This is a genomic window from Pseudomonas sp. P4_C8 (assembly GCF_056401975.1).
The window spans coordinates 1-41967 of record NZ_JBFUIH010000048.1 but is presented as its reverse complement, the minus strand read 5'-3'; the positions used below and the strand labels follow the sequence as shown (position 1 = coordinate 41967).

The following is a 41967-nucleotide window of genomic DNA, read 5'->3' as shown; positions in this document are numbered from 1 at the left end:
CCCATGATCACTGCCGGAGATGTTCGGACGGTTCAGGGTGTCGGCCGTATAGGTATAGGTGCCACCAACCTGCGCGGCGTTGAAGTCATCGCCCGGTAAATTGGGGGCTACTCCTCCGACGCCAAATGCACCGTTGAGCAATACGCGCCCCGCCGTGGAGTCCCAGGCGTTCGACTGTTTAACCAGTGAGCCACTGTCCCACTGCTTCTTCCAGGGGGACCACGTAGAGCCAGAGCCACTACTTCCTCGCGTATGTAGCTCCCCGGTGCTAAACGCGATAATGAGCTGTGAGGCGACATCCCGCCCATTGCCGACGATCATGACCGAGTTAGTTATGTCTGCTGGTCCGTTTACGGGCGTGTCTTCAATACGATAAAAACCAGCAGTGCGGATGGTGTTGAGGTCAGTACCAGGCGCCAGAACGATGCCCGCCCCGCCCAACCCGAACGCTCCCACCTTCATCAACGCATCCACCGTGGCATCGTCCAGATCGGTCTGCACATCAAAGGTCGCGGCGGTTCCCAGCCCAAGGTTGTCGCGGGCCTCTGCGACATCCTCGACATCAGCAAGGTTATTACTGGCCGCCAGGGCGTCAGTGATGCCGTACCCATCCAGGGTGGTCGGGTTGGTGCCAGCGATCACACGCCCAAGGGCATCGACGGTGACACTGCGAAACGTGCCCACACCGACCCCACTGCCGCCCGCGATCATTTCAAACTGCAAACTGGTGGTGCCGAGGGTGATCGGCGCGTCGGTGACCAACTGCCAGAGGCTGTCACCATTGACGCTGCCCTGCTCCACATGGATAAACAACCCCGGGGTCACCTCCAGGCTGTTGTCGGCATCGGCCGCCCGGGGCCAGGCGTCGGCGCTGACCACATAGAGACCGTTGTCTTGGGCCTGCGCCTGCGCGGTCACCAGCACCCGGTCACCGACGACCACGGCCACGTCATCGAGGGTCTGCACATTGTTCAGGGTGATGGSRRCCGTGGCCGCSACCCGYGCTGACTGTTTGTGATCCAGCTTGGCCAGTTCCTCCTGGATCTTGAGGTCCACGTATTCACGGGTGGCCAGCACCACCGCCGGGTCGATCTTCAGCACGATGTTTGCCGAGCTGCTGACGATGAAGTTCATCCGCACCACTTGGGTCTTGCCGGTGCCTTGGGCCAACAACGGTTTATAGCTCGGCGCACAATTGGCCACCGCCACCAGGTCGCCGTCGACGTCGTACAGGCCGATCTCGCGAATCCACTCACCGCCCACCTCGGGCGGAATGATCTGCTCGGTGATAACCGTGTTGGGATTGGCTGGATCGACGCGGATCTGGTTGAGCGGCGCCCGGCGCCATTCGTTGATCAACTCGGTTTGCAGGCGATCGGGAATCGGGTCGGTGCCATTGGCATCGCCCAGGCCCATCTCGGTGAACATCCAGTCCAGGCCCAAGGCGATGGCATTGGCGTGTTTGGCTTCACCGACCGCCGTGAGAATGGCAAAAAACTGACTGCTCTTATCAATCATAGGGATAAACGTCCAAAGTATCGGTTTCATCGACGCAGAGCGCCGGGCCAAAGGTGCCGGTCACGTCGATGTCTTGCGGGGCCGGCGGGTACACGTCGATCTCTTCGCCCTCTTCAACGCACACGGCAATGCCCAGCACACCCTCGGTCTGCAGACTGAGCGCCAGGTTGGTCATGTGCCGGCTGACCGGACGGGCGTCGTCGATCAACCACGCCAGTTCCTCGTACAGTTCTTCGGTGATGCCGGCGTCATTCAGCCCGACCTCTAGGGCGAAGGTGCCGGGCACGCCTTCCGGCACGGTGTTGAACCATTCGACGACGTCGATCAGGTAGCCCAAGGGCTCGACCACCCGCCGCAGCGAACCGATGGTGCCTTTGCGTGCATGCACGTCGTACGCCGAACGGATCGCCGTGCGCTTGGCCTCCTGGGTCCAGTTGTTGTTCCAGCGGTCCACCGACCAGGCTGACGCCAGATACGGCAACAGGTGTTCCGGGCAGGTGTCGGCGTTGTACAAACTGCGCAGCGGAATCAGTGTGTTTTCGTAATTGGCCGCTTCCACGGCCAGCTCCAGCGGCGTGCTGTTGAGTGGCAGCTGAGTACTCATGTCAGGCCCCCAGCGTCACGCTGTAGCCGGTGCAATACGCCGCCTCGGCCTTGCTCGGCTTGAGATCGGTCCAGCCCAGCAGCTCGACGCGGGCGATGCCGGGAATGTGCAATTGCGCATCGATCCCCGAGCGCGCCACTTCCAGTCCCAAGCGGCGGCGTGGGTTGATCCACTCGCTCAGGCGTTTCTGGCTTTCCGCCAGATAGGCTTCGTTTTCGGGCCCCGGTGCCTGCGGGTACAGCACCGCTTCAATGCGGTAATCGATGACCACAGCGCTCTGCACCGTGAGCCGATCCGCCACCGGCCGCACGTCTTCGTCATTGAGGTGCAGCCGGACCTCTTCCAGCAGTTCCGGCGAGGCGCCGCCGCTGCCTTCCAGGCTGAGCACGGTGACCACCACCACGGCCGGTGACGGACTTTCCGCCGTGGCATCGGCGACCAGGCCCGAGGCGTTGCGCGCATGCAGGATGTAGCTGTTACGCGGTCCCGCCGTGGTCAACCCCTCATACGACAGCTGCACCCGCTCGCGCAGGGCATCGTCCTCTTCAAGCACCTGAGGCGTCGGTGGCACCGTGCTCGAATCTCCCGCCTGAATCACCAGGCGCTGCAGGTTGACGTTGGCAGCCAGGTGATCGAGGTCGGCCCGCTCGGCATGGGCCAASAGCAGCGCCTTGCCCGCGTCGTTGACCCGCGCCCGGTTCTGCAAGGCGCCATACGCGGCCTGCTCGATCAGYTTSAGCACCGGGTCGCTTTCCAGCTCCGCGCTCCAGTTGTCGCCCATGCTCAGGCGGAAGGCTTCSAGYTTCTCCTGGTARACCWCYTCAAAGTCGAGGTCYTCCAGCACTTGCGGCGGCGGCAGGGCCGCCAGTTCCATGGTCATGCGGACACCTCCAAAGTCACGTCGCTGCCCAGGTACTGCCCGGTCAGCTCAAAGGTGATACGTCCGTCGAGGATGGCCACGGCGCGCACCCGGCCCAGCTTCAGGCGTGGCTCCCAACGCCCCAACGTGCTGGCCACCTCGGCCTGCACGGCACTCTTCCAGCCGTCATTCACCGGCAGGTCGACAAAGCGCCGCAGCTTGCTGCCGTATTCCGGGCGCATGCGCCGGCTGCCCAAGGGCGTGGACAAGATGTCCTCGATGGACTGGCGCAGGTGATCGAGGCCGGAAATGAGCTGGCCGGTGCGGCGATCCAGTCCGATCATCCCGATCATTCGATCAGCCCTCTACCGGGACAAAATCCTTGCGACCGTGCAAATACTCGATCGCCACCGTGTCATCCGAGGCCACCGCAACCTGGCCCTTTTCCACTTTCAAGGTGCGCTCGGCCTCCAGCAGAATCAGCACCCGCGAGGTGTACAGCGTGTCGCGAAAGAGGCTCAGCGTGGCCGGCGCGGGCGCCTCACTGGCGGCTGATACTTCCTTGGTTTTGCTCGTCATGGTTTTCTCCAGACATAAAAAAAGCCTGCGCGCGGCGGGCCGAAGATAAATGTTCACTCAATGCGAGTGGTTGCTGCTGTTGCCGCCGGCATCCATGATCGTGCCGGCACCGCTGATGTCGCCGGATACACTCAGCGCACCGTCGATGCTCACCTCACCCGCCAGGGTGATCTGGCTGGCCGTCACCCGGACCTGAGCCGGCGTCACTTCAAACTGCGAGCCACCGACCGTGATGGTCGCGCTGCTGCCGTCGGGTAACGCGATGCTGTAGCTGCCGGCTTCCCAGTCGTAGACCAGAGAGCCGCCATCGTCGAAGTACCAGGCCTCGACGTGATCGCGGTTGTCCGGCGGCGTGCCGGCGTTGCCATACAGCCCCGGGATAAACGTGCCCATGGCCGGATCACCGCTGGGGCTGAACAGCGTGCCCTGCTCATTCAGGCTCGGCGCCCGCCAATGGCGAGCCTTGCCGGCGGCCAGGCTGTGCCAACGCACCCAGGCACTGACCCAGGTACCGGCCTTGACCCGCACCCGGGCAGCCAGAAGATCGACGCCAACCACCACGCAGGGCATCAGCATCGCCGCGATCATCCGGTCATGTTCGGCGCTGGCGTATCCCATGCCAGATCCTCCGGTTGAAAGTAGTGATCTTCATTGCCGGTACCGGTGCAGCCATCGACGTTCAGGTACAGGGAACCCGGCGGTTCGACTGGCCATAACCATTCGGTTTCGCCAATCTGGAACACCTGTTTCCACTCCACGATCCACACCACAAATTGCGCCAGCTCCGGCATCGAGTCGTCCGGAAATGCACGCACCTCCTGCACCTCTTCGACAAAGTCCAGACCCCAATACTGCCCGCGCAAAATCTTGCTGATCTCGGCGGCCAGAATGGCGGCCTGCAAGGACGCTTTGCTGATGGTCGAATCGACCATGATGCACACCTGAAAGCGGCCACTCAGGGAGGTTTTGCCGCTGCCATTGTCGGTTGCTTCGCCGATTTCCGTCAGGGCAAACAACACCGCCGGCAGACCGACTTCAGCATTCAGCTCGGGAAACGCCTCGACGCTCACCACCGACGGCAAGCCGGCGCGGAACGTCGCCTCGATCGCATTGTGTAAGGTCGTCAGTTCATCCATTGTTCAAACTCAGTATGAAGTTGACCATGCCGGCACCGTCCGGCTCGCGCTTGCTGACCTTGTAGCGACCGCCACCCTGCTCCACCGGCAGATCGATGGTAAGAAAGGTGTCTTTTTCGATGCCCACCGCCTCCACCACTCGAGCCGTAAAGGTTGGCGCCAAAACGTTATCCGTCACGATGGCATTACCCAGGCGCACGCTCTTCGATTTGCCACCGACATCCGCACCGACAAAGGGCGAGAAGAACGCACCGGACAGCGGCAGGCCGTCCGGCTTGATGGCGCGATCGCCTAAGCGATCGACCAGCACTGCATCCATCCGGGCCGTGACGTCACGAAAGCGGCCCAGCGTGGTCACTGGATCAACAACGCTTCGGCAATACCGCCGACCGGAGCACTCAGCAACTTGCCGAATGGCACCAAATCACCGGTGGCCGTGAGCGGATCAACCAGCACGCCGGCTTGCAGGGCCACCTTTTGCCCCTGCAGCAGCGCTGCATCGGCAGGCAGACGCCAGACGCCGTCGAGATGGCCGACCAGGACATCACCCGCCACGCCACTGGCGATCGGGATGACTACCGTATCCACCAGCACCAGTGGTACCCCCGCCGTCGCGCCACCGTCTGGAGCCACAAAAGTCAGCGTGCTGCCGGGACCCGAATAATTCTTGGACATACGAATTTCTCCTGTACAGAAACAACAAACCCCGCTCGCGGCGGGGTGTTAGGGGACTCTTCAACCGTTAACGGCTTACTTTCGCAGGTGGCACCACACCGACTGACTTGTTCAGACCGCGATAATCCAGCGCCGCGACCCCGGCATCGATCCGCACCTTGCTCGTCACGCCGTCAATGGTGAAACCCTGCTGCTGCTCCATATAGGGCTGTTCAACGCCGTCCAGGTAAGCGACTTCGATGGTGTCAGCACCTTGGCGGGCGGCTTCATACCAGGTGACCGGCGAATCATCGTCCAGGCGTGGCTCGGCGATCACCGTGGCGAAATTGCGGATCGGGTTGTCGATGCCGGCATTGGTATCGACGCCAGGCACCGACGCAGAGCGGATCAGTTGGTTGGTCTTGTCTTCCAGCGCCACCGGTACCAGGACAAACGCCGGGCGAATGTTCAGGGTGCGGGCCTTGCCGCCCTCGACCTCGGTTTTCTGCAAGGCCATGGCGGTCTTGGCCCTGCTCAGCGCTTCGATCGACATGTTCGCGCCGGTACCGGAGAACAGGTTGTTGCGCTCGGCATCGAACAGCGCTTTGCCGTCGCTCATCACCGGCGAATGGATCAGCGTGTCATAGACCAGATCGCCGATGGTGCCGCGCGCGGCCAGGCCCATGTTGTAAGGCACGGTGCTCAACTGGTCGAGGTCATCGTTGATGATCGCCTGACGGGTGATGCTGAACATCTCACCGTAAGTGGCCAGGCGGATTTTTTCGCCACGGTCATTGGTGGTGATGTACTTGTATTCAGCCCCTGGGCGAACCTCACGCAGGCTCGGGAACGCCCCCATGCCGACCCGGGACGCCACCTTGAAGTCACTCAAGCGGCCCTTTTTGGTCCACAGGTGATAGGTCTCCGGCGCCTCGTCCCAGCCGAGCAGGACCGACTTGGCGGCGCTGTCCACCAGGATGTTGCCGAAGTCGCTGGAGTCATGAGTGAACGCCAAGCCGACCATGGCCATCGGATCAAGGGTGGCCACCAGAATGCCGCGATCATGCAGCGAGGCGCGGGCCAGTTCGCGCAGGCTCATGTGGTTATAGGCGTTGTCTTTCTGGTTTTCCGCCTGGCCCAAACGACCCGCCAGCGAGGCACGCACCGAATCGCCGACCAGGTTGCCGTTGCTGATGTGTCCATGGTGGTGGGGGCCACCCGTTGGGGTGGTGGTCGAGCCCAGCGCAACCAGCAGTTTTTCTCGCGCCATCTCGGCCGTACAGCTCAAGTCATTGAGGCAGGTGTTGAGCAGCTCGGTGTGGCTGGTGACCAGCGAACCACAGAACGCGGCATTGATCGCCGTGCGGCGAGTGCCGTCCGCCGCCATGACTTGGGCACGCATCTGATCCAGGGTCAGCGCGACCGGCGCCGGATCGACCGCCGGGGCTGGGATCGGGGCTGGAGCTGGTGTTGGGGCAGGTGCTGGTGTTGGGGCAGGTGCTGGGGTTGGAGCGGAGGCGCGTGGATCGAACAGATTTTTTGCCGAGGTAGGCATATTGGTGAACTCCTGCATGCGTTTTGAAGTGAGTTGAGCAGCCGCCTTGAATGGATCAAGCACCTTGTCAGCGAAACCGGCGGCCACCGCTTCGTTGCCATCCATCCAGGTTTCAGCCTTGAGCAGTACTTGGATGTCCTCGATCGATTTGCCTGACTTGCGCATGTACGCCTGAATCAGCGTGCTCTCGACCTTGTCGAGTAGGTCGGCGTACTCACGCATGGCGTCGGCATCACCCACCTGACCACCCCACGGCTTGTGAATCATCATCATGGCGTTGGCCGGCATGTTGATTTCATCGCCGGCCATGGCGACCACGCTGGCCATCGAAGCGGCGAGACCGTCGATGTACACCACGACCCGGGCCGAATGGCCGCGCAGCAGGTTGTACATGGTGGTCCCTTCAAACACGTCACCACCCGGCGAGTGGATGTGCAGGTTGATCTGAGACACATCGCCCATGGCGGCCAGATCGCGGGCGAACTGTTTGGCCGTAATGCCCCACGCGCCAATTTCGTCATACAGCATCACCTCGACCACCCCGCGTTGCAGCGCGGCGCTCAGTGAGTACCAGCTTTCGCCGGGTTTATTCGTCGGAGTTATCGAGGCTCTCGGCCTCATCAACGACAGGTTTTTTTGGCTGTTCATCGGTTTGCGTTTTTCCATAAATCTCGTGATAGAAGTCCGAACTGAAGACCAGTCCCTGCTCCCGGTTGGTTTTGATTTCCGAAGCCCGGGAACGCTTGAGTTCCTGCGGATTGCGCTGCCGCGCCCGTGCCACTTCCGACTCATCGGAAAAGCCTGCTTCGACCAGAATTTTCCAGGCATTGGCCTCATGAATCGGGTTAATCCAGGGCATCACCGGCCCCTGATAAATCGCACCGAACACGGTGTCCGGATCAACGTCAGCCGGCACCGTGATCACCCCGCTGGCGATCGCCATGTGCAGCCATTCGCGATAGACCGGACGACTCCAATAGTCGATAAATTCGTGCTGCAGCAGGTCGTAGCCCGCCTGCCCTTCGACCAATTCCTGACGTTGTGCGGAATAGGTGCCGTCATAACTGCGCGCAACGCTGGAATAGGTGCCCCGGGTGCCAGCGGCCACGGCCTTGAGTTGGCCGTTGCGAAAGCCTTCGAGAAAAGGGTTAGGCCGGTTGCTTTCGATCATCCCGACGTCTTCGCCGGGCAGCAGGCCGTCGAACACCATGCCCGGGCCGATGGGAATGCTGCGAGCAGCGGGAGTCTGGCCATTCACGGCAGACGGTGCGGTGTAGTCGTCCGGCGTCCCTTTCTTGATGTACATGGCCAGCGCCGCGCTGATGCGGGCGGCGACCCGTTCGCTTTCCTCGTAATCCTTGATGTCCGCCAGGCGGACTAGCACGGCATGTAGCAGCGGCTGCCCGCGGTTCTGACCGATGCGCTTTCGGTGCGCGATGTGAATCATCTGCTCGGCTGGCACACGCTTGGTAGCCAGGGTCAGCTGGTAACCGGCGGCGTGCCCGGGGTGATGTTTGACCAGGTGATAGGCACGGACCCGGCGCCACTGATTGCGCTCGATCCCCTGCACAATGCCCTTGGCTTCATCGCTGTATTCCCACGGCAGGTAATCCGGCTCCAGCAACTCCAAAGCGAAGGGCACCACGCTCAAGTGCTCATAACTGGGCACCCGCCCCTTGAGCTTCTGCGCCAAGGCTTCGCCATCGCGCAGCCAGGTCCGGCACACCTGTCGCTCCATCTGCGGGCGGGACAGCTCGCCGGACGTTTCCGGGCGCAACGACCATTCGGCCCAGCGGGCCTTGATCTGCGCCGCAAACTCCAGATGCACTTCCCCGGCGTAGCTCAAGGGAAACGGCTCGACCGCGATGCCCATACCGCCCACCACCCGCTCTTCCAGGCGATCGAACAAACCAGTAACGATGTCGTGGTCTTCGTCCAGCTTGCGGCATTGTTCGCGCAGGGACCGCGCCGAACGCTGCAGCGAGCGATCCGCGCTGGCGGATTGTTTCTTGGCCTGATGCGTGCGAGTCATCTGCGCTGCTTCAAAGGCCATGATCTTATGACGGGCATGCAGACGTTCAGCCACCAGCCCCGGAAACACCGGGGCCAGCACGCGATCCAGCAGGTTCATCGGAATGTCGCCAGAGCGTACGGCGGCTGCCCCGCCGCCGCTGCCTGTTGCGCTCGCACCCGGCGCTCCCATTCCAGTCGACCGGCGCGGATTTCTTCCAGGTCATCCATGATCAGCTTGCGACCGTTAAAGAGGATTTCCTTGCCCTGCAGGATGGCCATCTCGGCCTCCAGATAGCGGTCCACCATGTCTTGAGCGGTTATAGCCATGCGCCTTGTCCTGTATTAAGCCAGCCGCCCGACTCGGCGGGCTGGTCGGGTGAATGTTCAGGCTCTACCTCAGGCACCGACACCGTGGCCGGGGTCAGAGCGGCAACGGTGGCCGGTTTGCTTTCCTGTTCGTTACTCACCGGCACAGCCCAGGTGCCTGACGGCAACTGCTGCGCCAGCAAGTCGAGATTCATGCCAAAGCGCTGCTGCGTTATGCGTAACGCCGCCAAGGCGTACACCAGACAATCGAGCGCTTCGTTTCGTCGCCCGCCTGCGTCCCAACGCTGGACGCGCTGGTGTTTGACGATCACCCACTTGCGGCGCTCGGCGGTCAGTTGCCGCAACTCGTCTTCGCCGCAAATCATCTCGTTGGCAGGCAGGTGGATACAGCCAGGCACAGGCGCACCCGAACCGTCCGGCTGCATCTTGAGGCGGCCATAAATCAGCTCTTTGGCATTGTCGGTACCCACTTCGACCAGATACGCACGTCCGCCTTTGACCTTGGTCTTTTTACGCGGCCAGGTCGCTATTGGCTTACCGTAGGTCGAGGCACCGAACACCGGGATTACCCACTGGGTGCCGTGCTTGATGCATTCCTCACGCACTTCATCGCAGTAGTGACCACCTTGGTCCCAGCACCAACGCTCGACGCCCATCACCGTGCCATCCGCGCGGGTGAAGGTCTTGTGGATCTCGATGCCGACCTTGGCCCGTAGCTCGATGCTGCCTGGATCACCTTGCAGCACGAACTTATGAACCAGCCACGCTTCCTCACCTGCGCCAAACGCCCAGACCCGACCTTCATAGCGGTCATCCTGGGTATCGATACCGCCGAACAGGGCAACCGCTTTGGCCGGCACTTGCGGGTAGATCTCCCGTCGCGCGTGCAGCTGCTGCCATTCCAACTGCTCGCCTTGGTCCTCTTCCCACGCTTCGCCCAAGGTGGTGTTGACGAAGGTTTTTAGCTTGCCTCGATCCTTCTTGATCTTGAGCCATTCCGTGACCACTTCGGCCCAGGTCACAAACTCCGAGTACACCGTCCAGATATGGAAAGTCACCGAACGTGGCGGCGACATCGAAGTGTCCTCAGCGGAGAACCAGTCCATGCCGTCGCGTGTCCAGATGCCGGTGCGCTCGCAGATGTAGCGACCGCTGACGGATGCCGCGACCATTTCGTGGTATTCGAAGGTGCAACCATGGCCGGACTCGCACAGGTACCAGGCCTTGATTACCTGCCCCAGCTCGTCCAGATTCCACTTGATACCGAATGGCGTAGCCGGGTCGCCCCACTTCAAGTACTGCTCGGTACCGCAGCACGGGCACTTGATGTTGAAACGCAAAAAGTGGGGGGAATCGTTGGCCGCCCGCGTGATCTGGCAACCCTCCCCCGAGGTTTCCTCATTGTCGTCAGCGACCACGACTGTCGTCGGGGTCGATCCGCGTATGGACTTCTTGAACGTGGCACCTTCCAGGCGCTTGTCGCCCAGAATGGTCGGGGCGCCCTCGCCCTCGATGTCCGCGTTGAACTTCGAAAGCTCGTCATAAATCACTTCATCCGGGCTTTTCTCCCGGTAATTTTTCGCCGCCGTGCCACCGAGGCACCAGAGCATTTTGGCGTTATCGAAGCGCTTTTCATCCAGCGTGTTATCGCGATGCTTCACCCCATACCAAGGCGCCAAAGCGCGCACCACGGGACTGTCACGAATCATCGTTTCGATGTGCCGTTTCATCATGCCGTCAGCGTCGCCATCGGTTGGACACCAGACAATGACATTGCGTTTCTTGTGCTGGACCTTGTAGCCCATGTTGGCCACCAGCATTTTGGTGTAACCAACCCGCGCCGATTTCAGCACGTTAACTTCACGGATCAGGTCGTTACCCATTGCGTTGAGAATCGCGACCTGAAACGGTGCCGTTGTCCAATCGCCTTCCTGATAGGACGACTCGGACGACAGATAGAAATGCTCATCGGCCCACTCAACCGCTGTGCGCGGCGGCTCTTTATAAAGCCCGGCGAGTCCCTTACGGACACCCTCAACCAGCGCCTTCATCCAAGGTGTCGACATACTCATCAAGCAACTCCGGTAAAAGATCAGCCAAGCCGACCGCATCGTTACGCGACACGGCGACTTCCCGCTGGATTGCCTCAAGGTGACGCACCTCGATGTCGGGGCACTTTCGCTTGACCTTCAAATGCACGGTGTCGAGGGTTGACCCGAGCTTTGCGCTCAGGCGAGACAATGCGAACAAGCAAAAATCAACCGGCACCAGCTTCTTGGCCTTCACCTTGTTTCGCATTTCCTGAGCATCCGCCTGCTCAGTTGTCAGCCGCAGTTTTTGCTGCGCCTGTTTGTACTCAATGAGTGGATCGATCGGATCACCGTCGTCGTCCACAGGTTGGTCTTTTGTCACCTGATGTTTGAGCCGGTTATCCAGCACAGATCGAACGTCGTAGAAGACATCGCGACCGATCTTCGCAACAGGCTGAACGCCCCATTTATCAAAGGCTTGAGTGGTGATGCCGAGGCTGGCCGCCATGCGCGACTTGTTGAGCCAATGCGGCTCACGGGAGATAGTCGGATTGGCCATGGACTAAACAACAACCTCGAATCAAAAATGGGTCATATATAGCGAAGCAGCGGGGCCCGAATTACCCCCTAGCCCCTACCCCATCGGGAGGACCCGTTAAATTCGTGCAGGGCAAACAAGTCAAGCAATACAGGCACATAAACAGCCTTTCTTGCTCTCTGTCAGGGCTTGGCGGTGGCCATTGCATCGGCAAATGCACCGCGGAACTCAGCGCTGTAGTTGGCCTTGACGATGTTGTTCGCGATCTTGAAGAACGGGAAGATCGTGCGGTACATCGGCGCGCTGCGGCTGAACACAAACACCGGCCGGACTGCATCGCCGAACGCGGTTTCTTTACGCTCCCACACCCCGGCCGTGCCATCGACAACACCGGAAAAATAGCTGCGGGCATTGCCCTTGCGCTGGCTGCGCTTGCTGCCGGTGGCATTGGCTTTGTAGCCGCGTCGGCTTTCTGCCGCACCGAGGCCTGATAGGATTTTGTTCATTAAGCCGCGCGATACGTTGCCGTGCTTATCGAGGACATTCGGACTGGGAATAGCGTATTGACCGGACCTCATTAGGCCGTTCGATATCAGCGATTTTTCAAAGCGTTTATGCGGACGTGGCCCGCCCCGGACGGTCTGCTGAAGATATGTATCAGCGGGAATACCCGAGGTCCAAGAGTCCTTGAAATAGACTTCGGCTGGCTTGCTCTTGGTGGCGATTTTGACGAACAGGCTGTTCATCGTGGTCCGGGTTGGCCGGTCCAGGCGCTGAGCCATTACGGTCAGTTCACCCTTCTTGACCCGCCGGGCCAATCGGGTCGCCGTCAGGGCAAGCACATGAGGAATGTGCTTTTTCTCCAACTCCATCAGCGCCTGTGACACAGGCAGCATGTCGGGCGTGATGTTGATTTTGACCATTTAGCGAACCACTAAGGCAAGGATACAGCTGTCTGGTGGCCTTCCAGACATGGAGCAGGCGCCTCGCCGACCTGATGAAGCTGGGCGACCAGCAAGTCATCCAGATGCTGGAAGAGACGGCCGAACACACTCACCGGTGCACCGGTTTCGTTTGCCCGGACGGTTGCTGGGCCATATTGAAAAGTGGACAGCAGGCAGGTTGTCGACTCGATTGCCGCAATCAGCGGAAATTGAGAATAAGGTGAAAAACCCGCGAGCATTTCGATCGTTCCCGGCTTCGGTGGCTCACCAGGCACCAGTACATCATTCAGCGTGGACTTGCTCATAGACTGACCTCTTAGAAACGAAAAAGGCCCGCCGAAATGGCGAGCCTAGAAAAAATTGGCAAGAGTTCATGCTTCGTGAGGCATAGGCCATCACGGCACCGAATCCGATTTAGGAATTTTGCTTTCAGCAATCCGATCAGCCCAGTGGGCGACCTTCTTCACGCCAAGGAAGCCCACCCAAATGCCGACTGGCTGGGCTAGCGACGGCGACAACCCCATCAGCTCGAAACCCCAAATAATGCTCAATGAAAGCAGGACACACATGGGGCCTTCGATCAGYGCRTCYTTCCAAGTRCCGCCGGTGTAGAACACACGCARCACAGTCATGCACAACGACAGAAATGCTGCCCAAATGGTCTGCGAATGCTGACTCAGCCACACGAATACAACAGCCCAGGTATCTGGTTTATCCGGCATGGGCAACATCTCGGCGAGTTCCCRATAAGGGAGTTGAGGTATCAAAAGGTRGCGYTTTCCGCTGATGGGAATCCCAAAAACAAAGAAGCCCCGCACAATGGCGAGGCTTTMGAGCASCAAATAAAAAGCYCGGCGCAATGGCCGAGCTCCTCTGTGGTGTCGCGGTGTACAGCWGAACACGTTGCTATAAAAGCAGAGCTATTCCATATGGACAACTGTTTTTATAGGTATTCGAAAAATCCTGTTCTATTTGCGAAATCGACACAATTGAGCAGTCATTTTCACCGGCGCGCATGAGGCAGTCGTCGCGACCGATATGTCGACGTACACTGGAGATGACGTATGGCAAGAAACGACTCGAAGCGATTTTTAGCGCCGTCCGCCCTGGTACGCTTTTAATATCTCGAATGGATTCTGGAATCACTCACAAAACTCAGTTGAGGTTGCGAAACGTGAGAGCCAGATTGATTGGGGCCACCACCATCATCATCGCGGTGATTGGTGTGCCGACGTATAAGCTCATGGAGTGGACATCTATCGAGAACGAGCGAAAGGATACGGTGTGCAAGGCAGCACAGCAGCATATGAAAACCCTGGAAATTCGAGCGCGAGCGGAGGCTGAGGGACTGTCTATCGAAGCTTACGCAGAGGCCGAGAATTCTGAGGTGGACAAATTGGTCAGCGCCCTGGATACCGCAAACAATGAGGCTGAGGTTGAAGCTGTCATAGACACACACGCTGCCCAGTTAGAGGCGAAAGACGCTACAACCGATGCAGAATTGAAAAACCAAGGGAATCAGGTTTTTCTCGAACAGCAACTCAAAAAACAGCGCATAAACACTGATATCAAGCAAGAAATTAAACGCACCGAGAAGGCTGTAACTGAGGCCTGTGATTAGCGTTCACTCCAAATTTCACCCGCCCCCTCTAGCCAAATACGCTCACAAACGTTTTCACGCAACTGGGTCGTTTGTGGCCCTTCCTGACAGGCAGAAATCGGCCATAAGCGGACGCTCCCGAGTAACTACCTAATAAGGGGCGATTCATTGTTCTAAATGGCACAGTCTTTCAGGCACGAGGCACCGGCTTTTCGGTTGCCGAGGTCAGTGTTCATAGCTCTCCCTCATCCGAGGCGATACAACCTTTGCTATATCGCTAACACCACCGTGCCCGTCGCTTGGTGCGTTGCCATTTCAGAGCGAAGCTCACCAATCAAATTTGCAATGGCTCGGCTGGACGTCAGTTGGCTGGTCGTGACCGCAGTGGCCAGGAGAGAGACTCGGCCAGAGGTCGAATCGAACACCTTGATCATCAGTGATCCGTCTGGATTGACTGAGCAGGTGCACGAGAGTGGCTGGAATCCACACTCAATAATGTGGCGAAGCTCAAGCGTGGAGACCATGACTCACCTCCATAGGGACAAGTGAATGGGATCTAGCCTATTAATAGTAGCTACCGATATTCAATGTTGGGGACTGAAATCACATCTCGTTACATCTCATCCTTGATGTCCGCTAGGGTTCGTTTACTACCCTTGGCGACAGGTAACAATCGGCCATTTGTTGCCCTTCGCCATGGGCAACTTTCGGCCAGAAACGGTCAGTCGCTAAAGACACATCAAAATCACTGATTGCTAAAGCAATCTGTCACTTTTTTGAGTTAGGCTGGCTCTATATGTTGCATTCGTCGAGAAGCGCGCCATGAAAACGGCATTTTCATTACAATTCAATGACAAGCGTTTCGGGCCAGAAGATGAGAGTCAGAGCTACAGTCATATGCGAGAGAGATAGGGAAATCTTGTTCGTTCGCAAACCGAGATCAAAATGGTCTTTGCCTGGTGGCAAGGTGGAAGCTGGCGAAGCTATCGCTAGAGCTGCAGTTCGAGAACTCCAAGAGGAAACCGGGCTAAATGCTGATCAGCTCCTGTACCTTTTTGAGCTCGATGCAGGTAGCACACGCCACCATGTTTATGAGGCATCTGTTCCAGATGCCGAAAGCGCCGCACCGCAAAACGAGATCATTGAGTGCATTTGGCATTCCTTGAGTACGTTTCATGACCTAGACACAAGCGAAGCTACGAAATCAATTGTCAGATTATTTCTACGGCGCCTTTAGTCCCCCCTGAATCATCCCGTGGCATCATTCCGAGTGCCCGCAATGGGTCGAACGCGGCCGGTCGTCACTAGAACGTGGCCGCTCAAGCCCCTGCAAAAGATGGTCAATACTGATGCAATGCCTGGTCAGGTGGTATGCAATTTTGGGTCAAATCGGTGCAATTACCAGCTGTGATTTCGACAATCCCTAAGGGTGGGCTATCGGAATGGTTTCCCGAATAATTTGTCCAACTTCCATCCTTGATACTTTCGAGAACGCAATCAATCCAAGCCACACCGGCCTTCATCAGCTCCCGAGCTTTCCCCTCGCTGACGTGGTGATACCGACCGACCCGAACTGCCGGCCATTTCGCTCCGAAGTACAGCCAGACAATATCCCCCATCTGCTGATCACGTTTACACAGGCGAGCCAACGCGGCATCCACGACACAGGCAAGCTCGTCGGTGATGCAGTACGACTTGGCTGGCGACGGCATTGCATCGCGCATCAGTGCCAACATGGGCGAGGCATAGCTGGGGACTCCCCTTCCATCCATACGCCACCATCCCCATTGCTCTAGAAGGTATTCCGTATCGCCTAATGGGTGCAGCGCTGGTTTTCGAATCATCATGTGTTGTACCCCTTAGTCCCCGGTGAAATTCGTCCCGCCGACACCGCGACGGTTGTTCTGTTGGTAGTACGCAGCCGGGCCGGATAACGATGGACCCCGCTTCAGCACCTCAAGTTCGCGCTGAGCCTGCTGCAATCTGAGGCTAAGCTGTGTCACCAATTCGTCTGTAGAAAGCACCAACCGACTCCCCGCCATTACCCAACCTGAGCCGTTGCAATCGATGCACACCAGCTCATGAAACACCCCTTGCACCACGGCTTTTCCCTTGCAGGTCAAGCAGTGCTCCAGCTCGATCTGCGCCTTACGAAAGCCATGGGCCTGGGCTTTTTTCATGTTTTAAATCCTCTCCTGTGGTTGTTTCTTGAACGGCATCGCAGGCCTTGTTGTGTAAGGCCACCAGAGGTTTATCGGAATCTTCGGATCTAACACCGGTCAACCCGTGGATCAGGGAAAAACCCTTCTGATCTAGATAGATGTGCCACTGCTCCAAGGCATCGAGCTTGCGACTCATGACGTCCGACTGGATGTACACCTTCACGTTGTGGCCCATGGCGTGGTTGATCAGTAGCTCGCCGATCAGGTGGTCAATGCCGATATCTGCCCAACCGGTACGAGCCAATTTGCGCAGATCGTGGCTGGTCCATTCGCCCTGCCCCAACCGGGTGAATGCAGCACTGGCCTGCCCTTCACTGAGAGCTTTGCCATGGCGCGCCGGAAACAGGAATTGGCCGTCATACCCTTTGGCTTGCTGAATGTCGCGATAACGAATCATTAGCTCGCGCACCTGGTCAGTCAGCGGTAGGTGATGCTCGACGCCTGTTTTGGTGTGCTCTGCCGGGATGAACCACTCGCGCTCCGCCAGACTGATATGCGACCAGCGTGCCTGCCGGGTTTCGCCGATACGCGTGCCATGACAGAGCATCATCAGCGCCAACATGGCGTCGGCCGGCGCCGTCAGCACGACCTGGGACAACTGCTCCAGTAACTGCGGCAACTGAACACCGCGCAACCGGCCAGGCTTGGCTCCGACTTTCGTCTTGCTGAAGTCGCTGAATTTGATTCCCTCCATCGGGTTAACGCGGATAAAACCGAGCTTGAACGCTTGGCGCATCGCCTGGACGAAAAGCTTGAACACCAGCTGCACGTAGCCCGCTGAGTAGTTTTCCTGCAATGGCCAGATCAGCTCGCTGTCGAGCATGGCTTTGTTGATATTGCTGAGAGGCAGATCACCCAGACGTGGCATTAAGTGACGTTTGATGGCCGAAGCGGCAGTGCTCTTGCGCTTGCTGGAAAGGCTGCGATCACGGGACATACGTTCGGCGTACCATTCCAACAGCTCGCTGATCGCGACCCACTTGGACAACGACGAACCTTCGTTGGCAGCCACACGTAAACGCACTGTTGGCAGTGCCGAGACCACTTGCTTGGTGCTGAGATCAGGGAAGCCGCCGATACGGTGCCAAGTGCGTTTGCTGAGCAGGTACCAAGAGCCACGGGAACGATTCTTCGCAAAGCGAAAGTGCAACGCCGGGTGACTGGCATCGCGCAAATCTCGAACATGCAGCTTCTTGGCATTGCGTTCGATCTCAGCATCCGACAGCTTCACCGTCAGGGTTTTCGCCAAGGCCGTCATTTTTTAGCCCCGTGAGGATCTTCAAGGTCAACAACCTGAAACGTTTTCGGCCACATCCAGGCGCCGTAGCGCTCGGCCATTGCCTGGTCAACGAACAGTGCCAAAGCGTGATCGGGGGTGCTGCCCATGTCCATCTTGAACGAGCAGCAGAACACGGCGAACCGATAGTTCGCCGGGTTCGGTACAGCCAGACGGCGATCAGGCATATCCAAAACGATCGCCATGCGCTTGCCCATTAGCCCCCCTTCAGCAGAGATTGCAGCAGCTTGAATTTTTCGAGCGATTCAGCGGTGGTCTCACGTTCCGCCTCGACAGAAAGCGCTACTTCCTCGATACGCGCCGCCAGCTTTTTCATGCGCTGTCCGACCTCCTCGGCAAAGTGGATAACTTCGCCAGACAGCATTGCCAACGTATCCAGAGCGCTGGCCTCGGCTTTTTGAATGGTCATGGCGGCCGGCTGGGTTGGTTTTGACATGCTCTGATCCCTCGGGGATTTGATAGTAATGGCGGTACGCTGGAAGTGACCGTTAACGGGTTCGCGAATCAAACCTGCTTCCTTCAGCTCGCCCAAGCCGCGACGGACAGCCGGGAACTGGGCACCCGTGGCTTCGGAAACCATCAACGAATTGAAAATATCGTGGGCACTCCAACGCTCCTGGATTGGCACGATCTGGAACACCTTGCGGGCAAGTGAAGATTGTCCGGCGAGCATGTTTTGTTGCTTGGCTGCATTCATCAGAAGCCACCTGTGGGATTGAATGGATCAGGGAGGGAGTTCAAGCGGGTACGTGGAAGCGAGGCTTGTTGCTGCTCGCGTTTTCCCGGGGCACTGGCAAAACGAGCCAGCAACTGGGCGCGGGCGACCTTGCCGTCAAGCGGGATCGACTGTTGCGACATGGTCATCAACAACCGCGCCTCGCCGTACTCTTCCGCGAGTTGCGTTTCGGGCTTTTGCGAGTCGTGGCCGATGCCAATGGCGATGTCTTCAAGCGGCTGTCCGCTGACCAACATCCGGATGGTGATGTCATAGGCGCGATCAAAGACCTTGCTGGCCTTCTCGGACACCAAGCTGTTCAGGTTATGCATCTCGCATTGAAGCGCGGCATGACGTACCGCCGGGTGCGACCACTCGCGGGAAAATGCTCGGCTCGGGGCCAAATTGATCAGCGCTTCACGGAAGGCCTTATCGTGCGAAGGAATGCCCAGCATTTCGGGCGTTGGCTGACACCACTTCACAAACTTACCGACGCTCGGCGCGAAATCGCCGCCGTGCTGTCGGCAGTTCTGCAAGCCATAGCGAATCTGCTCGAGGGTATTGATCCCGGCTGCGATGAAAGCCTTGACCCAGCTGCGTTTTGCAGCGCGTAGGGCTTCATCATCGGGCCAAGCTTGCTTCCACGCGGGGAAGATCGCCTGCAACTCCTTGAACAGCGCGTTGACGACGTCAGCGGTACCAGGCGGCAATTGTTTCGGCTGCTCCAGCGTCACGGGCGGCAGGTTGCCCATCTTGCTCAGCAGCTGGTTGGCGCTCTGGGGGACGCGTTTGGCTTGGCTCATCACAAGTCACCCAGATCATCAGACCAGGTCGTGTCGTCGAAATCCGGGCCGTTGACCTGCTTCACGGGAAATTGCCGAATGTTGGAACTGGCCGTTTGGGCAACATCGCGCTTGATCCACTTCACGAGCAGGCTGACCCAGGCTGCTTGCGTCTCGAAACGACCACTGGCGGTGTAATGGCAAACGAAAGCAGCCGTGGCCTCCGAGGTGAACGTCGTCAACGGTAGGGCCATCCGTAGTGCGTAAGCCTGCAAGAGCTGTTGATCAGGCATCCACTCAAGCGACATCTCGACTGCCGCCGAACGATCGCTCGCGCCCGGAGTGTTGTGTTGATCTTTATTCTTCTCTACATCTTCTTTAGGTAACGCATTGCTAACGCTTGGAGCGTTACCTTTGGCGTTAGCTGCTTTGTGGTTGGCTACCCTTTTGGCAGTAAGAAGCCGGTTTTTGGCGGTTTTCCCGTTGTGACGCTCGAAATGCGGCAGGCTGATAACGCCATCCACTTCATGCATCCATGCCACCGACTTCATGTGTTCGCAAAAACCGATAACGCCCACCAGCCGATCGAGTAACTTTTTGCTAACGCTCGGAGCGTTACCGTTCTCCGTCTGCTGGTCGAACCAACCCCATACACGCATCAATTTGCCCACTACCGCGTCCGGGTCGATGTCGGCTAAGTCAGCAATCTGGCAGACCTCTGGCTTGTCTAGGGTAGTGAGTTCGAATTTGATCCAATCGCCGGCCATTACTCGGCCTCCTGCAGAAGCTCAGCAAGGCGGGTAAGGCCTTTCGGGGTAATCATTGGATCGAATGCAGCTCGCTCGATGCCGATTTCCGGATCCGGTTGCAATGCCGTTACCTTGTGGGTCATGTAGGGGGTGTCGTTCGACGAAACGACCCTCTTGGCAACCAGCGTTCGGACTGTCTTCAGAACGTTGTCATGCGTGCTGCCGGTCAGCTCGGCAATCTCGCGTGACGACATGGTGTGCCATGACACGTTTTGCGATTTACTGAGACGTGTCACGACATCGAAGGTGTTGCTGGGGGTGACGCGGTTGTGCATAATCAAATCCAGTACGTTTTACCGCTGTTTAAAAAGCCGACCTCGACCGTCGGCTTTTTTATGTCTGTATCTCAGGCAATCGATTTCAACGCTGGGCGAGACTTTTCGATCATCTCTTCGGCTTTCCGGCCAAGCTCCCCTGCCCTTGCTTCAACTTGCCGGCACTCCTTGGCGAACGCCGGTAGGTGCGGCATGTCCTTTTCACTCATCACCTGGTCGTCGAACACTTCGCTTCCGGTGTCGATCACGTCCCCCAGAGCGCGTATCAACGCACTGAAGCTTTTGTTCCCGCATTCTTCGGTCGCCATCTGGCGGGCACCAATCAAACCGTGACGGCTGGCCAGTTCATTGACGCAGTGATCACGGAACTCAGGCTCGAGTGCATTCACCCAGGACTCTTCCAGCCAAGAAGGAATTTCCTGCTCGCTCGATAGCCAGCGTTGAACACGCTTCAGCCAGCGACCGGTTGCCCTCACGAACTCGAGGACATTGTTCAACCGGGCCAGCTCATCGAAATCAGGAACCTTCGCCAACTCGATCTTCGCAGCAGGGACAATTGAGTAAATTTCCCGGCTCAGCGCTTGGGCGAAATCGTCCTGGCTCAAGTTGGTGCGAGCGATCTGATTTGCCGCATGCGCGACTAGCACCTGATCACGGGTTTGCATGCTGTGTCTTGGACTGGACGTATCCATATGAACTGCTATCTCCTAATCTGGCTTCAATGGAGCGCTGGATGATGTATTCGGTTAACCAGCAAAGCGCTGGGGTTGGGCGGGAAAGGGCTTCACCTCTTCCGCCTCGAAGCTGCCGTCATCAAACTCGGTTACATAAACCTCTCGCCCTGCCTTTAAGGCTTTGCTGATGCCGCCTTGGCTCATACGAAGCGCTGTCGCTGCTTTTAGCTGGCCAACTTTCGTCACAAAATCTTTGAGTGGTATGCGCTGCATACAGGACCTCTTTCACCGTGCATGCACAAAAGTATTACCTGCGGTCTTTATTAAGTCAATATCGGCGGTCTTAGATTGATATTACCTGACGTAATACAGTGCTTTTATGAATAAACCTTTGAAAAAACGCCCCTTGAGCGACGTAGAGCAGCAGGAATGCGCCGCGTTGAACGCGCTCTATAAAGCGAAGAAAAAAGAACTCGGGCTGAGCCAAGAAAAAATTGCTATAGAAGGCCTAAAGGCCAATAGTCAAAGCGCTGCGAGCCATTATTTGACAGGGCGAAACGCCCTGAATATTGAGGCCGCCTCTGTTTTTGCGCGCTATTTGAAAGTCCCTGTTTCAGCCTTTAGCGAGCGCCTTGCTAAAGAAATCGACAGGCTTTCAAGCTCTGAGCCTTCAAATGTCGCTTCAACTCGACAACCTCTTGAGTCTTTCCGCTACCCAGTCATCAGCTGGGTTGCCGCTGGTGCATGGGCGGAAGCAGTCGAGCCGTTTCCTCCGGGATTTTCAGATCGATACGAGCTATCGGACTACAACTCTAAGGGCCCTGCCTTCTGGCTTGAGGTAAAGGGCGACTCGATGACGTCTCCGGTCGGGACAAGTATTACGGAAGGGACGCTAATCCTGGTTGATACCGAGGCTGACGTTCAGTCGGGAAAACTAGTGGTGGCCAAATTGGCTGACAGTGACCAAGCCACCTTCAAGAAGCTCGTAGACGACGGTGGTCGACGTTACCTAAGACCCTTGAATCCTGCCTACCCTACAGAAATGTGTGCAGAGAACTGCCGGGTCGTCGGAGTCGTGGTTAGGGCGCTACAAAAGCTATAGGACATTAAGCTCCCATCTTGTCTGCCTTCAGAGAGCCCGCCATGCGCGGGCTTTTTCGTGTTCAGCCCACAAAAGTTTTTTCACTTCTCCCGAGAACGCGCTCTTTTTACATAAAGATTTCTGCATCTGGCCGAAATGGTCTATCCCAACCCGTCAAATGTTTGACATTTTGTGGTGACATTTCCAACGATAAAACAAAGGATCACCGTATGCATCGCCCTCCTCCTGCAAACTCATCTGAGATTTCATGTGAGCTCCTACGCCGACGGATCCAACGCCTCATTGCTGCGCCGCATGCGCAGAAGATCCAATCCGTCGTAGTCACCAGATTAGAAGACGAATCTGCCGAAGCATGGCTCCAGATTCTGCAGGAGATTGAGGAAACCGATGGGATCTGTATGGATAGGCTTGAGAGTGGYGCCATCAGGATCGGGTGGCGGGAGTACTGCGAAGCGTGAAGAAAGCCCGCGATTGAGCGGGCTTTTTATTATCGGTCGCATTTTATATTACCTGCGGTCTTGACTCGTTTTATTATCGCTAGTAATTTATCTCTCAAGTCATCGGCCCAGTAGCGAAAGCCGCGCCACTCTTTAACAATCAGCGCAACAAACAACAGACCGCATTGCCTCTACCGGCGACCGGCGAGCAGACAGGCCCGAAAGCCTGCCAACGACAGGAACAACCTGGACGGCTGATCGATGGTGAAACGCCAGAACCGTGTGAATGACCCGGCAAGCAATGCGCCCCGCCCCTCCGGCGGCAATAGGACAGACAGCATTACTGCCGATATTCGCCAGCACCCTCCCCGCGCCACCGGTTCAAGCGGGTGGCCAGGGTGTTGCCAAATATCCGCAACCTTCAGGCTCAAGGAGTCGAAATGAATCAGACCATTCGCCAAAAACAAGCAGTCCTGCAGGTGTTGCGGGATCGCCTCTCAATGTCCACCTCGGAGATGTACCAAATGATCGGTCAGGAAGAGCCAGTACGGACACTCCGCTTCACCATTGTCTCCCTGGGCGCAAATCAGTTCGACGTGATAGAGCGCTCTACCGGCCGCTCCCGCGGCGCCCAAACAGGTCATAACTGCGCCTGCCAATACGCACAACAGCTTGAAGAAAACGCCGACGCCATTGCGTCAGTTGGCATGTCTGCCCGGCGCTTCGGTAGCCTCATGCTGCGCTGGGTTGTCGGCATGGCTGGGATGCTCGGCGTATTTGCTTTCTTCGGAGCGCAATAATGATCGGCGGCCCTATTCCTAATCCGCACCTAGAGGCGCAGGCCGACATCAACCGCAAGACTGCCGAGTACTTCGGTGTCGGCGGCAAGGTGGCCGAAGCGCCAAGCTTCCAGACCCAGCATCCACCACCACGGTCTGCTGTAATCGATCCTGAAACCGTGTTGAAACGGCGACGACCATCCCCGGCCCAAGCCGAACGCAAGGGGTCGCAAATGCTCGCGGAGACACTATGAGCAAGCGGAAACCAAATAACATGCGCGTTCGAATGGAGCGTGTGAGCAGGGCAAAACTCAACGCCCATCACGTCGCGGTAATCCACATCGATCCCAGCGGACGCCAAGGGATGATTAACTGGAAGAGCTGCGAGAGCATCCGGCCAGGGCAACGCATGGCCGAAGCAGTCTGCGACTTTGCTCACCGCTGGACGATCTATGTCAGCGTCCAGTGTCGCGATCAGAATGGCCACCGCTACAGCAAATCAGTCGAGGTTGCGCCCCTAGGCAACTATCTGGCCGCACACCTCGAAAACGTAATCGAGGAAACCTACAAGGACCTGGTCGCCGAGAGCAATCCGAATCATCGGGTCGCATCGGGCTGGATCGCCATCCCCGCCGAAGTTTCGCTGACAGAAGAACAGGCCGCCCGGGTGTTCGACGCCGTGGGTGTCTGGGGTCAACAGAGGGCGGCATGAGACGGATCAGCAACCAGGTGCGACAGCGCCGACGACAGACATGGCTGGATCTACCGGCCCACGGAATTGAAGAGGCAGTCTATGGCCGAGGACTATCAGCCGACGGCGGAAGCTATCAAGCAGAAGAAAAAGCGGGAAAAGGAGGCAGCAAAGAACGCCGCACTTGGCATCGATAGGTTCACGGTTGAGGTAGCCGGTGTGTTCAAGCCGGATCTCAAGCGCGTGATGAAAGAGCACGGCATCAACAACCAGCAGGACGTTCACCAGCGACTGCTGGTCAACCTAATCAATGCCGACTTCGATACAGCAGCTCGGATGCTTTCGTGTGTCACGACACCTTACGAAATCAGCGAAAAGGTGTCGCGAGCATTTCACGAACATAGCATCGCAGAGTCAAATCGGCAGCAAGGCGATGAAATTTTTCTGCCACAACCTATGAAAGCAGGTGCGGATTATGATTAACAAACGCACTCACGGTCTTTACAAACTCTTCGAATGTTTTGAATCTCCTCGGAAGTTTCGAATTTTCCAAAATAAAGGAATAAAACGAGTCGTTGTTCTGGCAATTTTCCCATGTTGCAGTTGGGTACACCGCCTTATATTTGCCAATAGCCGTCACGACTTCGCTATAAAACTCTGTCCCCGTAGATTCACCCGGCTCATAGGTACTCGGGGCGAAGTCACGAGAGACCCGCCGCCCCATCCGAGCAACCTCTCTTGATAGATCCTGCATCATATCCAGCATAACTTGATCGGGCGTTCCTACAGTTTGGTCCACTGAAGCCACTTTGAAACTGCCAAAATTCTTGAGAAAAGTTGAATGATTAGGATCATCCTTAGAAGCTCGATAGGTGGCAACAACCTTATCGGCCAATGACTTCTTAAAAGTGACTATACGGGAAAAACGGAGATCCCTCGGATACAAAAGATGTTCAATTACTCCTGTATCAAAGGAAAAATCCGTCTTATCATCCTTGATCAAAATAGTTGGCTTGTCGAATGCCAGCCTCATTCCCAACTCGAACATCACATTGGCGTTTTTGCAGCTTACATCACAGATAACAATATCAGATGAATAGATATTTTGAACAATGCGCTTCTGAATTACGCCAACATCATCCTGATCGCTGACGAGCCTTGGTACGAAGGTAATCTCTTCAATACTCTCAACAGCATCACTAATAATGTTCTTAACCTCGATCCAATGTTCTGCGCTGCAGCCATCCATTGCTGAAATAGGCATTACTAAACCACACGTTAGAGGCGCCTTCTCTGCGTCCTCGGGTTTCTTCGCCATGCAATTACACTCCCGGCATATTGCGATGGCGTAACGCCACCCTCAAGCAGAAAAAATAACTTAATTCAACAAATTACGCCAGCCGGCGAGGCAATCGGCTGCCTGGAGCAATTATGAATTCCTATCTGATCACGGGCCCGGCCCAGATCGGCATCAGTGGTGGCCGCACCAGCGCCCACATGGTCTACAAAATCCTCGAAGCGCACGGCGGGACTTTGCCACCTGACGTACACCTGTTCTTCCAGAACACCGGCAAGGAACGTGAAGAGACACTATTTTTCATCGATCAGATTGCCAAGCGCTGGAACGTCAACATCGTTTGGATGGAGTGGTGTCGCGTGTATGGGCAGCCGGATGACGCGCCCTGGTACAGGCTGGTGGACTTCGAAACCGCAAGTCGAAAGGGCGAACCGTTCACCTTGATGCTCGAGTATTACGCTGCTTACCGGAAATCCGAAAAGGACTTGCCGCCAGTGCTGCCGAACTTCTCGAACAACATGTGCACCGCGTACTTGAAGGTGAAGATCGGCGAGAAGCACATGCGCTCACTGGGCTACACCGAGTGGGATTGCGTCGTCGGCATCCGGTACGACGAGCCGAAGCGTTATCACCGCATGATGGCCGCCAACGATCGAGGTGGCACGCGCTGGGACAACGTCTGCCCTTCATATATAGCGCGCATTACCAAGGATGACGTTGCCGAGTTCTGGAAGGATCAGCCATTCGATTTAGGCATCGATTCAGATTTCGGCAACTGCGACCTTTGCTGGAAGAAAAACGAAGGGAAGTTGTTGAAGACCATTATGGAAGAGCCGTCGCGGGTCATCTGGTGGTCTGGCACTGAAGAACGATTCGGCCAGGTCTTCCGCCAAGATCGTGCTGACTACAAAACGCTCGGATGGTCTGCCGAACAACGCTCCCGACAAACCGACTTCGATTTTGACTATCTCGCCGAAGACATCGACTGCTTCTGTGGCGACTAACCCCCTCACCACCTTCTGCCGCCACGCGCGGCACGGAGCATCCTTATGGAAACCGAAATTCTCTCGGACGAAGAGCTGGCGGAGTTCACCGGCTACAAGGCCCGGGCGTACCAACGGCGCTGGCTGGTAGACCGCCAGTGGGTGTTCGTCGAAAGCCGCGGTAAGCGCCCGCTTGTTGGCCGAATGTACGCCCGCATGAAACTGGGCATGATCACGCCCACGATTGCTGACCCCAACCCTCCACCGGCGGCGCCGGCATGGACGCCCGATTTCTCGCGAGTGAACTGATATGCGCCCCCGCAAGACCGAATATCACCACCTCCCCCCGCGGATGTATCAGCGGTCCCGCAAGCGCAAAAATGGCGCCGTGTGGACCGCTTATTACTACCGCGATTTACTGGGCAATGACATTCCCCTGGGCAAGGACCTCGACATGGCCAGACTCAAATGGGCCGAGCTCGAAGCGAAGGAAAAGCCCCTAGACCTGCGCACGATGAAAGGCATCTTTGACCGATACATCCGCGACATTGTCCCCAAGAAGGCGCCGCGCACGCAGAAGGACAACCTGTCGGAGATCAAGCAGCTCCGACCGATGTTCGATAGCGCTCCCATCGATTCGATCACCCCAGCGACCATTGCTGGATATCGGGATGCGCGGTCGGCCAAGGTTCGGGCAAATCGTGAGATCGCCACACTCTCCCACGTATTCAATATCGCTCGGGAGTGGGGCCTGACGACCAAGGAAAACCCCTGCCAAGGGGTGCGCAAGAACAGGGAAGCGCCGCGGGACTACTACGCGAATGATGTGGTGTGGGGGGCTGTTTACCAAAAGGCAGCTCAAGAGCTGAAAGACGCGATGGACCTGGCCTACCTGACCGGGCAGCGACCGGCAGATGTCCTGGTGATGCGAAAGGATGATGCTGAAGGGGGGTATCTGAGAGTGCAACAAAACAAGACGCATAAAAAACTGCGCATCCAGATGACGACTGGCGGCGAGGCAAACAGCCTGGGCAAACTTATCGCGCAGATATCTGAACGTAATGCTCAACACGTCTCGAGTTACCTGATCGTCAGCCGACACGGCAAGCGGATGACCGCGACGATGCTGAGAAAGCGTTGGGATATTGCTCGCGAAAAGGCAAAGCTGGCCGCGGTCGAGATCGGCGACGAGCTACTGGCGGCCAAGATTGGCGGATTCCAGTTCCGGGATATCAGGCCGAAGGCTGCGTCGGAAATCTCCGATGTTGGCGAGGCGAGCCTGCTGTTGGGGCACACCAAAGGCGACATCACCGAGCGGGTTTATCGCCGTGTCGGTGCCATTGCTAGACCATCAAAATAGCCGTAAAAAGCGTTCCATAACTCAAAATAGACCCCTTGTAGAATGCGGCCTGTAGAGGTGCTGAAAAATGAAAGTAATGGAACGGAAAATCGCTACAAGCCGCGGCCTGATTTCATCTAAATACCGGTCTTGAAAACCGTCGACTGTAACAGGTCCATGAGTTCGAATCCCATCGCCTCCGCCATATTCGCATCTAAAAGGCCCCAATTATTGGGGCCTTTTTGCTTTCAGCCTTCTGTGTTCTTCCACCTGCTGCTCCCCCACTCTCCATCTTACCTGACCTGCTGGATTGCCCGTCGGGGGGCGTGAGCTGGCCTCTTAATCGTTCAGTAAACACCCTATGTTCCACAGGTTTCGCTCACTGAGTTGCAACTCTCCCGTCCTGCGCCACGGTTTTAAAGTCTTGGACTAGACTCATCCGCCATGGGGGGTTGCTGTACAACTTGGAGAGTAACCATGAAAACAACCTTATTATCCTTAACACTTGCTATCGCACCTCTGCTCGGCGGTGCTGCCGTCGCCGATACATCCAAACCGAATATAGTCTTCATCATGGGAGACGATATTGGATGGATGCAGCCAAGCGCCTACCACCGAGGCTTGATGGTCGGCGAAACACCGAATATAGATCGCATTGCTAATGAAGGATCGATCTATATGGACTATCTCGCCGAGCAAAGTTGCACCGCTGGACGCAACGCATTTTTCACCGGCATGCATCCACTGCGCACCGGCATGATCCCGCCACAACTACCAGGCAGTCCCTCCTATCTGCGGCCCGGCACGCCAGCGCTGGCCAAATTCCTCTACGATTTAGGCTATTCAACGGGTGAGTTCGGCAAGAACCACTTGGGAGACCACCCGGCAGCACTGCCAACGGCTCATGGTTTTCAAGAGTTTTGGGGCTACCTCTATCACTTGGATGCGATGCAAGGGGTGAGTTTTCCCGATATCAACAAGTCGCCTACTGAACAAGCCATTGCGCCACCCTGCAAAAACGAACCGCTGCCCGGAGTTCCCGAGGTTCCAGGGTCTGTCGACCCCAGGACAGCAAACTGCCTGACACCGCCACGACCGGTGCTTGCTTGCGCGTCCTCCGACGGCACACAACAGAATCAGAAGTGTAAGGATGAAGGCCCGTTAACCCTTGAGCGGTCAAAAACCGTCGATGAGGAAATCTCTGCGCACGTCATAGATTTCCTCGACCGCAACGACCCTAAAAAGACGAACAAGCCGTTCTTCGTTTGGTACAACCCCGCACGCATGCACATTACTACCGTGTTGTCTGAGAAGTACCTGAACATGGTCGGCACCCCAGGTGGTAAGGATTGGGGGGTCAATGAGGCCGGGATGAAGCAAATGGATGACAACATCGGGTATGTCATCAAGAAGCTTGAAGACATGGGGCAACTGGAAAACACCATTATTGTGTTTACCACCGACAACGGTGCTGAAGTCATTACCTATCCTGACGGCGGCGTTACACCCTTCAAAGGTGGCAAGCTGACCACCTGGGAAGGCGGTATGCGTGCACCGATGGTTGTACGTTGGCCAGGACATATCAAGCCAGGCACCGTCAGGAATCAGTTGTTTGCATCGCTGGACTGGGTGCCAACCCTGGTCGATATAGCCGGTGGCCCAAAGGGGAATGACCTGAAGACACAGATAGAAGGTGGCAAGTACCCTGGCATCGTCAAAACCACACTCGATGGCGTCAATCAAGTCGACTATTTGACAGGTAAGAGTGAGAAGTCCGCGCGCGAGATCTTCTTCTACTACACCGGCGCGAAGCCTTCGGCAGTGCGTTACAAAAACTGGAAGATGTACTACACGATGGTGCCAACCGATCCTACGGGAGCTATGAAAGGAGCTGTAAGCTACTCCTGGACCATGGTTGACAATATCAAGCGCGATCCTTTCGAGATTGCTGGTGGGTTGGACGATCCTAAATCCATCGCGGGTTACGCCGGCGCACTTGCTGCACCCGCCACGGCTTATATCTACGACTGGAATATGTTGCCCCTTGGTCAGTTGCTGTGGATGAAAGAACTGGCAACGTATAAAGAGTTCCCACCCTTGCAAGCACCTGAAACCTACAACCTGGACGGTATCATGGCGGAAATGGCAGCCTCCAGAGCGTCGAGTCATGCCGGCGAATAGGACGCGGGAGCGAGTGTGAAATAACCACCGATTTCCTGCGCTGCCATATCGCTCAAGAAGTCGGTGGTTAACCGTTCAGTCACGCGAAACGCCGGTTTGTTAGATGTGTTTGCTCGCACGAACATCATCAATCAAATCGGCGTTCTTGTTTCTGTGTTTCCCGGGATTCCGTGAAGAACCAAAAAAAAAGGAGGGCATCCAATGCCCTCCCCTCCGTTGTCCGCGCTCCCTGCGACAGTACTGACCAGGACCTCAAGTAGCCAGAATGAAGTCCGTGGCAGTAACGGTTGTTGCGTCGGCCACACCTACCAGGCGGATGGTGTCATTTCCGATGGTGACCAAGGTATCCGCACCGACATCGGCGACGTTGACGCTACCGGCAAAGTCCGCCGCCGTGATGTTGAATGCGGCAATATTGAGCCGATCCTGACCGCCGCCGATGGGATTGGTTTCGAAACCGATAATCTGATCGTTTCCGAAACCTGCGCTGAACACGAAGGTGTCATTGCCAATGCCACCCGCGAATACGTTGTCTGACGCATTGCCGACCACCGTGAAGTTGCCGGTACCGCCAAAGAACGCATTCTCGACGTTTGCACCCAAGGTGTAACTGTTCAGGGATGTCCAGACGGTATCAACCCCTCCCCCGGCACCCTCGATCACTGTGTCGCCGGCATCTGTCACCTCGAAGACGTCATTCCCGGCGCCGCCGATTAGCGTGTCAGCACCCGCACCACCAAGGATGATGTCATTCCCGGCCCCTCCTCCGATCACGTTATCCAGCTGATTGCCGACCGCAATGGAGTTGCCGGTACCGCCAAAGAACAAGTTCTCGACGTTTGCGCCCAAGGTGTAATTGCTTAGGGAAGTCCAGACGGTGTCAACCCCTCCCCCGGCACCCTCGATCACTGTATCGCCGGCATCTGTCACCTCGAAGATGTCATTCCCGGCGCCGCCGATTAGCACGTCAGCACCCGCACCACCAATGATGATGTCATTCCCGGCGCCCCCTGCAATCACGTTATCCAGCTGATTGCCGACCCCCGTGAAGTTGCCGGTACCGCCAAAGAACAAGTTCTCGACGTTTGCGCCCAAGGTGTAACTGCTCAGGGAAGTCCAGACACTGTCAACACCCCCTCCGATGCCCTCGATCACTGTATCGCCGGCATCTGTCACCTCGAAGACGTCATTCCCGGCGCCGCCGATTAGCACGTCAGCACCCGCACCACCCATGATGACGTCATTTCCGGCTCCCCCCCCGATCACGTTATCCAGCTGATTGCCGATCGCAATGGAGTTGCCGGTACCGCCAAAGAACAAGTTCTCGACGTTTGCGCCCAAGGTGTAACTGCTTAGGGAAGTCCAGACGGTGTCAGCCCCTCCCCCGGCAACTTCGATCACCACATCGCCGGCATCCGTCACCTCGAAGACGTCATTCCCGGAACCGCCGTTCATGACATCCGCGCCGAGCCCACCGATGAGGATGTCATTGCCGTCCTCACCATCCAGGAAGTCGTTGCCGTCCCCGCCGTTGAGAGAATCGTCGCCAGTGCCGCCAATCAACTGGTCGACACCGCCCAGGCCACTGAGCGTATCGTTCCCGCCCAGGCCAAGAAGCACATCGCTACCCGCGGTACCGATAAGGATGTTCGCCAAGGCGTCTCCCGTCTGCACCGCACCCACTATCAATACCGCAGCCGTCGCCGCAGAGGTCACCGACTCCGGCGTGCCGAAGCCATCGGTGTACCGCACGATCACCCGCAGTTGCAGATTGAGCTGCGGTGCACCAGGAGTGAAGGTCGCAGCGGTCGCGCCGTTGATGTCGGTGAAGGTAGCACCGCTACCTTGCTGCCATTGGAAGCTGAATGCGCCCAGCCCATCCACATCGGCAATCCCGGCAGTCAGCGCGGTCAGCACCTGACCTTGATTCGGTGTCGTATCGCTGATCAGCAACGCGCCTGTCGGTGCATCGTTGGCGTTGGCAACCGGGTCCGAAGGGTCGGACGTAACGCTTTCGGCCACACCGAAGTCATCCACGTAATTGACCACCACGCGCACCTGATCGCCAACCTGATCCTGACCAAGCGTGAACGTGCTACCGGTGGCTCCGACGATGTCGACAAAGCTAACCCCGTTGGTCGCCTGCCATTGGAAGGTGAACTGCGGATTGCTCAGGCCATCAATGTCGATGATGGTCGACGTGTCAGCGGTCAACACCTGGTTCTGCACCAGAAGCCCGGTGACGGTCGGCCCTGCGGTCGGTGTGTTGTTCGCCGACGAGTCGACGATTTCCAGCGTACCCTTGGCATCCTGATACACCGCCCGGACGCGGAGACTCAGACCCGCTACATCGTCCGCCACCTGATAGGTGGTGCCAATCGCCCGCGATACCTCGCCAGCGGCGACAAAGGTGATGTCTTCATAGATGCCCGAGCCAGCAATGGTTTCGACCTGCCAGTAGTAAGCCACACCACCGGTAACCGCGCCGGTCGGATTGAGCAGGCTTACGTTGTCCGCGTCGCGTACCGACTGATCGCTGACGCGCAGCAACTGGCCGGCGACCGGCGCATTCTCACGCGCACCGGTGTCCGCATCAAGGATCGCCAGACGACCCGATGGGTCGATGTTTACTGCGGTGCCAACGCCGGACGGCTGCGAAACGTCAGAGAACTGCAGACGCTCGACACCCGTCAACCGATCGACGCCATCACGCCCTGCCACCAGATCGGTCACGATGACGGTGCTGCCCTCGACAGAGACGCTGTACTCCGACGCAATACCGGAGTACACCGCAGTGTCGAAGTTGTCTGTGCCGGTCAGAATCTCCCGCACGATGACCAACTGGCCCGGGTTGTAAGTACCGTTCAACATAAACGGCACCAACGGCTCCATGCTGTCGAACGTGGCGATTTCCCCGCCAGTGCCATCAGCGTTCGCCCGTACGCTGATGCGTACGTTCAGCCACTTGTCACCATCGATGATGTCGTCACCACCGCGACCTTCGATGAGGTCACTGCCGCTACCACCGAGGATGATGTTGCCGCCGTCGAAGAACGTCGCTCCGGCTGGCAGCAGACCCGCCAGGCCATTGATCAGGCCGATGTTGGTCAGCACACTGCCGGTTGCACCCGCGGTGGGTAGCGAGGTGGAATCTTCGTTATCGCCGCGCAGGAAGTCACCGTGCGCTGAACCCGACAGACCTTCCATGATGTCGAAACGCACCAGCGCCGAGGCACCTGAACCCGGCACCGGTGGCACATCGAAAAAGCGGTCGCTGTAATCGATGGTCACGCCCTGGGCCAGTCCCTTGAAGGTCGCCCAGTCATAGCCGGAGCCGCCGATATAGCGGTCACCGAAGCCGAGACTGCCGACCATGATGTCGTCGCCGCCTTCGCCGTTGAACTTATCGTTCTCGTTACCGCCGATGAACACATCGTGGCCGATCACCGGATCGTTGCCGAGCGGATCGAAGTTGTCGCCAGGTGCACCGTCCGAAGTGCCCTTCTCGATCCAGTCGTCGCCTTCGTTACCCATGTCCTGTTCGTTGGCTTTGCTGCCCAGAATGAAGTCGTTGCCCTGGCCACCAATGGCCTCGGAAGCGTCCTCACCGGTGACGATGAAGTCGTTGCCGAACCCGCCAATGATCAGGTTGACGCCATTGCCGCCGTGCAGCACGTCGTTGCCGTCGCCACCCTGGATGTTATCGTCGCCACCAAGGTCGGTGATGATGTCGTCGCCGGCGCCACCGCGAAGTTGGTCGTTGCCGTTACCGCCTTCGATGAAATCATTGCCGGCATCACCCCAAACCGTGTCATCGCCTTCACTGGAGATGAGGATGTCTGCTCCGTTGGTGCCGCCCAGCACGATGTGCTCTGCACCGGTGTATTTGATGTAGTTGGTATCCGGCCCCGCCGTCAGCGGATTATCGCGGAACACCACCTGCGCGCCGAGATTGCTAAGCGGATCGACATTCCCCAGGCCTTCGTTGAACTGCTTGCTCTGGTCCACTTCCAGATAGAACCCTGGGTCCGAGAACACCAGGCCCGGCAAGTGGGTGGCCGAGGTGTTGGCCATGATCAGCTTGGCGAACGAGTTGCTTTCCAGTTCCGCATTCATCGACAGGCMAGAGGTACGCTCCAGGTAGTAGAAGCGGTCGCCGTCCTGCAGTTTTTCCAGCTGGTTCTCGAACACGAAGTTGAAGGTCGTGCCGAGCATGCCGCCGAACGGGGTTTTCTCTTCGGCCAGGCCGCCGATCCAGAGGTCGATGGCATCGACGCCCGTGATCGTCACACCCTTCAGATCGTCGGCAGTACCCAGCACCGTATCCTTGCCGGCCAGCGTTACGTTGGCCCAGTCACCGCTGCCGTTGAGGAAGTCCAAGCGGTCAACCGGCTCACCCGTACCACCGAATACCAGTAACAAGGCTGCAGCGCGTTTACCTTCCAGCGTGGTCGCCGCCGTGATCGTGTCATGCGTGCCATAGGCCGCGATGAAGTTGATCAACGACTCCGGATGTTTCAGGTGCTGCACCAGGTCAACCCAGCTGTTGTAAGGCTTGAGTTGGGTATCACCGGTTTGGTTGTAGATGTCGCGGCGAATCGCATTGAGCGAAGGAATCCCGACGTCGCGGCCACGGGCGATGTTGAGCGCCGGCAGGTCGAGCGGCAGGCCGAGCAGGTTATTGCGCAGCGCCTCGGTGACGAACTCGTCGATTTCGTTACCGGCCTGGCGAGTCAGCCCACGGATGATCGCACTGGTCGCATCCTCTGGTGTCAACCCGCTGGCGGCGTACGCCAACGGGTTGAGGAACGCCGCGATCAAGCCCAGTTGTTGATTAGGATCAGCGCTGTTCGGATCGCCCACCACGCTGAAATCGACGTTGAAGCGATCGACGGTCTCGGTCAGCATCGAGTGGCCAAACCGATACACGGTGTGGGCGAACTCGGCGACGATCGAGGCATCGAGGTCGACGTCATAGACCTGGGTCGGTGCAAAGAACAGGTCGACCCTTGGCTGGATGGTCCGCGCAAACTCCTCGAACACCAGGTGCTGATACTGCATCTCGGTGCCGAACTTGGCAGCCTGGAACAAGCGCTCGCCATTCCACACCAGCGCATCAATCTCAGCCTGGCTGGCTGGCAACGCGTTCACCGGATTGAGCAGCCACTCGTTGAGGAAGGCCACATCACCCGAATCGAGCACGGTGTCCATGGTTTGCGCAACCAGCCGATTGTGCTCGGCGTGGAAGATCGCATGCACCGCGGTCAGGCCGATGTTCTCGTTGACCCGGCCGTCGCCAGCGATGTAGTGAGCGTCGAGCAGTTCGTTGTCATAGGTCAGGTTGGTGCCGCCTGGGCCAGGTGGCTGCGCATTGCCGACATCAGAGTCAGCATCCGCCTGCAGAACCCCGCCGACGATTACCGGCGCTGCATTGTTGTTAATGTCGACGAGGAACTGGTGACCGGTGCGCACAGCATTGGTCAGGCTGATCGGGGCATTCGGATTGCCTTGGACAAGAATGTCATCAGCCGTGCCGCCAAGCCCGTCAGCACCTTTCATCACAACCATCGGGAAGCCGTTCGGCCCCTTGATGAAATTGCCATAGGCGTCGGTCGCCAACAGCGGTGCATTATCGACGTCGGCATCGGTCAGGTTGATACCGAGAACGTCACGCGCCTGCGCCTTGACCACTTTCCAGGTCGCCATGCCACCAATTTCAATGTCGTCGCCGGTGCCATACTTGCCATCCAGTCCCAGGTCAACGTTAGTGATCAGCCTGCCGGTCGCTATTGGGCCGGCAGGGGTCAACTCATAACCGCGCAGGAACACCTGGTGCGACGGGTGCGAGCTGTAGGTCTGGTTTTGGTCCACGAACGGCGTGGTGGTGTTGGTTTGCTCATGGATGTCGTCGGCCGTGCCGAGAACGCCATCCGCCCCTGGCAGGTTGGTCGCGCGGGTCAGCACCATGAAGTTGGCGCTACCGCCTTCCACATACAGCGGATCATCCGGTTGCAGCGGGATGAAGATGGTGCCCGAACCGCCTTTGGTGACCAGGTCCAGACCGTGATCGAAGAACTGCCCGAAGAAGGTCATCCAGGCGTTAAACGGCGCGGACAAGCCTGCATCCGCCGCGGTGTTCTCGAACAGGTACACATCGTGATCGTCGGTAGTACCGAACTGACCATCCAGGCCGGGGCTGGCGACTATCCGTACGCCATCCTTGAGCACGTCGTCGTTACCCGCCGCGCCGAAGTTGAGCACACCGTCTATACCTGGGTCGTAAGCCGTTGCATAGGCCGCCGGGTTATTCGCCGTCTGGTCGACGATCAGATTACTGATGGTGCGCGGCTGCGAGTCAAACACAAAGCCGCTGTTCTGCGCATACGACGAACCCGGGATGGCTGGCGAGCCGGGGCCGAAGAAGCCGGCAGGAGCACCTTCCGCTGGATTGAAGACCGGATCGGTCAAGCGCGGAAAGACGTTATCGGCAGCACCAAACTGGGTGTTGTTGTTGCCATTGAGGTTCAGCAGGTTGTTGTTCGACCCATCGACCGCACGCAGACCCAGCGGCGCGCGGATATTCGGGATCAGCGAGAGAATGTCCTGACCGTCCGCTTCAGCCTCGGCAATCTTGATCTGATCGAGAATGAAGTTGAGGTCGGAGCGGACCATGTGCAGGCCTTCGCCACCCGCCGTGGCATCGACCACAGGTGTCGGCGCCGTCGGCACAACCGGCGCGCCGGGAGCTACCACGGCAGTCGGTTGCGAGAACACTATTTCAGTCGTGCCATGACCATCCTGGTAGATCGCCTTGACCCGCAGTGACAGCCCGGCAAGGTCCGGAGAGACCTTGAACGCGGTGCCGTCGGCACTCTGGAACGCCAGGTCGCCGGCCGGTAACAGAATGATGTCCTCGAATACGCCGCTGCCAGGATTGGCCTCGAACTGCCAGTAGTAGGACACCGAGGAGTTGTTGAGCGTACCCGTCGGGTTACCCGCCGCGATGTTGTCGTTATCGCGCACCGCGGCCACACTGACTCTCAGCGTGTCGCCCACCGTGATTGCCCCGCCGTTTCCATCCGTGATGGTCGGACTGTTAACCGGTTGGGCATTGAGCCCCGTCACCAGCACTTGCTGGGTGTCGGCGAACTGCAAGCGTTCGATATGCAGCAGGGTATCGGTGCCGTCGCGACCCGCTACGGTATCTGCCACCGTCCAGACATCGTCCGCCAAAGTGGCCGTGCCACGGGTGTCACGAGTCACCACATACTCGTCCTGTACCCCGGAGTAAATGGCGGTGTCGAAGGCCGCACCGCCCGTTGAGGTGCCGGGCAGAATTTCGCGCACGGCCTTGAGCTGACCCGGGTTATAGGTGCGGTCCAGCATGAACGGAATCATATCGACCATGCTGTCGAAGGAGGCGATCTCAGGCCCGGTATGGTCGACGTCGCCAGCGGCATACACCGCAATTCTGACGTTGATCCATTTGTCGCCATCGATCAGATCATCGCCGCCGCGACCTTCGATAAGGTCACTGCCATTGCCACCGAGGATGATATTGCCAGTGGCAAAACCAGTGGTTGGCAAACCGGCATCGGACAGAAACTGCTCCAGTCCGCGGATCAACGCCACATTGGTCAGCGCACTGCCCGTGGCACCACCGTGGTTGATGATCGTATCCGCATCCACATTATCGCCTTTGAGCACATCGGCGAAGTTCGAACCGGACAAGCCTTCGACCTCGGCAAAACGGTCGAGTATCGAGGCCGGCGAGGCGCCGACCGGATTGAATATCCCGGCGTTCTGATTTGGCGCGTTCCCGTGTGGCTGCGCCAGCGCGGCCAGTGACAGGTCAGCGGTCACGCCGTACTTGTCATTTTTGTAGGTTATCCAGTCGAAACCGGACATGCCGTCCATCTTGTCCTGCGCATCGCTGCCGACAAAGATGTCATCGCCACCCTCGCCGATCATTTCGTCGAAGCCACCGCCACCGACAAAGATGTCGTTGCCGATCACATCGTCATTGAGCAACGGCGAGAAGTTATCGCCAGGCGCGCCGTCCTGGGTGCCTTTCTCGATCCAGTCATCCCCTTCGTTGCCGGTAGGTGGCAGGTTGGTCTTGGCACCGAGGATGAAATCGTCACCCCGACCACCGAAGGTCGTGGTGATGTCTTCCGTGGTGACAATGAAGTCCTGGCCATCTCCACCCAGGATCAGGTTGCCTGCAGCAAGCATGCTACCGACCACGATCACGTCGTTACCGGCATTACCTTCCATACGGTTGTCGCCGAACGAGTCGGTGATGATGTCATCGCCCGCACCGCCAAGAACCGCATCGTTCCCGGCACCGCCTTCGAGGCGGTCATTGCCTTCGTCGCCGTAAACGGTGTCATCGCCGTCACCGGAGATAATGATGTCGTCGCCAGCGGTGCCGCCCAGCACGACATGGTCTTCACCGGTGTATTGCAGATAATTACTGTCCAGACCTGGGGTGTCGGGGTTGTCGCGGATCACCAGCGACACGACTTCCACACCGTTGATCATGATGCCGCCCGTTGGATCGGCTTTGAGGTCCGCGCCAAGGCCCGTGAACTGATTGGCCTGATTCACTTCGAGGGTGAACGTCGGCGTCAGGAACACGGTGTTCGACAGGTGGGTGACATCGGTGTTGAGCATCATCAACTTGGCAAAGGAGTTGTTTTCCAACTCGGTGCCGAAGTTCAGGCCCGCGGTACGCGACAGGTAGTAGAAGCGGTCGCCGTTCTGCAACGCCTCCAGCTGGGTTTCAAACACGAAGTTGAACGTCGAGCCGAGCATGCCGCCGAACGGCATTTTCTCCTCGGCGAGGCCACCGACCCAGAAGTCGATGTCATCAACGCCGGTAATGGTTGCCCCATTTGCCAGGTTGGCATAGAAGCCGGTGCTATTGAGGAAGTCCAGGCGGTCAGCCGGCGAACCGGCGCCACCGAATACCAGCGCCGCGGCTGCAGCGCGTTTGGCTGCCAGCGTGCTCACCCCCGTAATCGTGTCATGCGTACCAAAGGCAGCGATGAAGTTGACCAACGATTCGGGGTGCTTGAGGTTGTCCACCAAGTCAGCCCAACTGATGTACGGCTTGAGTTGGCTGTCGCCGGTTGAAGCGTAGAACTCACGGCGCGCCTCATTCAACGTGGGGATGCCAGTGTCGCGACCACGCGCCAGGTTCAGGGCCGGCAAATCGAGCGGCAGACCGAGCAGATTGTTGCGCAACGCTTCGGTGACGAACTCGTCAATCTCGTTGCCGAGCTGACGGGTCACACCGCGAATGATCGCCCCTGCCGCTTCGTCCGCAGTCGCCCCGCTACCGGCAAACGCCAGCGGGTTGAGGAAGGCTGCGATCAGGCCGAGTTGCGAGTCCGGGTTGTTCGGGTCAGTCAGGAGCGGATTGAACGCGGGGTCGAAGCGATCGACGGTCTCGGTCAACATCGAGTGACCGAAGCGGTACACCACGTGGGCGAACTCGGCGAGGATGGCCGGGTTGATCGAGGTGTCATACCCGTTGGGTGCAAGGAATCCGTCGATCTGCGGCTGAACGGTCCGCGCAAACTCCTCGAACACCAGGTGCTGGTACTGCATCTCGGTGCCGAACTTGGCGGCCTGGAACAGGCGTTCGCCGTCCCACACCAACGCCGCGATTCCGGCAGGTGTAGTCGGTATTGCGGTCACGTCGTCTATCAGCCACTCATTGAGGAAGGCCAGATCGCCGGAGGTCAGGATGGTTTGCTTGGATTGCTCGACCAGGCGGTTGTGCTCGGAGTGGAACACATGGTGCACGGTGGTCAGGCCGATGTTCTCATTCGCCCGGCCATCGCCGGCGATGTAGTGAGCATCGAGCAATTCGTTGTCATAAGTCAGGTTGTTGCCACCCGCACCAACAGGCTGCGCATTGCCGATGTCGGCGTCAGCATCCGCCTGCAAAACCCCGCCGACGACGACTGGCGCGGCATTGTGGGCGATGTCGTCGAGGAAGCCATGCCCGGCGCTCACGGCGTTGGCCAGACTGATCGGAGCATCCCGGTTGCCTTCGAGCAGGAAGTCATCCGTCGTGCCGCCAATACCGTCAACCCCTTTCATCACCACCTGCGGCATGCCACCCGGTCCCCGGATGAAGTTGCCATAGGCATCGGTTGCCAGCAGCGGCACGCTGTGCACATCGGCGTCGGTCAGGTTGATACCGAGAATGTCGCGGGCCTGGGCCTTGACCACTGCCCAGGTCGCCATGCCGCCATCTGTGCCGTCGCCATCATCGGCAGTGCCGAACTTGCCATCGCCGCCCAGATCGCGGTTGGTAATCAAGCGCCCCGTTGCAATAGGGTCACCTGCCGCGTTGATAACGTACTCACGCAGGAACACCTGATGCGAGGGGTGCGAGCTGTAGGTTTGGCTCTGGTCTACGAACGGCGAGGTGGTGTTGGCTTGGCTATCATCGGCAGTGCCGAGTACTCCGTCCGCGCCGGCAGTACGCACTGCACGTGGTAGCACCATGAAGTTGGTCGAGCCGCCCGGTACGAACAATGGATCGTCCGGCTGCAGCGGAATAAACACGAAGTCGCTACTGCTCTTGGTGACCAGGTCAAGACCGTGGTCGAAGAACTGACCAAAGAAGGTCATCCACGAGTTGAAACCGGCGGTCAGACCGACGTCTGCCGACACGTTGGGGATGAAGAACACTTCCTTGTCGTCGGCCGTGCCGAACACGCCATCCAGACCGGGGCTGATCACCGGGGCCGCACCGCCGCTCGCCGCTACCGCTGCCGGGTTATTGGCGGTCTGGTCGACGATCAGGTTACTGATAATCCGTGGCTGCGGGTCGGTCACCGGGCCAGTCCCAGCGTAAGCCGCGTTTTGATACTGGGGATCAAGCAGTCGCAAGAAGGAATTGTCCGCGGCGCCAAACTCGCTTTGCCCGGCGACCAGGTTGTTGAAGCTGCCATCCACGGTACGCAGGCCGAACGGCACCTGACTATTGGGTAGCAAATCACTCAGGCTGGCGCCGTCGGCATGCGCCTCTGCAATGAAGATTTGCTTCAGGATGAACTCCAGGTCCGCTTTGTTGAAATCAGCCATTTTTATTGCCCTCGATCTTTATGGAGAAAGGCACGGGACGATAAACATCCACCCACGCCCAGTCAGGTGCTGGCTTGCGCAGTTTTATGGTTTTGTTTTTGGGCGAGAGCAGGCGCGGAAAAGGCAAAGCCGTTCCCCGGGATATGCACCTGAAATTCGCGGAATGTAGTGCTCGCCGGAAGATCAGGCAGAGCAAATCCGAGCCGTGGGTGGGCCATGGAAACTGGAAGTTATGGCGAACTTCCTGAACGGCCCCGTCACTCTGCAATAGAACGAAATGATCGACATGTTTTGCTCCTTCAGGGAAATCACCGCGCCTTGCGTTGCCAAAGTAATGGCAAGCTCCAGGCAGGCGCCCCCCCCGTATAACTAAGACTAAAGTTCCATCGCAAAAGAATGTCAATTTTACGCCGCAAAAACAGACAGCCGGCCATATGACATATAACTGACTGTTTTTACGTGACTTATGGGTTTTTCACAGCAGCTATAGAGCAAAATGTTATTTCAGAGTGTTGTGCTACGACCTACGCTTTTGCTTGCGGGAGCACCGCAGAGATTTCGCAAGAATCGCCAATAGAGCGACCCGCCTGCGAGTCGGCCAGCGGCCTACAAAACCACATCTACCGTTAGCTGTTGAGCTGGTTGGAACCGGCATTTCGAAGGGGAGATCCATATGCACAAGCAGTCGAGCACTCGTTCCGAACTGGCCGACGCGCTCTTTCGCCTGCGCCACAGTTTTTACGCGCTGGCAGGGTTCAGTGGCGTCATCAACGTCATGATGTTGACGCCAGCCGTGTACATGCTGCAGGTCTATGATCGGGCCTTGGTCAGTCGAAACGTCACAACATTGACGATGTTGACCGTTTTGGTGATAGGCCTGTTTATGTTGATGTCCACGCTGGAAATGGTCCGCACTCGCAT

At 57.8% G+C, this 41967-nt stretch carries 41 protein-coding genes and 2 pseudogenes; 13 read left to right on the top strand and 30 right to left on the bottom strand.

Annotation, left to right across the window (positions count from 1 at the left end; genetic code table 11):
• From AC1DWM_RS24715 to AC1DWM_RS24635, 17 genes are all read right to left on the bottom strand, one after another.
• The coding region (locus AC1DWM_RS24715) for a phage tail-collar fiber domain-containing protein (protein WP_477796385.1) at positions 1 to 1518 on the bottom strand (1518 nt) is incomplete at its 3' end.
• Positions 1511 to 2122, bottom strand: coding sequence for a phage tail protein I (locus AC1DWM_RS24710; RefSeq protein WP_477796384.1), 612 nt, complete (start codon positions 2120 to 2122; stop codon positions 1511 to 1513). The genes AC1DWM_RS24715 and AC1DWM_RS24710, both read right to left, overlap by 8 nt.
• 1 nt (position 2123) lies before the next feature.
• Entirely contained in the window at positions 2124 to 3002 is an 879-nt protein-coding gene (locus AC1DWM_RS24705; RefSeq protein WP_477796383.1) for a baseplate assembly protein, read from the bottom strand.
• Complete coding sequence (locus tag AC1DWM_RS24700; RefSeq protein WP_043302559.1) at positions 2999 to 3325, bottom strand: GPW/gp25 family protein; 327 nt, start codon at positions 3323 to 3325, stop codon at positions 2999 to 3001. The genes AC1DWM_RS24705 and AC1DWM_RS24700 overlap by 4 nt, the downstream gene beginning before the upstream one ends.
• A gap of 13 nt (positions 3326 to 3338) precedes the next feature.
• Positions 3339 to 3560, bottom strand: a complete 222-nt coding sequence (locus tag AC1DWM_RS24695; protein WP_477796382.1) for a hypothetical protein — start codon at positions 3558 to 3560, stop codon at positions 3339 to 3341.
• A 57-nt stretch (positions 3561 to 3617) separates the two neighbouring features.
• Entirely contained in the window at positions 3618 to 4178 is a 561-nt protein-coding gene (locus AC1DWM_RS24690; RefSeq protein ID WP_477796381.1) for a phage baseplate assembly protein V, read from the bottom strand.
• A complete protein-coding gene (locus tag AC1DWM_RS24685; protein ID WP_477796380.1) occupies positions 4145 to 4696 on the bottom strand; it encodes a hypothetical protein in 552 nt (183 codons plus the stop codon). The genes AC1DWM_RS24690 and AC1DWM_RS24685 overlap by 34 nt, the downstream gene beginning before the upstream one ends.
• Positions 4689 to 5054, bottom strand: coding sequence for a head-tail joining protein (locus AC1DWM_RS24680; protein WP_477796379.1), 366 nt, complete (start codon positions 5052 to 5054; stop codon positions 4689 to 4691). Before AC1DWM_RS24680 ends, AC1DWM_RS24685 begins: the two co-directional genes overlap by 8 nt.
• Positions 5051 to 5371, bottom strand: a complete 321-nt coding sequence (locus tag AC1DWM_RS24675) for a capsid cement protein (RefSeq protein WP_477796378.1) — start codon at positions 5369 to 5371, stop codon at positions 5051 to 5053. Before AC1DWM_RS24675 ends, AC1DWM_RS24680 begins: the two co-directional genes overlap by 4 nt.
• A gap of 67 nt (positions 5372 to 5438) precedes the next feature.
• Entirely contained in the window at positions 5439 to 7553 is a 2115-nt protein-coding gene (locus AC1DWM_RS24670) for a ClpP-like prohead protease/major capsid protein fusion protein (RefSeq protein WP_477796377.1), read from the bottom strand.
• On the bottom strand, positions 7492 to 9036 hold the full coding sequence (locus tag AC1DWM_RS24665) for a phage portal protein (RefSeq protein WP_477796376.1): 1545 nt from the start codon (positions 9034 to 9036) through the stop codon (positions 7492 to 7494). The genes AC1DWM_RS24670 and AC1DWM_RS24665 overlap by 62 nt, the downstream gene beginning before the upstream one ends.
• Positions 9033 to 9245 (bottom strand): primosomal replication protein PriB/PriC domain protein, encoded by a 213-nt coding sequence (locus AC1DWM_RS24660; RefSeq protein ID WP_477796375.1) that lies wholly within the window; start codon positions 9243 to 9245, stop codon positions 9033 to 9035. The genes AC1DWM_RS24665 and AC1DWM_RS24660 overlap by 4 nt, the downstream gene beginning before the upstream one ends.
• Complete coding sequence (locus AC1DWM_RS24655) at positions 9236 to 11317, bottom strand: phage terminase large subunit family protein (RefSeq protein WP_477796374.1); 2082 nt, start codon at positions 11315 to 11317, stop codon at positions 9236 to 9238. Before AC1DWM_RS24655 ends, AC1DWM_RS24660 begins: the two co-directional genes overlap by 10 nt.
• Positions 11280 to 11834, bottom strand: coding sequence for a terminase small subunit (locus tag AC1DWM_RS24650; RefSeq protein WP_477796373.1), 555 nt, complete (start codon positions 11832 to 11834; stop codon positions 11280 to 11282). Before AC1DWM_RS24650 ends, AC1DWM_RS24655 begins: the two co-directional genes overlap by 38 nt.
• A 161-nt stretch (positions 11835 to 11995) precedes the next feature.
• Positions 11996 to 12736, bottom strand: coding sequence for a hypothetical protein (locus AC1DWM_RS24645; protein WP_452626363.1), 741 nt, complete (start codon positions 12734 to 12736; stop codon positions 11996 to 11998).
• An 11-nt stretch (positions 12737 to 12747) separates the two neighbouring features.
• A complete protein-coding gene (locus AC1DWM_RS24640; protein WP_477796372.1) occupies positions 12748 to 13062 on the bottom strand; it encodes a hypothetical protein in 315 nt (104 codons plus the stop codon).
• 90 nt (positions 13063 to 13152) lie between these two features.
• Entirely contained in the window at positions 13153 to 13479 is a 327-nt protein-coding gene (locus AC1DWM_RS24635; protein WP_477796371.1) for a phage holin, lambda family, read from the bottom strand.
• Positions 13480 to 13943: 464 nt separating this feature from the next.
• Here AC1DWM_RS24635 and AC1DWM_RS24630 point away from each other — a divergent pair, with 464 nt between their 5' ends.
• Positions 13944 to 14378 (top strand): hypothetical protein, encoded by a 435-nt coding sequence (locus AC1DWM_RS24630; protein ID WP_477796370.1) that lies wholly within the window; start codon positions 13944 to 13946, stop codon positions 14376 to 14378.
• A 248-nt stretch (positions 14379 to 14626) separates the two neighbouring features.
• Here the strand turns inward: AC1DWM_RS24630 and AC1DWM_RS24625 are convergent, their stop codons facing one another.
• On the bottom strand, positions 14627 to 14881 hold the full coding sequence (locus AC1DWM_RS24625; RefSeq protein ID WP_477796369.1) for a DUF1652 domain-containing protein: 255 nt from the start codon (positions 14879 to 14881) through the stop codon (positions 14627 to 14629).
• Between the two features lie 350 nt (positions 14882 to 15231).
• Between AC1DWM_RS24625 and AC1DWM_RS24620 the strand changes: the two genes are divergently transcribed.
• On the top strand, positions 15232 to 15594 hold the full coding sequence (locus AC1DWM_RS24620) for an NUDIX hydrolase (protein WP_477796368.1): 363 nt from the start codon (positions 15232 to 15234) through the stop codon (positions 15592 to 15594).
• Positions 15595 to 15823: 229 nt separating this feature from the next.
• On the opposite strand, the pseudogene AC1DWM_RS24615 reads toward AC1DWM_RS24620, so the two are convergent.
• The 10 genes and pseudogenes from AC1DWM_RS24615 to AC1DWM_RS24570 all read right to left on the bottom strand — a co-directional run.
• Positions 15824 to 16204 (bottom strand): annotated as a pseudogene (locus AC1DWM_RS24615) (antiterminator Q family protein); the annotation flags it as partial.
• A gap of 12 nt (positions 16205 to 16216) precedes the next feature.
• Positions 16217 to 16537 (bottom strand): hypothetical protein, encoded by a 321-nt coding sequence (locus AC1DWM_RS24610; RefSeq protein WP_477796367.1) that lies wholly within the window; start codon positions 16535 to 16537, stop codon positions 16217 to 16219.
• Positions 16506 to 17837: a tyrosine-type recombinase/integrase gene (locus tag AC1DWM_RS24605; protein WP_477796366.1), complete on the bottom strand. Its 1332-nt coding sequence runs from the start codon at positions 17835 to 17837 to the stop codon at positions 16506 to 16508. The genes AC1DWM_RS24610 and AC1DWM_RS24605 overlap by 32 nt, the downstream gene beginning before the upstream one ends.
• Entirely contained in the window at positions 17834 to 18043 is a 210-nt protein-coding gene (locus AC1DWM_RS24600) for a hypothetical protein (RefSeq protein WP_477796386.1), read from the bottom strand. Before AC1DWM_RS24600 ends, AC1DWM_RS24605 begins: the two co-directional genes overlap by 4 nt.
• 29 nt (positions 18044 to 18072) lie before the next feature.
• Positions 18073 to 18573, bottom strand: a complete 501-nt coding sequence (locus tag AC1DWM_RS24595; protein WP_477796365.1) for a hypothetical protein — start codon at positions 18571 to 18573, stop codon at positions 18073 to 18075.
• A complete protein-coding gene (locus AC1DWM_RS24590) occupies positions 18573 to 19343 on the bottom strand; it encodes a replication protein P (RefSeq protein ID WP_477796364.1) in 771 nt (256 codons plus the stop codon). The genes AC1DWM_RS24595 and AC1DWM_RS24590 overlap by 1 nt, the downstream gene beginning before the upstream one ends.
• A gap of 50 nt (positions 19344 to 19393) precedes the next feature.
• Complete coding sequence (locus AC1DWM_RS24585; RefSeq protein ID WP_477796363.1) at positions 19394 to 20140, bottom strand: DnaT-like ssDNA-binding domain-containing protein; 747 nt, start codon at positions 20138 to 20140, stop codon at positions 19394 to 19396.
• Complete coding sequence (locus AC1DWM_RS24580; protein WP_477796362.1) at positions 20140 to 20457, bottom strand: hypothetical protein; 318 nt, start codon at positions 20455 to 20457, stop codon at positions 20140 to 20142. The genes AC1DWM_RS24585 and AC1DWM_RS24580 overlap by 1 nt, the downstream gene beginning before the upstream one ends.
• A 71-nt stretch (positions 20458 to 20528) precedes the next feature.
• The gene (locus AC1DWM_RS24575; protein ID WP_477796361.1) at positions 20529 to 21149 is read right to left on the bottom strand and encodes a hypothetical protein; all 621 of its coding nucleotides are present in this window, start codon (positions 21147 to 21149) and stop codon (positions 20529 to 20531) included.
• Between the two features lie 54 nt (positions 21150 to 21203).
• Positions 21204 to 21404: a Cro/CI family transcriptional regulator gene (locus AC1DWM_RS24570; RefSeq protein WP_477796360.1), complete on the bottom strand. Its 201-nt coding sequence runs from the start codon at positions 21402 to 21404 to the stop codon at positions 21204 to 21206.
• Between the two features lie 106 nt (positions 21405 to 21510).
• Here AC1DWM_RS24570 and AC1DWM_RS24565 point away from each other — a divergent pair, with 106 nt between their 5' ends.
• From AC1DWM_RS24565 to AC1DWM_RS24540, 6 genes are all read left to right on the top strand, one after another.
• Entirely contained in the window at positions 21511 to 22233 is a 723-nt protein-coding gene (locus AC1DWM_RS24565; RefSeq protein ID WP_477796359.1) for a LexA family transcriptional regulator, read from the top strand.
• 41 nt (positions 22234 to 22274) lie between these two features.
• Entirely contained in the window at positions 22275 to 22691 is a 417-nt protein-coding gene (locus AC1DWM_RS24560; RefSeq protein WP_477796358.1) for a DUF1654 domain-containing protein, read from the top strand.
• Between the two features lie 419 nt (positions 22692 to 23110).
• Complete coding sequence (locus tag AC1DWM_RS24555; protein WP_477796357.1) at positions 23111 to 23470, top strand: hypothetical protein; 360 nt, start codon at positions 23111 to 23113, stop codon at positions 23468 to 23470.
• On the top strand, positions 23470 to 23703 hold the full coding sequence (locus tag AC1DWM_RS24550) for a hypothetical protein (protein WP_477796356.1): 234 nt from the start codon (positions 23470 to 23472) through the stop codon (positions 23701 to 23703). Before AC1DWM_RS24555 ends, AC1DWM_RS24550 begins: the two co-directional genes overlap by 1 nt.
• The gene (locus AC1DWM_RS24545; protein WP_477796355.1) at positions 23700 to 24161 is read left to right on the top strand and encodes a hypothetical protein; all 462 of its coding nucleotides are present in this window, start codon (positions 23700 to 23702) and stop codon (positions 24159 to 24161) included. Before AC1DWM_RS24550 ends, AC1DWM_RS24545 begins: the two co-directional genes overlap by 4 nt.
• An 81-nt stretch (positions 24162 to 24242) precedes the next feature.
• Positions 24243 to 24623, top strand: a complete 381-nt coding sequence (locus AC1DWM_RS24540; protein ID WP_477796354.1) for a hypothetical protein — start codon at positions 24243 to 24245, stop codon at positions 24621 to 24623.
• Here the strand turns inward: AC1DWM_RS24540 and AC1DWM_RS24535 are convergent.
• Positions 24595 to 25458 carry a hypothetical protein gene (locus AC1DWM_RS24535; protein WP_477796353.1) on the bottom strand — a complete coding sequence of 288 codons (864 nt, stop codon included), beginning with the start codon at positions 25456 to 25458 and terminating at the stop codon, positions 24595 to 24597. The two genes, AC1DWM_RS24540 and AC1DWM_RS24535, sit on opposite strands and share 29 nt — an antisense overlap.
• Positions 25459 to 25571: 113 nt before the next feature.
• Between AC1DWM_RS24535 and AC1DWM_RS24530 the strand changes: the two genes are divergently transcribed.
• From AC1DWM_RS24530 to AC1DWM_RS24515, 4 genes are all read left to right on the top strand, one after another.
• Positions 25572 to 26441, top strand: coding sequence for an adenine nucleotide alpha hydrolase family protein (locus AC1DWM_RS24530; protein ID WP_477796352.1), 870 nt, complete (start codon positions 25572 to 25574; stop codon positions 26439 to 26441).
• 45 nt (positions 26442 to 26486) lie between these two features.
• Positions 26487 to 26729: a DUF4224 domain-containing protein gene (locus AC1DWM_RS24525; RefSeq protein ID WP_477796351.1), complete on the top strand. Its 243-nt coding sequence runs from the start codon at positions 26487 to 26489 to the stop codon at positions 26727 to 26729.
• Between the two features lies 1 nt (position 26730).
• Positions 26731 to 27780, top strand: a complete 1050-nt coding sequence (locus AC1DWM_RS24520) for a tyrosine-type recombinase/integrase (RefSeq protein WP_477796350.1) — start codon at positions 26731 to 26733, stop codon at positions 27778 to 27780.
• A gap of 456 nt (positions 27781 to 28236) precedes the next feature.
• The gene (locus tag AC1DWM_RS24515; protein WP_223511133.1) at positions 28237 to 29940 is read left to right on the top strand and encodes an arylsulfatase; all 1704 of its coding nucleotides are present in this window, start codon (positions 28237 to 28239) and stop codon (positions 29938 to 29940) included.
• Between the two features lie 252 nt (positions 29941 to 30192).
• On the opposite strand, the gene AC1DWM_RS24510 is transcribed toward AC1DWM_RS24515, so the two are convergent.
• A complete protein-coding gene (locus AC1DWM_RS24510) occupies positions 30193 to 41046 on the bottom strand; it encodes a peroxidase family protein (protein ID WP_477796349.1) in 10854 nt (3617 codons plus the stop codon).
• 673 nt (positions 41047 to 41719) lie between these two features.
• Between AC1DWM_RS24510 and AC1DWM_RS24505 the strand changes: the two are divergent.
• Positions 41720 to 41967 (top strand): annotated as a pseudogene (locus tag AC1DWM_RS24505) (type I secretion system permease/ATPase); the annotation flags it as partial.

Coding starts and splice junctions, on each gene's coding strand:
- AC1DWM_RS24710 (WP_477796384.1), bottom strand. CDS start 2,122: ATGAGTACTCAGCTGCCACTCAACAGCACGCCGCTGGAGCTGGCCGTG.
- AC1DWM_RS24700 (WP_043302559.1), bottom strand. CDS start 3,325: ATGATCGGACTGGATCGCCGCACCGGCCAGCTCATTTCCGGCCTCGAT.
- AC1DWM_RS24695 (WP_477796382.1), bottom strand. CDS start 3,560: ATGACGAGCAAAACCAAGGAAGTATCAGCCGCCAGTGAGGCGCCCGCG.
- AC1DWM_RS24690 (WP_477796381.1), bottom strand. CDS start 4,178: ATGGGATACGCCAGCGCCGAACATGACCGGATGATCGCGGCGATGCTG.
- AC1DWM_RS24685 (WP_477796380.1), bottom strand. CDS start 4,696: ATGGATGAACTGACGACCTTACACAATGCGATCGAGGCGACGTTCCGC.
- AC1DWM_RS24675 (WP_477796378.1), bottom strand. CDS start 5,371: ATGTCCAAGAATTATTCGGGTCCCGGCAGCACGCTGACTTTTGTGGCT.
- AC1DWM_RS24670 (WP_477796377.1), bottom strand. CDS start 7,553: ATGAACAGCCAAAAAAACCTGTCGTTGATGAGGCCGAGAGCCTCGATA.
- AC1DWM_RS24665 (WP_477796376.1), bottom strand. CDS start 9,036: ATGAACCTGCTGGATCGCGTGCTGGCCCCGGTGTTTCCGGGGCTGGTG.
- AC1DWM_RS24660 (WP_477796375.1), bottom strand. CDS start 9,245: ATGGCTATAACCGCTCAAGACATGGTGGACCGCTATCTGGAGGCCGAG.
- AC1DWM_RS24655 (WP_477796374.1), bottom strand. CDS start 11,317: ATGAGTATGTCGACACCTTGGATGAAGGCGCTGGTTGAGGGTGTCCGT.
- AC1DWM_RS24650 (WP_477796373.1), bottom strand. CDS start 11,834: ATGGCCAATCCGACTATCTCCCGTGAGCCGCATTGGCTCAACAAGTCG.
- AC1DWM_RS24645 (WP_452626363.1), bottom strand. CDS start 12,736: ATGGTCAAAATCAACATCACGCCCGACATGCTGCCTGTGTCACAGGCG.
- AC1DWM_RS24640 (WP_477796372.1), bottom strand. CDS start 13,062: ATGAGCAAGTCCACGCTGAATGATGTACTGGTGCCTGGTGAGCCACCG.
- AC1DWM_RS24625 (WP_477796369.1), bottom strand. CDS start 14,881: ATGGTCTCCACGCTTGAGCTTCGCCACATTATTGAGTGTGGATTCCAG.
- AC1DWM_RS24620 (WP_477796368.1), top strand. CDS start 15,232: ATGAGAGTCAGAGCTACAGTCATATGCGAGAGAGATAGGGAAATCTTG.
- AC1DWM_RS24610 (WP_477796367.1), bottom strand. CDS start 16,537: ATGAAAAAAGCCCAGGCCCATGGCTTTCGTAAGGCGCAGATCGAGCTG.
- AC1DWM_RS24605 (WP_477796366.1), bottom strand. CDS start 17,837: ATGACGGCCTTGGCGAAAACCCTGACGGTGAAGCTGTCGGATGCTGAG.
- AC1DWM_RS24600 (WP_477796386.1), bottom strand. CDS start 18,043: ATGCCTGATCGCCGTCTGGCTGTACCGAACCCGGCGAACTATCGGTTC.
- AC1DWM_RS24595 (WP_477796365.1), bottom strand. CDS start 18,573: ATGAATGCAGCCAAGCAACAAAACATGCTCGCCGGACAATCTTCACTT.
- AC1DWM_RS24590 (WP_477796364.1), bottom strand. CDS start 19,343: ATGGGCAACCTGCCGCCCGTGACGCTGGAGCAGCCGAAACAATTGCCG.
- AC1DWM_RS24585 (WP_477796363.1), bottom strand. CDS start 20,140: ATGGCCGGCGATTGGATCAAATTCGAACTCACTACCCTAGACAAGCCA.
- AC1DWM_RS24580 (WP_477796362.1), bottom strand. CDS start 20,457: ATGCACAACCGCGTCACCCCCAGCAACACCTTCGATGTCGTGACACGT.
- AC1DWM_RS24575 (WP_477796361.1), bottom strand. CDS start 21,149: ATGGATACGTCCAGTCCAAGACACAGCATGCAAACCCGTGATCAGGTG.
- AC1DWM_RS24570 (WP_477796360.1), bottom strand. CDS start 21,404: ATGCAGCGCATACCACTCAAAGATTTTGTGACGAAAGTTGGCCAGCTA.
- AC1DWM_RS24565 (WP_477796359.1), top strand. CDS start 21,511: ATGAATAAACCTTTGAAAAAACGCCCCTTGAGCGACGTAGAGCAGCAG.
- AC1DWM_RS24555 (WP_477796357.1), top strand. CDS start 23,111: ATGAATCAGACCATTCGCCAAAAACAAGCAGTCCTGCAGGTGTTGCGG.
- AC1DWM_RS24550 (WP_477796356.1), top strand. CDS start 23,470: ATGATCGGCGGCCCTATTCCTAATCCGCACCTAGAGGCGCAGGCCGAC.
- AC1DWM_RS24545 (WP_477796355.1), top strand. CDS start 23,700: ATGAGCAAGCGGAAACCAAATAACATGCGCGTTCGAATGGAGCGTGTG.
- AC1DWM_RS24540 (WP_477796354.1), top strand. CDS start 24,243: ATGGCCGAGGACTATCAGCCGACGGCGGAAGCTATCAAGCAGAAGAAA.
- AC1DWM_RS24535 (WP_477796353.1), bottom strand. CDS start 25,458: ATGGCGAAGAAACCCGAGGACGCAGAGAAGGCGCCTCTAACGTGTGGT.
- AC1DWM_RS24530 (WP_477796352.1), top strand. CDS start 25,572: ATGAATTCCTATCTGATCACGGGCCCGGCCCAGATCGGCATCAGTGGT.
- AC1DWM_RS24525 (WP_477796351.1), top strand. CDS start 26,487: ATGGAAACCGAAATTCTCTCGGACGAAGAGCTGGCGGAGTTCACCGGC.
- AC1DWM_RS24520 (WP_477796350.1), top strand. CDS start 26,731: ATGCGCCCCCGCAAGACCGAATATCACCACCTCCCCCCGCGGATGTAT.
- AC1DWM_RS24515 (WP_223511133.1), top strand. CDS start 28,237: ATGAAAACAACCTTATTATCCTTAACACTTGCTATCGCACCTCTGCTC.